Raw genomic sequence first — 42,433 nt, 5'->3', positions numbered from 1 at the left:
TGGATGGCGCCATCGAGCCCCCATGGATGGGTTTACGGCGTGTCCTGACCACCCACACCGCCCCGCCATCCCACGGAATACCCGCTTTTGCTGTTGAGGTTGCCGGCCAGCGGCCGGCACTACCGCAGGTGCAGGGCTGCAAGCCCTGCCGACTACACCCACCGCCCGCCAACAACGACGCGCCGCTCGGCCGGCACGCCTGCCACCGCCGCGGGACCGTGATCCGCCCGCACTGCCACGAACGTGGCCGGCATCCCCTCGCCCATCCCGTACTCCGGCAACCCGATCACCGCCGCCGCATGGGTGGTCACCATCTCCAGCGCCAACATCAGATCCGCATCCGTGTAGAACCCCGAGCGGTAACCCAGCAACATCGCACGCTGCAGCAGGTCGCCATTGCCATACGGCCACCAGCAGTCACGGATGTTGTCATTGCCCGCGAACACCCGCACTCCCGCATCGTGCAGCGCCCGCAGCGGCGGGAACGGGTGGTCGCCCGGCGCGTTGCTCATGATCGCCACGCCGGCAGCGGCCAATGCCTCGCCCACCTGCAGCGCGCGCGCCAGCGGCACTTCGCCGAGGGCATACGCGTGGCTGACCGCCACCCTGCCCTGCAGCCCGGCCGCCCGCGTCCGCGCGGCAATGCGCAGCAGCTGGGCCAGGCCGGTTTCACCCGGCTCATGCAGGTGGATGTCCAGGCGCACGCCATAGCGCTCGGCCAGGCCGAACAGCAGGGCCAGCTGCCCTTCGGCGTCGCCATCCAACGTGGTCGGGTCGATGCCGCCCAGCACCTCCACGCCCTCGGCCAGGGCCTGTTCCAGCACCGCGGCCGTGCCCGCGCAGGACATCACGCCCGCCTGGGGAAACGCCACCAGCTGGATCTGCATGATGTCCGCACAGCGTTGCGCGGCCTCGCGTACCGCCTCCAGGTGGCGCAGGCCGGTGCTGGCGTCGATATCCACGTGGCAGCGCATGGCCACGGTGCCGAAGCCACTGCACTGGCGGATCAGCGCTTCAGCGCGGTCCACCATCGGTGCGGCCCCGGCGACGGCGGTCTTTTCCACCGCCAGGCGCTCGCGCAGGCTGGCCACCGGTTGATGCGGATGCCAGCGGTCACCGACGAAGCTCTTGTCCAGGTGGATATGGCCATCGACCAGTCCGGGCAGCAAGGTGAAGCCCTGCAGGTCGATGATCCTGGCACCTTCGGCCGGGGCCGCCGTGCGGTTGAGCCCCTCGAAACGGCCGTCGCGGATATGGAAATGCACCGGCGCACCATCGCGATCGACGCCGCCCTGGACGAACTGCAAAGTCATGGGGGGAACTCCCGTAAAGCCATCAAGGGGCCCATCGTGCGCCGCACCCCCGGCATCGGCCAACGAAATATCTGCATGTCTCGTATTCGCCAGCGCAATGAATGGCCACCGGTGCCGACGTGATCGGCACGCCCGGTGCACGCCTGAACGGGTACCATAGACACCTGTTTCCGCTGTGATGCCGCATGGGCCCGTCCGACCGCCACGATCGTCTCCGCCGCTGGCAGGCCGCATCCCTGCTGGCCGCTGCCCCGATCGCCAGCCTGTCCGCCGCCGATGCCGGTGCCACCGCGCCGCTGCAGGCACCGCCCGGACAGCAGCGCGTCGCGCCCTCCGCCCTGGTCGAGCTGCTGCACCAGCGCGTGCTGGCCGGCCCCAGCGCAACCGGAACCCTCGAAAGCTGGTGCGCCGAGCACGGTCTGGCTGAACAGGCCCGCGTGCGCGCCGTCCGCGTACATGGCCAGGACAAGGCGGCACCGGCCGATGTGCTGAAGGCGCTCGGCGCAGGCGCCGGTACACCGCTGCGCTATCGGCGGGTGCAGCTGGTCTGCGGCAACCGCGTGCTCTCCGAAGCTGACAACTGGTACCTGCCGGACCGCCTCAGCACCGCCATGAACCAGGTGCTGGACAGCAGCGACGAACCCTTCGGCCGCGTGGTGGGTCCGCTCGGTTTCCAGCGCCAGACCCTGGCCGACCAGACCTTCTGGCCGCCGCGCGGCGAAGGCGACCACGGCGTGATCCTGGAAGTGCGCGCCCTGCTGCGCGACCGCCAGCAGCAGCCCTTCAGCTACGTCATCGAGTCGTACAGCGTGCAGGCACTGCCGTAACCGCCGGCCCGGCCTGGTCAGTCAGGCTTGACGCTACTGGCTGATGCCGTTGGCCGCCGGATCGATGGAAAACACGAAGCGCCCCACGGATTGTCCCTTGCCCAGCGCGTACTCGGCCGTGATCAACGCGTAGTGCGGCGCGGCGCGGTCCTTGCCGAAAGCGCGAACCCAGTCCCGGAATCCAGTGTCGCTGCCGCTGCGGATCTCGCCCATGCACAGGCTGTAGCCACATGACAGCGACGCAAGGGCCACATCGCCGCCCAGTGCCCGGGTGGCTGCCGCCCGGTAGAGCGTGCTCAGATCCTGCGCATCCGGATGGCGTGCGGCATCCTGCTCGAACTGCTGCAGCGCCGTTTCGAACCCGGCACGGGAACGCAAGACGGTTTCGGCCTCCGCCATCGACAGCGCATTCCCGCTCAGCAACCGGGACTCCCCAGCCAGGTAATCCTGATTGGACGCCGCCACGCGCTGTACAGGGGCCGCCGGCGGCACAGGCGCAACCACCGGCGCCGGCGCCACGGCAGGTGTGCGCGCAGCGTCGTCAGGCAACACGAGGTCACCCGCTGCCTGCGCCGTAGCCGTCGCTCGCTCGCCTGGTCCGGTCGCAGCGGCGCGGTTCGTCGTTCCCGCATCGTCCCTGTTGCAGCCTGGCAGCACCGCCAGCAACAGCCCGGCCATCCATAGCCCTCGTATTCCCATCCCTGCGCTCCCTGCGTCGAAGTCCCACATCATGCCAGTTCGCACGCCATCCACCATCTGCACCGCACCAAGGGAAGGCCGTCGCCATCGGACCTTTCGCTTTCATCGCGATGCCCGCGGATCGGCCTGCGACTGAACCAACGCAGGCCTCCCGCGCGCAGGGCAGCTCACTTTGCAACTATTTTCATGGGCATCGGCGCCCAAAGGCGTAATCGTGCCCACATGTGCATCGAACCGAACTCCGCTTCCCACCTTGCCCTGCACCCGGTACTGCGCCGCCACCTGCTGCACCTGGGCCACGGCTCCATCAACCTGCGCTCGCTGCAGCGCACCGATCTGGCCGGCTGGCGCACGCTGTGCGGACAGCGCCGCAGTGGCTGCCACCTGGCCTGCCGCACCGATGCCGAGGTGCAGCTGTTCATCGGCATCCAGCGCTCGCGGCTGCAGGAAGACAACGATCGCCTGCTGCTGGGCGTGTTCGACCAGGCCAGCCACGCCCTGGTCGACCAGATCACGGTGCGGCTGCAGTCGGCACGCGGCCGCAGTGCCGAGCTGCAACGCTTCTGCCAGGCCGACTGGGGCGATGCGCAACGCTTTGCACACACGCTGCATGCACTGTGCCCCTTCCTGTTTGAACAGGTCGGGCTGCACCGCGTCTACGTGATGCTTCCGCCCGACGACAGCGCCGGGCTTTCGGACGTGCTGCGCGCGGCCGGCTTCCAGAAGGAGGGCCTGCTGCGCGACCATCATCTGGGCGCGGACGGCTGGGAGGATCGCAGCCTGCATGCACTGACCGCGTCGACCTGGCGCCCCCGGCAGGCCGCGATGGGTTAGCGCACGCGCTCCAGCGCAGAGCCGGCGCCCGTCAGCACGCTGCAGGCATGGTCCTGCAGTTCCTCGGCACTGGCGTCGTTGCCGGTGGCGGGGTCGAGCCGGGTGGCCAGCAGCACGAAACCGGGCGCGCCGTGCACATCGCGGTGGCCCGCCACCAGCAGGCTCCAGTTGCCGACGTCAGCCGGGCCGCTCAGGTCGAACGCCAGCAGGTTCAGCGGGTTGGCGGTCAGCTCCGCACCGGCCAGCAGGCGCGCCTGGTACTGGTGGCCACGCAGCAGCACCGGCAACGGTGCCCAGCGCATCCCCAGCGCCGCCTGCTGCGCGTCCAGCGCCTGCACCACATCGGCACGCAGGCAGTCCACGTGGATATGCAGCTGGTGCTGCGAGCGGCCATGCGGCGAGTTCAACGCCAGGCTGGCTACCTCGCGCGGCAGCGGCTGGGCCAAGGCCTGCTGGGTGTGGGAGCGGGCCCGCCAGGCCGCGGCAAAATAATTGGGTACGCCCTTGCGGTAGAGCCCCGGGCTCTCGATGCCACTGACCTTGTCCAGCGGCATCAGCAGGAACTGGAAATCGCCATGGGAGTCCTTCACCAGCACATCGCGCCGGTCAGCCGCTTCTTCCATCTGCAGGCAGCTGCCCTGCGGTCCCTGCGCGCTTCGGCAGTCGCGTTCGATCAGGCGCCACAACGCATCGGAATGGGCCGGAGGTGCCGGGGTGCTGGCACAACCGGCCAGCACGGACAGGGACAGGAACAACGGAAGCAGACGGGGCACGACACTCACATTCAACGGTTGGGCCAGCGCGCCATTGTAACGCGGCCCTCAGCCCGGCACGGCCGCCTCCACCTGGGCCTCTTCAACCTTGCCCGGCGTGTACTTGGTCGCACCGAAGTACAGCACCCGCCACTGGCTGAGGTTGCCGATGAACCAGTGCGCCACCGAATCATGACCGTAGCCATCGAAGAAGGTTTCCACCTCCGGCGGCAGCAGGGTCGTGTCATCCCACGACTCGAGGGTCACCCGCTCGGCCATGGTCAACGATGCGCCCCGCTCGCGACGACGCCGCAGGCCGACGATCTTGCCGACCATCGTATCGTTCTCTTTCTCCAGCCCACGCCGCTGCTTGCGCACGGCCGACAGCTCGTCATCACGCGCCTTGAGTTCGTCGGACACGCGGTTCCACTCGGCGGTCTTGTCTGCATTGCCCTGGTCGGCCAGGTGCAGGTTGTCGTTGTCCCAGGGCGCGGGCAGCTGCGACTGCCGCCGGCGCAGGGTCCGTACCTGTTCGCGCAGCGCCTCCTCGCGCGCCGCCAGGCGCTGCATCGATGGCAACTTATCGCCGCGGGCCACGCGCACCCGCATCCAGCGGTACAGCAGCTGCATGTGCGCGGCCTGCACGTCCTCCATGCGCCCGCGCTTGACCCGCACCGCCTGCAGGTAGGCGTTGAACACGGCCTGCAGCTCCGGATCCTGCTTGTCGAACTCGGCCTTGACGTGATCTTCCAGAAGGCTGATCGGGTTGAGCAGCACGCCACCGGCCTGCGCCATGTCGTACATCTCGTTGAGGGCAAAGCGCGCGATGCTGTTCTGGCGTCCCTGGTGTTGGGGGTCATAGCCACCGCCCACATCCGAGTGCACGCCGGGGAACCAGATTTCCACCGTGTTGGCCGGGTAAACCGCGTGCTCCCGCGTTGAATCCAGCGGGAACTGGCCACGCAGCTCATGGGCGGCGGTCATGTGCACCGACTGTTCCACGATTTCCGGAATGACCATGCCTTCGGCCCAGCCGGTATGCCCATTGCGGTAATTGATCCCCGCCGCAGCCAGGTTCGGCCACACCGAGCACACCGTATCGAACACGCCCATGAAACCGATCCGCAGCGGGATCCGTTCGCGGTACAACCAGGTGCCATCGGCCTGGCGCTTGCAGCGCGCCGCCAGATCCCGCGCGAACGCCCGCGCCGACGCCGCCCCGCGCGAGAAGCCCAGCACCGACACGCTGACCACCAGAATACGCATCGGCTCGGGTTGGGTATCGATCAGCTCGTCCAGCGCCTGCAGCGCGAAGTCGATGCGCTCGCGCCCGCCCTTGCCGATCGACAGCCCGAGCAGGCCGCCGCTGTCGCCGACTTCCGGGCAAGGCGTGCCGACGCCTGCCAGATACTGGCGTGTGCTGTTGCGACGATCCTTTACATGCGCGTCGTAGAGCCGGGCAATGTTGGAAAGCGCCCGCTCCCCCGCATCCTTGCCCAGCTCCTCTTCGCGATTGTTGCCCGTGCCGTCGAAGAACACGCTCAGGTGCAGGCTCTGCGTGCAGCCAGTGGTCGCTGCTTCCTTGTCGGGCACCGTGCCGCACATCGCTTCCTGGCGACGGCGACGCTCGGCATCACTCAACGGACGCGTTCCGCGCGCCAGCCGCGCCGTGCGCGCCGTGCCCTCGGCCTGCGCGACTGGATCGGGGGTACCGGGTTCGAGATCCACCTGCCCCGGAATCGCGGTCGGATCAGTACTGGTCATGGTCCTTGTGCTCCTTCGGCACCGGCATGCGTCGCACATCCCATTTGTTCACGCCCTTGTCCAGCAGCTCCGCCTCGACATGGCCGTCAGCGTAGAAATGCAGCAGCAACGTCGCCGGGTTCGGCGGATACGGCGTCTTCAGCGGCACCACCGCCTCGCGCGGCACGCGATGCCCTTCACTCAGGTAGCGGTTGGTGGCCAGGTCGTAGCGGTTGGCCTCGATCCAACGCACCTGCACGCTGTCCGGCCCCTTGCCGCGGGGCGCGCGCGGCCCCATCCCGGAGCCGCCATTGGTGTAGCCGTCCACGCCACCCAGAAACTGCCCATCGACCCGCACATCGGCCAGGTAATACGGGCTGTAGTTGAACGCGAACAACGACATGATCGGCGTCTTGCCGCGCGCCATCGCCCGGCTGCAGCCGACGCCCACCACCAGCAGCGCGATCACCGCCAGCGCGCTCCACCACAGGTACTTGTTGCTCATCATCGCGGTCTCGCTCCGTTCAATCCCAGCTTTCTTCCAGGGGCCACACTTCATCGCCGATATCGGCCGCACTGCGCCGGCCACTGGCGAAATCCTGCAGGCGCTGCTGCCAGGCCGGATCCTCGCCGAGATCGCTGCCGGCCAGCAGTGCCCAGGTCGCCACCATCACCACGCGGCGGCTGTCCTCGATGCCGGCCGCCGCAGCCGTCGCCACCACGCGCCGGAAGAAGGTGTACCAGCGCGCCCGTGGCAGCCGCGCCAGCAGTTCGGGGTCGGTAAGCTGGAAATGGTCGATCAGCGTATAGGGGTAGCTGGCGTCGATCAGCGCACGCCGCTGCGGTGCCTCCAGCACCCAGGGCGGGTCGTGCGGGTCCAGGGCCGCGTCTTCCAGTTCGAGGTGCGCCCATTGCAGGTCATGGCGCAGGTACCACCAACGCTCTCCCATCGCCAGGAACGCGCGGCACTGCGCCTCGTCCAGCACCTGCACCCACCAGGGCAGGACGCGCGCATCGAAAAAGCGCGCAAGGAACAGTTTGCCGTTCGGATAACTGGCATCCAGGCGCCGTTGCAGGCGCTGCTGCAGCTGCTGGGCGTCCAGGCTCGTCTCGAGGATGCTGAGCATGCCGGGCGAACGCCCCTGCGAGGCGGCCCGCTGCAGGAACCTGTCATGCTCGAATCCGCGCGGCAATCGGGCCAGGAACACACTGGCATCGTCGGCACCATCGGCCAGCAGACCATCGAACAGTGGCAGCGGTGCCCACGGCAACGTGCGCAGCAGCTGCACCGGCTGGTTGCACTGCGCGCCGTCCAGCAGGACGAAGCGCTGCAGGCCCTCCTCCAGCGGCGGCAGATCAAGCGGCGGGAAATGCCAGTCCGGAATCACGCCGCCCCCCCTTTGGGCGTCAGCGGCGCGGCCCGCTGTGCAGCCAGCAACAGGCATTCCTTGCAGACCGACTGCGGAAACACCGGCAGCGGATAGCGTCCGCTGCCGCCCGGCAGGAACGACTTGCGCCCGGCGTGCACGGCGATGCGACCGGGTGCGTTGACCACGATGTTGCCCGCGCTGATGGTGATGCTGGCACCACCGGACGTCGCAACCTGGACGGTACGACCGGCGGCCACTTCCACCGACGCCTGCGCGCTTGCCGCGCGCAGCGCCTGCCGCGACTGCACGTCAACCTGATCCTGCTGTGCCTTGAAATCCAGCACTGCCTCACCGCTGGCCAGGGTCAGCGTCGGTGCCTGCGTATCGGCGCCAGTGGCCGCCGCAGCCAGCACGCCGATGGCCTGCCGGCCATGCCAGCGCGCATCCCCCATCACCACGGCATCGCTGTGCTGGCCGCTGCCCAGCACCAGTGTCTCGCCCTGCCCCCAGTGCAACCCCTGGCCGGCCACCATCACCGCGCCCGCCGGTGACGACAGGCCCAGCACGGCATCGCCCGTATGTGGCACCACGCCTTCCCCCGCCCGACTGCTGCGCTGGCTCGCGGCCGCGGAGGCCTCTGCAAGCGCCTCGGCGGGCACGGTACTGCGGACGCTGGCCAACAGCACAGGCAAGGGCGACTGCGCACCATCCAAACGTGATCGGTGCGTCGACTGCACCCCGGCCTCCGCCGCGGGCAGCACCGTCCGGTGTGTCCCGGCCGCGACGCTGTAGCTCTTCGCCAGCGCCACCAGTTGCTGCAGCAGCGCTGCCGGCTGCGCGGCCTCGCCCGCCGGCGACGCACCGGCGTGGGCATAGGCACTGAACCACGCCCCGGCCGTGCCGCGCACCGCACCCCATGCGTCACTGCGCAGTTCAAAGCCCTGTCCGCGCAGGCTGCCCAGATAATTGTCGGCCTGATGCCGCAGATGGCCCAGCGTCAGCTGCGAGACCTGCTGGCTGCTGGCCAGCTGCGTGCGCAGCTGCTGGTTCGAATCATCAAACAGCAGGTGGTTGCTGCCCTCGCCGCCCTCCCACTCGCGTGAACGGATACCCCACAGCGCGCCGCCGTGGCGGTGCGCCTGGTCGCCGCTGCCCGCCGCGTGCCAAGCCGGCGCCTGGCCACCACTGAGGTTGGCCTGTGCACTGTTGCGTGCATCGGCCGCCTGGCCGTAGGCCGACAGATCATCCTCGGCGCTGGCACCGGCCGTGGTCGGCGCCACGCCCGCCTCGCCGCGCCCGTTGTACAGCGTACCCAGCACCACCGGGCGGTCGATGTCGCCTTCCAGGAAGCCCACCAGCACTTCCTGGCCGATCCGCGGCAGGAACTGGCTGCCCACGCCCGGCCCCGCATAGCGCTGCGCCACGCGCAGCCAGGCACTGTCGGCACCGCCATCATCGCCCTGGAAATGGAACCGCACCCGGATCCGTCCCAGCGCGTCGGCATGCAGGTCGTTGGATGCTGAAGCGCCAGCCACCACGATCGCGGTCTGGTAGCCCGGCGCCAGCGGCCGCGCATTGCGTCGCGCACCGGTGCCATCCTCCAGGACCGGGCGCCAGCGCCGGTCGCGCGCCACGGCGCTGAACGCATTCACGTAGCCGTGCCGCTTCGCTGCGTCCTGCAGGGGGTCGGGCTCTGCCGCCTCACCCAGGAGCACCTGCACGCACTCGCGCAGGTCCACCGGCAGGTTGTTGACTCCTGCGTGGGTCACCTCCACCAGCAGCAGCTCGGCCGGCAGATCACCCGGCAGGCCGGTCAGCGCCCAGGCATGGCCGGCATCCGCGCTGCGCACGCTGCCGCGCCCCTGCCACTGCAGCGCCTGCGCTTCCCGCGCCTCGGCCATCAGCCGCGCATGGTGCTCCAGCTCCGCCGCATCGGCGAATGCATAGGCACCCACCGCATCGTAGTCCTCGCGAAGGCCCTCGCCGGCGCCCTCCAGCGGCAGCTGCCCGGTCAGCGAGCTCACGCTGCGATAGTCACTGCTGTGCAGCTGCACGCGCGTGCTCTGCAGCCGCCGTTGCTGCCCCAGCTGCTGCACGCCATCATCGTCCTCGGTGGCATCGGCACGATGGAAACGGATCCCGTCCCGCGCCTGCGAGGCCGCCGATTCCGGCAGCAGCGTCGAATCGGCAAAAAAGAGCACGCCGTGCCCGGCCGGTGCATCGGCCACCTCCTCCACGCACCAGCCCACGCCCTCCTCGGCCAGCAGGCGCTGCACGAAGGCCAGGTCCGATTCCCGGTACTGCACGCAGAAACTGCGCGGCCGCGAGGCCGCCAGCAACGCATCCACGTCATCGCTCCAGCGCCAGTGCGCATGCGGCGCATGCGTCTGCAACACGGCATCGACGATCGCGCGCACGTCCTGGTCCTGGAACACCCGGCTGCACACCGCCTGGTCCAGCCACCATGTCCAGTCGCGCAGGGTGATGCGGTAGCGCACCAGGCCGCCATCGGCCTGCAGGCACTGCGCAGCGGCAATCACCCCGTGGCGTGGCCAGTCCTGGCCGTCGGCCTGGCGCACGTACAGGCTGGCCGGCTGCCCCAGCCAATCGGCCAGCGGCAGTGCAGCGTCCAGCGACAGCACATCCACCTGCAGGTGCCGGCCCGTGGACAACGCATCGTGCCCTTGCCACGCATCCACCACCACGGCTGGCAGATCCGGTAGATCCAAGCGGAACAGGCGACTGCCAGCATCCAGACCGGCCGCCTGCACCATGAGATTGCGCATCGCTTCCATGGCGTTCCCACTGTTGCCGCGCACCGCTCCCCGGCGCGCGGTTCCTCCCCCTGCCAGCCGACGGTAACAGATGGAAAACGACAGCGCACGTCAACGCCTTCACGCGGAACAAACATTCCGATGGACCTGCTGGGCAGATACCGCAGCTGATCCTTCACTGCATGTACGGTGTGACGTGCCCGGTAAAACGCCCACCATCGAAGCCGAAGCAGAATCGACCATCAGCGATGGAGCGGTACGCCAACACCGCCCCGACCAGGCAGAACTGCGTCGCATCCAGCGACGTCTCCACCGTTCCATACGTCGCCGATCGCCCATGCGCGGACAAAGGGCCGGATAGCGCATCGATCGGCAACGGATACACGATGCCGGTGCTGGCGTCGATGACCACCACGGAGCGCTGGAAGAACTCGGGCCACTCCTCCAGTTCCGCCACGATGTAGCGCCCGTTGAAATTCGGCTGTCGCTCGGCGATCACCCTTTCGATCAGGGCGCGATGTCGATCATCACAGAAGTTGACCGGACTGCTCAGGAAGGAGCATCCGGAATGAGGGGAAAGCATCCTGGTGCCGGCATAGCGCGCATTTCCCACCGTGGCCGCCGGATCTTCGTTGGCCAATGCGGCTTCATCCGCTGTTGCCGTCATGGTCGCGCGGCCTGGCGGACCCTGCGTTCCGCTGCAGGCGGCAATGGCAGGAAGCAGGCCGGTCAGCATCACGCGCTGGGCGCGATGTTGCCAACCATGACGGCGGCGATCACTGCCGGCTGAAGTGCTACTGCATGTACTGCGTTGTGTGCCCGGTAAAACGCACACCATCGAAGCCAAAACAGAAGCGGCCTTCTTCAAAAGCGCGATAAACCAGCAGTGCACCACTGACGCAGAACGTGTCGCCTTGCCGCGAGGTCTCCACCTTGCCGTACTCACGTGCCCCCTCCTTGCTGACCAGTGGCCCACTGAATGCATCGATCGGCAGCGGGTAGACCGTTCCGTCCCGGCTGTCGATCAGCACGATCGAGCGCTGGAAGTACTCCCTGCGCTCCTCAAGCTGGGCCAGGATGTAGTGCGTCTTGAAGTTGGGCGCCTGCGTGCGGATGGCCTCCTCGATCTGCGTGCGGTGCGCGGCATCGCAGAAGTCGACGGGGCTGGACGTGTAGGAGCAGCCCGAGTGCGGGTAGCTCATCACCACGCCCGCATACGGCGCGTTGCCCGGCACGCTCGACGGGCCGGCGTTGCTGCACGCTGCCGCCAGGCAGGCGATGCCGGACAACGCGATCCCAAAGGCATGCCTGCGCAGGCGAGCCTGGCTCATTGCCGGTAGTCCGCTGTTTCCATCAGCACTCACTTCACACCTCCCGCGCGCATCCCAGGGGTTGATCATGCCCAGTCGGGCGTGCAGATCAACTGCGATTTCCGCGTGTCATCACCCTGCGGGCCCAGCACCGGGGTCCGGCCCGGCCTGCTGCCTGTGCCACTCCGCAATTCCGTGCCCAGCGACCTGCGCAGGCGCGATCGTGCTTCATCCAGCGGCAGGTCGATCAGTACGCCAATGGGTGTCGGCGCCGTGCCCAGGTGGGCCACCACCCGGTAGACCGGAACTCCATGAAAATCAGCGTTCAGGCAGAAGTACGCGATCCCGAATGCTGCATCGCGTTCGCAGGGCTCGGATGCATGCTTGGCCAGGTAGGGATTGACGGGGCGGCCTGCATCCAGATACCAGCCCTTCGGCGCACAATCGAGCAATCCGTCGAAGAGCGTCCCGGTATTGTCCGGATCACCGGCGTGCGACGACGCCCGCGTCTGCGGAGGGGGATCGCCCCCCCGCTGCGCATCAACAGGCGCCTGGGCGAAGGCGGCCAGTGGCAGCATGACGCCGAGCACAAGCATCGCCCCCAGCGCGCCACGCGGCCGATGATGGCCGCATCGATCGAGGCCTAATAGGTGCCGAATGGGACTTCAACCTTGAGCGCTGCCCCGCCCCCTGCAGGCTTCAGGGTGTAGGTCTGGACGCCGCCATCATCGTCCGCCAGCGAGGTGTCGCGACGCTCGACCGTATAGCGTGCGCCGCCCAGTTCGATCGTCTTCGCATCCACTGCACGCGCGTCGGCCGGCAGCAGCAATCCACCCGCCGCCTCGCGCTCTTCCTTGAAGGTGTAGCTGCCCAGGGCGCCCTGCACCTTCAGTACCTGCACGTGCGGGCGATAGGGCGCCGCGTCGACGTTCCAGCCATTGGTCAGGTCGGTGACCCACGGCCCCGGAATGTTGAAGCGATCCTGGAGATCGGTCTCGCTGACTTCGCTCCCCTCCACCGACAGGCAGCACACCACCTTCCCGGCCTTGGCGTCATAGACTGCCCAGCGGCTTCCGGCGGCTGCGGCACGCGGCAGCATGGAGAAATGGAACTGCTGCTCGAGATCACTGTCGGAGACCCGGCGCCAGCCCCCCACTTCCGGAGGCTGCGCCTGGCAGCCGGCCGCCAGTGCCAGCCCTGCGGCAACAAGCCCAGCTCGAATCATGAATCCTGCCATCGTCAATTGCCTGTCTTGGACCAATGGGGATCATCGATCTTCTTCGGTTTGCCGTCATAGTTCCAATGCAGGACGCTGTAACTGGCACCGACATCGATGATGTCACGCTTGCCACCGATCGTCACACTGGTGCCGTCGGCCTTCTTCACGGTCTTGCCAACGCCCCAGGCGGGAGTCAGCCGCATGTCGATCGCTTCGCCGCCGTTGTGGTTGGACCGGTAAGGCTTGCCGATCGCCCCGGCGGCCCCATACGCGGAATCCATCGCCTTGGCGCCCTGCTTGGCAGCCTTCAGGTCCGGCTTGCCGCTGGCATCCAGGTGCTGCCAGTCGATGTTCACGGGCGCGTCGCCGTTCTGCGGTTCGAATGCCGGCACCTTGGCCGGATCCATTCCGTTGACGATCTCACGCGCGTAGTACATCAGGTACGAGCGCTGCGGGGGACGCAGGGTCGTGTTGATGTTGACTGACACGCCCGCCGCATCCAGTGCCGCCAGGAAGCGGGTGATGTTCGACTTGAAGGGTTCCTTCAGATCGGCAACCTTGTTGCTCTGCATGAAGCGCTTGTGCCACTGCGCACCACTCTTCTCGCGTTCGCCGTTGTAGCTGGCATCCTTGCTGGGGGTTGCATTGGCGTTGGCCGTGGCCATTGCCGAATAGAAATTGTTCAGCAGCCCGATCGGGTGCAGGTGGAAGACCTCCGGCGCGCCGGGGAAGCCTTTGACCTTCGGTGAAACGTCCTTCCACCACCGCAGGTTCTGGATGCGCAGCTTCTCAGCGTTCCACTCCACGGCACCATCAAGCATCAGCGGGTCCAGCTCGTCCCACTTGGCGTCTTCGCCGCCCCACTCACTCTCGTAACGGACGATCATCCGGCTCAACGCCTGGGCCAGCAGGGGCTGCTTGCTTGCCGCCTGCAGCTCGGCCTTGCTGATGTGTCCGTTGCCGTCGGTGTCCAGCAGGGCGTGCAGCTTCTGCACCAGCGCGCTGCGCTCGACCTTGTCGGCACGCATGCGGTGGTCGGTCACCTCGTGGGCCTTCAACACGCCCATCTTCACCAGCGTCGCCGCCATCATGTCGACCGGCTGGATACTGCCCTCTTCCACCGTCTCAAAGCCCGGCCACGCCCAGGGGGACTGCCAGCCCACCTTGGCATGGCCCGCTTCGCAGGCCCAGCCGGAGACGAAACTCCCGGGCTTCTCGCCCATCGCCGTGATTTCCCACCAGGCCTTGCCGTCGCTGTCCAGCGCCCGCTTCGGCGCAGGCAGCCGCTCCAGTTCGGCGCGGGACATGACCCGCACCAGGCCCACAGGCTCGCCATCCGGACCGTCGGTGCGCAGCGGGTGCTTCTTCCACCACTTCATTCCGCCGGCCGAGCACATCTGCAGATCCTTGCGAAGGATCCAGAACGGCTCGCCGAGCGGCATCCGCATCTCGCGCCGCTGATAGTTGTGCTTCTTCGCTTCCTTCTCGGACTGCGTGCGCTGCGTATCGGCAGGGCCGACGAAAACGCCGGTGAAATGCCCATCCTTTGCGTTCGCGTAACTCTTGCTGCTCGCCGAATAGGCACCCAGCGCCTTGCGCTCGAATACTTTCAGCTCCGAGCGCTGGACGAGCGTCCACGCGCCCAAGCCGGAATCCTTGAGCTGGATGAGCGAAGGATCCGGCTCCATCGTGCCGTCCGGCGTGGCTTCCTTCTTCAGCCTCGCGCCCTTCTCGATCACGAACAAGCTTCCCGTTCCCGGAGGCAGCAGCGAGGCGTACTTGCGCGACTTGGCCAGGAACACAGGAAGATCGTTGCCAGCAAAGACCTCAAGGTGCATCAAGGGGCGGGTGCCGCGCTTGGGCAGCGGCTGGGCATCCACGTACTGCTGATACTCGCCGACATGCCCCAGCAACGCGCCAGCGCCGATGGCGATGGGCGTTTCGGGAATCACCACCTTGTCCCGCTGGACCGGTTGCTTCGGACCCGGGTCAAGTTCGGGCATGAATATCCAGCCCTGCTTCGCCGCCGGGTCCACGGCCTCGCCGGGCCGGACCGGGACGACATCACCCTCGAGGATCCGATCGATCTGCGCCCACTTGTCCTTGCGGTTCTTCACGGTTATCCGTGCGCCGCGCGGCAGCAGGCCCAACCGGGTCGAGCGGCTGCTGGCTTCGCTGCGGATGTTCAAGCCGATGATCGGCGCGGGCGCTGCATCAGTCATCCGAATGTGCCTCCTGCACGACGTTGTCCCATTCCTTCATCTGGCCAGGCCCCCAACCCAACTGCTCCAGCGCGTCGGCAACATCACCCGATTCGCCCGACGTTCCACCACAGTCACAGCCAATGTGGTCGTCCTCATCGATTGCGGCCTGCACCGGCGCAGGAGGCGGCGGTACTTCCTGCGCGTCCTTGGCCTTTTCACCGACGACGAACTCGTTGCCTTCCGTCCAGAAGCCCGGGCGTGCGCGCTTGCGGTCCTCCTGGTAGCCGGTGAAATCCATCAGGTGCATGTAGAGGCTGTAGAACGTCAGCTCGGTTCCGGGCTCAGGCCGGGCATCGGCGGCGGCGGCCTTCGGATCCTTGGAATCCTTGGCATCCTTCGAGGTCTTCGTGGCAGGCGCCGGTGCCGCGGCCTTGGCCGGACCCGCTGCAGCGGCCGTTCCTGCCGGCGCTGCGGGTGCAGCCGCCGCGTCCTTCGGCGCTGCTTTCTTGTCCTGTTCTTCCTTCGCGGCCTTGTCCGCAGCCTCGAACTTCGCCTTGGCATCGGCCGGCAGCTTCAGGGTGTGCCGCACCAGCACAAATCCCTTCGCGTAGAGCGCCTTGCGCTGGACCTGGGGGAAGGTGATTTCCGGATAGCGGTCATCGATCCGATAGGCGACCACCTCGCCATCCTTGATGCAGCGCACGCCCTGCGTCTGGTCGAGCACCGTGCCACTGCCCGCATCGAAGTGGACGCCACCGTGCCAGAGCCCGCTGGCGCCCACCGGGAAGAAGCCGTCGTCGACACGTGCCAATGCGCCTTCTTCCTGGCCAGGAAGGCCCAGGTACATCGCACCGTCGAAGGCATCACTCTTGCCCTGCCGCGGGAAGGGATACATCCACGTGGTCTGCGCCTCCACCGGCGCACAGCAGCCCAGCTCATAGCCGCCAAACTTCTTCATGTACTTGGAAACACTCGAGCCATAGGCATCGGTGCCATCCTCGGCGCCACCCGTGCGCAGGAATGCAAGCACGGCCGGTCGCTTCCACTGCCCGGTCTTCTTGTCCGGCTTGCCCGGGCCGTAGCCCTTCAGGTGGGCGGCCGCGATGATGCCCGACTCGGTCACCACGAAGCCCTTCATGGTCTGGCCGATGAACTTGGTCGTACCGAAGTAACGGCCCTGGCGGCAGAGTTCGCGCATCCACTCCTCGCCGGCCTTGTCCTGCATCGCCTCACTGGCCAGGAACACTTCCCGGCTGGTGACGCCATTCTTGCCCGTCCAGTGGCCCTTCCACTCCTGCTTCAGCTTGATCTCGGCCGTGGTCTTGTAATACCCCAGCTGCATCAACGCTTCTTCACCGAACTGGTACTTGCCGATGTAGTTGTAGCTGTTGATGATGCCGATGTTGCCGCTCGATTCTTCGAAGCCGACGGCATCAAGGAACGCCTTGAGATTTCCTGCACTCATTGCGCGTCTCCACACTCGCCCAGCCGCCGGACCATCTCGAGATTCGCCGGCATCCGGGCATCAAGCGCCGCACGCTGTGCATCGGAGGGGTTCCCCAGCCAGCGAACCTCGCAGTTCAGCGTCAGCCGACCCACCATGTGCCGATGGGCCGGGTCGTACAGCGCGGCAAGCTGCGTCGTGCCGCACGCATGTGCCTGGCAGGCCGAGTACAGCCACCACGTCTGCGCATCGATCGACAGCGGCTTCCCCGCTGCGCTGGGGCCGGTCAGCAGCCGCTCCTTCAAGCGGGGCGCCGCGTCGGCGGGCACCTCTGCCAGAAGCGTGTCGAACGCCCTGGTCACGTCGGCGTTGCTGCGGCCACAGCCATCGGGGGCCGGCTTTCCCTTGCCCACCAACGCAAACAGATACGTCGCCAGAGGCTGCTCCGCGCACGTTGGCTGCGGAAGATCGAGGGAGGTATCTGCAAGGGGCGCGGCAGCAGCGCACTGCCATGCCAGTGCCGCCGACAGCGGCAGCAGAAACAGCATCTTCTTCATTGTGTTCATCCCGAGAAACCGATGATCCGCTTCTGCTTCATGTCACCCAGCACCCACGACGGCAGCTCGCTCTTGGTGTTGCTGGGGCCGAGGAAGGATTTGCGTTGCGCATGCACGGTGATCGAGCCAGGCGCATTGACCACGATGTTGCCGTCGGCCACCGTGATGCTGGCACCCCCCGCAGTGGCGACGTGGAGGATCTTGCCTGCGGCCAGCTCGACATGCGCCTGGCCGCTCGCGCCGCGCAGGCCGGCTCGCGCCTGTACGCGGATGGCATCGCTCTGGGCCTGGACCTCGATCTCGCGGGTGCCCGCCACCAGGGTCAGGGCAGCGGCGGTCCCGCCCGCGCCTGTGGCAGCAGCCGCCAACAGGCCCAGCGACTGGCCTGCGTGCAGCCGGGCCTGCCCCATGACCGTCGTGTCCGAATGCGCGCCGCTCGCCAGCAGCAGCGCTTCGCCACTGCTCCACATGATGCTCTGCCCCGCGACGTGCGCCACACCGTCAGGCGCCGCCATCCCGAGCAGCGGGGCGCCACTGTGGGGAATACGACCCTCGCCGGGCTCGGCACCGTGTTGCGGTGCCTGCGCCACGCCAGCGGCGTACTGCGTTCCGGCTACGACGGTCCGGGCGGCTGCCGACATCGCAGCCAGTGGTGCCTGCGTCTGCACCATCCGCGAGCGCTTCATGCCGCGCGCCCCCTCCTGCATCGCCAGCGGACTGGTCACATGCGTGCGGGCCGCCTGGGTAAAGCGCTCACCCAGCGTCTGCAGCTGCGTCAGCAGCGCCGAGGGCTGCACGGCCTCGCCAGCGGGGGTGGTGCCGCCACGGCCATAAGCAGTGAACCACGCCCCGGCAGTACCACGCACCGCACCCCACGCATCGCTGCGCAGTTCGAAACCCGTGCCGCGCAGGCTGCCAACGTAGTTGTCGGCCTGGTGCCGCAGATGGCCGAGCGTCAGCTGCGAAACTTCCTGGCTGCTGGCCAGCTGGGCCCGCAGCTGCTGGTTGGAATCATCGAACAGCAGGTGGTTGCTGCCTTCGCCACCGTCCCACTCGCGCGAACGGATACCCCAGAGCGCGCCGCCGTGGCGATGCGCCTGGTCACCGGCACCTGCGGCATGCCACGCCGGCGCCTGGCCACCGCTGAGGTTGGCCTGTGCACTGTTGCGTGCATCGGCGGCCTGCCCGTAGGCGGACAGGTCGCCTTCGCCATTGGCACCTGCAGGCGTCGGCGCCACGCCCGCTTCGCCGCGCCCGTTGTACAGCGCCCCGAGCACCAGCGGACGATCAATGTCGCCATCCAGGAAGCCGACCAGCACTTCCTGGCCGATGCGCGGCAGGAACTGGCTGCCCACGCCCGGGCCTGCATAGCGCTGCGCGACGCGCAACCATGCGCTGTCCTGCACGCCGGCGCCCTGCGCCTGCTGGAAATGGAAGCGCACGCGTACACGGCCGTGGCTGTCGGCATGCAGGTCGCGGCTACCCGCGCCCTGGCCGGCCACCACCACCGCGGTCTGGTAACCCGGCACCGTGGGACGCGGATTCAGGCGCGCGCCGGTGCCGTCGATCAGCTGCGGACGCCACGGCGTGGTGCGCTCCACGGCCTGGAAGGTGTTGCCATATCCCACTGCTTCGGCCTGTGCCCACAGCGGTGCATCCTGCGCATCGCCCGGTGCAACGCCAAGCGCGTCCTCCAGGCTGCGTCGCAGATCGGTCGGCAGGTTGTTGATGCCTGCATGGTCCACCGCGACGAGCAGAAGCTCCGGCGGGGTGGCGCCCGGCGCCTGCTGCAGGCGCAGCCAGCACCCGGAGTGCAGTCCACGGACCGTGCCGCGACCCTGCCAGCTGCGGCTGTGGGCCTCACGGGCCTGGGCCTGCAAGCGGGCCTGCCGCGAGGCCGAAGCCGCATCGCTGAAGGCGTAGGCACCGACCGCATCGAAATCCTCGCGCGGCGACTGGCTGCCGCCACCGTCCATCGGCGCCTGACCGGCCAGCGCACGGACCTGGCGGTAGTCGTCGCTCTGCAGGTTGACGACGGTGCTGCCAAGGCGACGATGCAGGCCGATGGCCTGCACGCTGTCGCTGGACTCGGTCGCATCACTGCGGTGGAAACGCACACCGGCACCCGAACTGGCCGCATCTTCCGGCAGGTCGACGCTGTCGGCGAAGATTTCCATGCCATTGCCGCAGGGCGCTTCGTCATCCGCGTACAGCCGCCAGCCAAGACCTTCTTCGGCCAGCAGGCGCTGCAGGAAATCCAGGTCGCTCTCGCGGTACTGCACGCAGTAGCTGCGCACGCGTTGCTCCAAGAATGCGTCCATGCCCTCGGCCCACCGCCAGCGGGCGACTGCGGCGTGGCCGCCGAGCACCGCATCGACGATCTCGCGGATGCCCTGCTCCTGGAACACGCGGCTGTGCCGCGCGTACTGCAGCCACCAGGTCCACGAGACCAGTTGCAGGTGGAAACGGGCCAGGCCGCCATCGCTGCCGAGGCAGGCCGCGTCCGCAACCAGGCCACTGCGTCGCCATTCACCACCATCGGCGCAGCGGGTCACCAGGGTGGCGCGGGTGCCTGGCAGTTCCGCCAGGTCGATGCCCGCATCGGTGCCCAGCAGGGTCACCTCGGTCCAGGCGTGCTCGCAGAGTGCATCACGCCCCCGCCAGCGTTCGACCGTGCAGGCGGCCAGCGCCTCGTTCTCCAGTCGATACAAACGCTGCGCATCACCGAGCCCGGCGACTGGCGTCATCACGTAATTCAGCTGATCCATGCCAATTCCAGAGTAAAAAACGTCGACCCACTCACGTGGCACGTCGATTTCCAGCCGGCGATGCTAGCAGAACAATGCGAGCGTCAATATCACGGCAGACGCGCCCCCATGAAACTGGGTATTGCGTCACATAATTGACGGAACGGGCACTCAAGGCCGCTTTGGTTGCAGCGGACACCGGCGCGCTGTTCACACGCGCGGGCTAGAATCGATCCCAGTCCTCAACGAGACCTGCCATGCTGGATCAGGAAGCCCTGCTGGCCCCGATTTCTGACAACGCCCCGACCGGTGAAGACCTGTCGTTCTCCGCCGAGTTTGACCGGATCATCGAAAACCGTCGTGCCGACGACCCGACCCTGGATCAGGGCGCGTGGCAGACCGACATCAAATACGCCGACTGGAGCAGCGTCCTGCGCGACGCCAGCGACCTGCTGCAGACGCGAACCAAGGACCTGCGCCTGGCAGGCTGGCTGAGCGAGTCAGCCACCCAGCTGGAAGGCTTCCAGGGCCTGGCAGCAGGCTACCGGGTCACCGCCGGCCTTTGCGACCGCTTCTGGGACGATGTGCACCCGCAGGCGCCGGACGGCGATTTCGAAGAACGCATCGGCAACCTGAGCTGGCTGCTGACCAATTCCCTGCAGTGGCTGCGCGCCGTCCCGATCATTGCGGCACCGCAGGGCCGCTTCAGCCTGGCCGATTTCGAACACGCCCACGCCCGCGCCAACAGTGGCGAGGACGAGGACGGTCGCCCGGGGCTGGACATCCTCAATGCGGCGCGCCGCGATACCCAGCACGGGTTCTATCGGCAGATGGCCGATGACCTGCCGGACTGCAGCCAGGCCCTGGCCGAGCTGCAGGCCGCCGTCGACAACCGGCTCGGGCTGGATGGCCCCAGCTTCAGCGCCGTCCGCGAACAACTGGAGCACCTGCAGCGCACCGTACTGCGCTTCGCGCGCGAGGCAGGCGTCCTGCTCGATGGCGAAACCCTGCCTGCAGACGACGCGTTCAGCGAGACCGCATTTGCCGATGATGGCCCGTCGTTCGACACGGCTCCCGTCGCACCGAGCCGCGGCCCGGCCGGCGCTCCGGCCTCACGCAAGGAGGCGCTGCAGCAGCTGCGGCAGGTGGCCGAGTTCTTCCGCCGGACCGAACCGCACAGCCCGGTCGCCTACCTGGCCGAAAAAGCCGCACGCTGGGGCGAAATGCCACTGCACGTCTGGCTCAAGCGGGTCATCAAGGACCACAGCACGCTGGAGCAGATGGAAGAAATGCTGGATGTGAACCCGGAGGATTGACCTCCACTCCGGGCACCGCCGCAACGGAAGGATCGGGTGATACCCGATCCTTCTGCGTTTACTGGATCTTGAATTCGATGCGACGGTTGCGGGCGCGGCCGTCGTTGCTGGTGTTGTCGGCCACCGGCTCGTCCGGTCCCTTGCCCAGCACGTCCATGTGGCTGCCCGGGATGCCCTTGGCCATCATGTAGTTCTTCACCGCAAGCGCGCGCCCGTGGCTCAGCGCCAGGTTCGACTCGCGCTGGCCCACGTTGTCGGTGTGGCCGATGATGAGGAACCGGCTGTCCGGCATCTGCGCCATCTTGGCCACCATTTCATCCAGGATGCCCATGCCGAACGGGGTCAGGCGGGCACTGCCACTCTGGAACTCGATGATGCGGTTGGCCAGCGTCTGGTCCAGCACGTTCTGCTGGGAGCCCACCTTCAGGGCGTTCGTCACCGTGTAGCTGGTATTGCTGGCCAGGCTGAGGTCGCTGGCGACCTGCTGGCGCAACGCCTCATTGCCGACCTCGCCGGTGATGCGCACCGACTGCCCATTGACTTCCAGCTTGCCGGGCGAGACACGCTTCAGGCCCGGGTTGATCATGCCCGAGACGTAGTCGCCCCAGTTCGGCGGGGTCGCGATCGTCTCCACCTGGATCCGGTCGACCACGCGGTCGGCGCCGTACACCGCACGCAGGTTGTTCAACAGCTTGGCCTTGGTTGCCTGGTCAGGCACCACACCTTCGATGACCACCGGACGCTCGGTTGCCGCAGGCGCGCCCGCGGCGGTGTTCTGCGCGGCCAACGGTGCAGCCGCCAGCAGGAGCGGCAGCATGAAGTGGAGAGGGTTGCACACGCGCATCATCAGGTTCCCAGGAAAGTCTCGCCGAACAGCTTGCGTGCGGTGGCCAGGGCCAGATCGTCACGGTCAAGGAAGCTGCCAAAGCGATTGAGGTTGTAGTCGCCACGCATGTAGTCGTCGACCCATTCCGAATGCTGGGTGCGGATCAGGAAATCGCCGGCCTCTGCCGGGTCCAGCACCGCGCGCAGCACCTGGCGGTCGGCACCGTTGAAGCCGACGATCATGCTGGGCGCTGCGTCGTTGCGGATCAGCACGGCCAGTTCAAAGTCGCCGCGGGCGACGAAGCTGGACAGCAGGTCGAGCCAGAAGGCCGCCACCAGCGGGCGATAGGCCGGGTCGCGCACCAGCGGGAACACCAGCGCCTTGTCGATGTTGACGTCGCCCCCGCTCAGCACCGGCTGCAGCAGCAACCCCAAGGCCGGCAGCACCTGCCGCAGTGCCACGTCACCGTGGCCGGAATCACGCAGCCGCTGTTCGAGGTCGGCGACCGTGGTGCTTTCCAGGAAATCCTGGAAGCTGCCGTTGTAGTCACTGGGATCGGTGCTGATGCTGAAACGCGCATCAGCCAGCTGCGCCAGCGCCTGTGCGGCATCGCTGTCCTGGCAGGCCTGGCGTGCAAGGCGGGCCAGGCCCGACCAGGCGTTGGACATCGCCAGCGGGCTGCGGCCGATGAAGGGCAGCGGTTCCGGCGCGTCCAGCCGCAGTGCCGACAACAGCGGGAAGCGTCGTTCGGACGCGTCGCGGCTGGGCAGGAAGTGGCCGCACAGCACCATCTTGCTGCGCGAGCCGAGGAAGGCATAGTGGATCTCGGGCGCTTCGTCGTAGCGCTGCTTCCAGTCCGGGCTCTGGCTCAGCAGCTCCAGGCTTTCCCCGGCCCAGCGGTCGAGCCAGCCGAGCAACTGGTGGTTGTCGGCCGCGCGGACGAAATCGCCGCGCGAGGGCACCTTGCCGAAATAGGACACGCCTGCACTGACCACCCGGCTCATTGTGCGCCTCCTGCGGCCGGAGCCGGCGCCGCTGCCGGTGCAGCAGTGGGGGCCGCCGGTGCAGCAGGCGCGCCACCGGCGACGCGTTCGGGCAACTGCAATCCGCGCTGCCAGTCGCCACCACCCTCGGCGGCTTCACCGGCACGACGCACGATGCGCATCTCCACCGGCACCGACACGCCATTGCCCGTCCAGGTAATGCGGCTGGAATCATCCAGACGCTCGACCTGGCCAGCACCCATCAAGCGGTTGACGCCGTTCGAACCCGGCGCGCTGAACACTTCCACCGTCCTGCCATCGCCGGTCACCGCGGTGATCTTCACGCCTGGCACTTGGCCGACGTTCGGGTACTGCATGGTCGTCCACTGCGGCGGCGTATTGCGATAGCGCAGCACCTGGCCATCGATCTCGATGGTGTACTCCAGCGCACCGGCTGCAGGCGCCGGCAGGATCTCGAACACCGTGGTGTCCTGAGCCGCGCCCGCTGCCGCACCGCTGACCCAGTTGCCGTAGTTGGCGACCAGGTCAGCCGACAGGTTCACGCCCTGCCCTGCCCAGCGCCGGGTCTCCAGCAGCGGACCGCGCTGGATCACCAGCGAACCCAGGGCTTCCTTGTTGAACGCCGCGATGCTGCCGCTGGCGCCGAACACAGCCGCCACGTCGCTCGGAGCGGCATCGACGTCGGAGTTCAGGTTGAACGGATACTGCTGGCCGATGCGCGCCTTGAACGGGTCGTACACCTGGGCCTTCCAGGTCTTGTTCACCTCGTCCTCGGTCGGCGTGATGAGCGCGCTGAAGGTCTGGGTGAGCGGGCGCAGCAGCAGCGGTCGCAGGGCGGCGCGCTGCTTCTCGTCCAGGCCGGTCAGCACCTGCTCGTCGACCAGGGCCAGGCCCACGCTCAACTCGGACCCCTCGTTGCTGAAGGTGTCCTGCATCAGCTTGCGGGTGCCCACGCCGATCTCGCCCTGGCTCTTGATGGCATTGAGGCGGGCGCGCAGCTTGGCCAGGGTTTCGAAGTATGCCGTCATGATGGCCGGCTGGTCACCGCGCTCGCTGGTCAGCCGCGCGATGCCCTCGAACGCCTTGCCGATCGGGCCGACCGGCTGCGCTGCGGCCGTCGCGGCCGGATCCTTGCGCAGCACGGTGCGCTGGAACCACGCCACGAAGCCCTTGCGTGCCTTCGTCGAACGCGCCAGTGCGGCCGGGTTGTCCCACACGGTCTCCTCGTTGATGCGCTCCAGCAGGATGCGCAGCGGCGAATTGGTCGCATCACCCAGCTTGTTGATGCGCGCCACGGCCTCGTCGAAGGTGCTGAACTCAGCCACGCTGAGGCCCTGCACGAACTTGCTCCACTCGCGTGCGTAGTCGTTCTTGTACAGGTTGACCAGCTCGCGCGACACATGCTCCGGGCTGCCCGCCAGCGAAAGATCGCTCTGCTCGGTGGTGCCCAGTACCCAGTCGGTGGTGCTCAGCTGCGTGTTGGCCGCTTCCTTGATCGCGTCCTGCACATAGTCTTCCCAGGCCTTGCGGGAGAACGCGCCGGAAATGGCGTAGCTGCCATTGATCAGGCGGCCGTTGCGCTCCACGCCGATCAGGTTGTCGACGGTGGTGGTGCCGAAACGGGCACCGGCGCGCGCCTTGATCTGCGCATACACGCGCTCCATCGCCGGCTGGCCCTTCATCACCTGGCCCAGCGCCTGGCGGGTATCGGACACCAGCGTGACCTTGTTCTGCACCTGCGGCCAGCTGGGCTTGCCCGACTGCGCCACGTAGAAGGTCATCAGCTTCTCGGCAGCACGCACCATCTCTTCGCGGCTCATCTGGCCACGATTGGCTTCCAGCCAGGTGCGCCAGAACAGGGTCAACTGCTGCGACAGGTGGGCGCCTTCCACATACTTCGGGTTACCCAGCATCAGGTAGGTCTTGAGCGCGTTGTACGCGTCGTTGGTGCTGGTCGGCGATGCGTTCTGGTACAGCACCTCGCTGTCGGCGGCGGCACCCGTGCCCTGCCCCAGCTTGTCGCGCTCGGCGACCACCTGGCCCAGGTAGTTCTCCAGGTTGGAGACGGTCGGCGCCAGCATCACCTGCTGCATGCCGTGGTTGTATTCACGCAGCAGCTTTTCGCGGATGGCCGTGCCCTGGTACAGGCCCAGGCGGGTGGTGATGCCGCCCTCCTTGCCATAGCGGTCCAGCTGCTCCATGCGGTCCTGCAGCAGCAGCAGTGCATCGATGCGTGACTTCAGGTCCATGCGGTCCTTCTGCACGCGCACGGCCTGGTCCAGATCCTTGGTGGCGTTGGCCACCAGCTGCGCATTGGTGGTGTAGGACCAGGTCCACAGGCCCAGCGCCAGCGCCAGCACGCCCACGGCACCGAGGAACACGCCATAGCGCAGGCGGTTCTGGTGCGGGCTCGAATACTGCCGGACCAGTTCCTTGTCGGCAAAGATGACCTTGCGGAACAGATCCTTTAGGAAGAACGCGGTGTGCCCGGTGGGTGCTTCGTCCACGTTCGAGCCGCGCTGCAGCGCGAACTGGCGGCCGACGCGCTCGGATGCATGGTGCACCGAACGGCCCTCCTGCAGCGCGCTGGAGAAGTAGAAGCCGCGGAACACCGGCTTGAACTGGTAGGGGTTGTCTTCGAACAGGGTGGCGATGAAGGTGCGCAGCGCCGGCTTGATGCCCACGAACTCCAACGGCAGCGACAGCAGGCCCGGCGAGACGTCGCGGCCGCGCTGCATCGCCATGTGGGTCAGGCTCATTTCCTTGATGCCTTCGGCCAGCTCATCGAAATGGCTGTCGAACGCATTCAGCGCGTCGCCCTGCTGCTGCACGTCGAAGGGCAGCGTCGCGCCCCACACATGCTCGCGCTCGGCCGGATCCAGGTTATGGAAGAACTCGCTGAAGCCGGCCACCAGGTCGGCCTTGGTGAACAGCACATACACCGGCGCGAACACTTCCAGCCGCTCGGTGATTTCCTGCACGCGCTGGCGCAGGTTCTTGGCCAGCTCGATGGCGAACTCCGGCTTGCTGCCGGACAGCTCGGCCAGGCTGGCGGCGATGATCACGCCGTTGATGGGCGCGCGCGGACGGTTCTTCTTCAGCAGGCCCAGGAAGGTCAGCCATTCCATGCGGTCTTCAACGCTGACCGAGTAACGGCCTGCGGTATCCAGCACGATGCCGTTGGTGGTGAAGTACCAGTCGCAGTTGCGCGTGCCACCGATGCCCTGCACCACGTTGCCGCGGTTGTCCTCGAACGGGAACTGCAGGCCGGAATTGAGGATCGCCGTGCTCTTGCCCGCCGCCGGGTTGCCGATGATCACGTACCAGGGCAGCTCGTACAGCGCCGCGCTCCCCTTCAGCACGCCCATCCGCGAGGACTTGATCTGCTTGACCGCGTCCATCATGCGCGTGCGCAGGGCCTCGGTATCGGCACGCTGCGCGGGTTGCGCACCGGCCACCGCCTTGTCCGCCTCGTCCTTGACCATCGCCTCCACGCGCTTGGCAGCGCGGCGGGCCAGGATCCGCTTGATGATCCACACCAGCAGCGCCAGCACCAGCAGGCCTGCCAGCACGATCGCCACCCAGATCCCGATCTGCCGGGCTTCGGCCTCGCCGTAGTGCGCCAGCGCCGCGGCACCAACCAGGCCGACCACCAGCCAGAGGCGGTAGTCACGCAGGTAGTAGCTGAAATTGCTCAAACTCATGCAGGGGTCCAGGGGTCAGGAAGCCAGCGACGCATCGGCCGCAGGCATGGGGGAAGAAAGAGGATCAACCGCGCCGAACAGGCGCTGCTGGTTGTCGGCCACGCCCAGCAGCAGCACGGGCTCGGCATTGCGTTGAAGCTGCGCATGGGCCAGGGCCAACTGCGCCAGCGGCAGGGCGGGGCCAAGCTCACCGGCGCTGACCGCCACGGCCAGGCTCTGCGGGCTGAAATCCAGGTCGGGCGACAGCGAAGCGGTGATCGCTGCCGCATCCACCATCAGATCACCACGGTGGTCGGCATCATGCAGCACGAACTGCACGGGTGCGCGGCCCGCGCTGAGGCCGGACTGCCACTGCGTCGCCAGGGCGGCAAGCTGGCGGCGCTGTTCCGCCGGGCGCTGCCCTTCGATCTGTTCGGCACGCACCAGCTGTGGCCGCCACAGGCGTCCATCGCCTTCACGCCCCTGGGCCAGGGTCGCCAGCAGAACGCCGGCTGCACCCTCGCCGGGTACACGGCCGTCGGGATTCTGCGCCGTAGCGAGTACACCCGCGGACTGCCAGGACGAAACGACATCGGAATCGATGCATGACGACGCCGCCAGCAGAAGGTGCCAACGCGGCACGGGGGACGCAGAAAGGGCATCGATCACCCGCTGCGCGTGCGGCCAGACCTCGCGCGCCGCGTCCAGTGTCGTGACGCGCACGTCGAACCGCCGCGCGTCGATACCGGCCTTGCGCGCCTGCCCAAGCAGCCACTCCTGCACCCACGGCCGCAGCGCATCGGACCAGCGGCCCGGCACCAGCAGTTCGATAGTCAGCACGTTCTCCACGCGCTGTTCGTCGCGGCGGCGCAGGCCGGCCACCACCACTTCCTCGGATGCGACGATCTCCGGCAGCGCTGCGTAGACTGCTTCCAGCAGCTGCTCCAGCACCGGCTGCAGCAGGGTCATCGCGCGGCGCTCATGCGCAGCCGTATCGATGCCATCCTGCCGCACCTGCAGCACTTCCAGCTCGTCCAGGTCGGGCGCTGCGCTCATCCGCACAGGCAGATTGTGGTTGTCGCGAAAACGCCCGTCCAGCGACGGCCGGGGTGGCGCGGCGGCCACTTCCAGCAGTGCCTGCGGTTCCAGGTCGATGCCCAGCTTCAGGCTGCCGGCCAGCAGAGCCACCGACGCCGGCACCGCTACGCCGGGCTCCTTCACTGCATCACCCTGCGGGGTCGCCGCATCCGTGGCGGCCGGCGCTTCAAGCGCACTGTCGACACCACGCCGCAGCGCACCGCGCACCATGAAGCCTGCACCGCTCAGGCCCACCGGCAGCAGCCCGAGGTAGGCCAGCATCTGCATGCCCGTAGGCACCGTGCCGCTGTTGCGCCAATAGAGGATCGTCGCGCCCCAGGTGGCGATGAAGACCATCACCACCGACGCCGCCCTGCCCAGCCATCCTGCCATCAGTTGCCGTGCTCCATGCGATGCTCCCTCAACCGCCGCTCAGCGCAGGCCCGTCACGGCCTGCGAAGCGACCAGCGTCGCCCCACACGCCGTGCGGTCGCCGTCGCGCGCTACCGGTTGTCCGTCGATGATGACAGTGGCATCGCCGCTGACGATGGTCGTTGAACCGTGCATGGCACACGCGGCGCGGTCACCCACACGCGCCACGGCCTTTCCATTGATGTCGGTCTGGCCGGTGCCAGCGACCACGCTGCCGCCGTGGCTGAGCTTGTCCCCGACGACGATAAACGGTCGTGCCATCCATCACACTCCTTGATTCCATGTAATCCAGCCTTCCATCGCCACGGACGCGGCGACCTGGATCATCCCCGCAACGATACCAGTATCACAGAAGCGTTATCACCCTTGGCGTGAAAGCTCCTCGCGCTTGGCGGCGCGTGCGGCCCGGCAGCGCCCTGTCATTTCCACGTGAACGTAATCCTTGATGCTGCGCCAGTTGCCACCCCAGTCCAGCCCGGCCTGCTCGGCAAGCTCGCCGTAGAGGAAGTAACCGCGCTTGGTCCAAGCGTCGTTCATATCCCACTGCAGCTTGCCATCACGCATGGGAGCGCTGTCCACGCCCAGCCCGTACTGATGGCAGCTCTGCCAGGCCCCTGCCCGCGTCGCCTTGCCGCCCGCCATCAACTCGGCCTGCCGCTGCGGGCTGCGATAGCCCTCAATCAGCACCATCTCATAGCCATATTGGCGCCGCATGACTTCGTAGATGGCCAGCACACGCTGCTGCAGGTCGGGATCGATCTGGTCCCACTTGCGGTCGGCCGTGACGATTTCCGGCCGCAGCCGCCGCACTTCTGCCGTGGTGAAAACCTCCGGCGGCGGTGGCGGTGGCGGCGCCAGGCGCTCCCCACGCAACAGCTGCGCGACCATTGAACCCGACTCTGCGAAATCATCGCCCCGAAAATCTTCCAGCACCACCGTCTTTCGTGTGACCAATATCACAGTTGGAGGAATCAGCAGCGCCGCTGCGGCAATCGCCATGATTGGCCAATGGCGACGAATCGCGCTGTGCGCGGCGCCCGCTTCTTCACGAACCCCACTGCGCACCCGCGTCACACCATCACCGACCCGGCCCCCTACGCGGCCCGCCTTGCGGCGGAAACGGCCCAGCGTCGCACCCAGCACCGCGCGCAGCGACTCGACGCTTTCGGGGAACAGCAAAACCCAGCACACGCCGGCCACCAGCATTACAACGGCAATGGCCATAACCACGATTGGTACCACCGGTCCTCCCTGACATGCGCTCTGGTTGACGCCCCATCCGCTTTCACTAAGAATGCGGAAATTCGCTTCGGCAGCTGCCGACTCACACCAAGGGCTGGATGCACTTGAATAATGGCGGAATCAATCGGCCAAGTCTGCTCTCAGGGGGAGCGCAGGCAAAGGGCCAGGCACCGACATCGGGCCGAATTCTCGCAGACATGGAAGGTCGACAGACCACCACGTCCACGCGTGCCGCGCGCACACCGTCCGGCGGGAACCGCCGCATCGGCCTGTGGCTGGGGGTCGCCGTAGCGATCGCCGCCATTGCCGGCCTGGCCGCCTGGGGCCTTTCAGGCAGCGGCGGCTACAGCGATTCCGGCGAGTACTCGCTGACCCCGGATCCGGCGCAGTCCAGCGGACCCACCGGGCATCCGGACGTCCCTGTCGGCGCGCCGCATGACGGCGCCGCCACGATTGTTGATGCACCTGCAGGCAGCGATGGCGCCGCCACGGGTGCGCCATTGGAGAATGCCGCAGCTGCACCGACCGATGCGGCGGCCACTGCACCGGAAGCTGCATCGGCTGCAGCGGCACCGGCCGGTGGCGCACGTGGCACGTCGCAGGCCGCGCGCAGCGCTCGCGCAGGAACCCAGCCCGGCAGCAAGGGCCAGGGCGATGAGAACCTGCTCGGCACCCTGCTTGGCATCATCAAGGAAGAAGACAAGGACAAAGCGAAGGCCAAGGCGAAGGCCAACGCCCAGCCGCAGAGCATGGACGAGCTGATTGCGCAGATTGAGGCCGATCAGCGCAAGCGCACCGAGGACGAGCGTGCCGCATTCGAGCGCGTGGCCAGCAAGAAGTCCGCATCGACCGAGTCGAGCATCCAGGCGCAGCTTCGCAGCTGCCCCAGCCCGACCTCGCTGAAGGGCGTGGACTGCCGCCGCCGTATCTGTGCGGCGGTGAGCGGGAAGGATCCGGCCTGCCCGGCGATGTAAGCGAGAACCGTAGAGTCGAGCCCTGCCCGGCTCTCACGGTCAGATGGACTGCGGACCCGCCTGCGATTGCGCCATGACCTCAGGCTCGGCCAGTCTCAGCGGGTCATTCGGGTCGACCTTGCAGGCATCCTCCACCCATTGCGGCCATTCCGGCATGCGGCAGGACCGCAGGACCAGCCAGCGGCACAGCACCAGGGGCAGCAGCAACGGCATCAGCGCGAACCGGGCGCCCAGCATGGCTGGGCCAAGACTGGCGACCACGAACAGGTAGCAGTTGCGCAGGGAAGGATTGACCGAAAGGTTCATCTGCCGGCCCTTGATCGTGTCGACCACGTCCGCCGGCCCTTGCTGCATGTAGCGCCTGACGAATTCCCACAGTCCCCTGATCGTCTGCTCGTCATCGAAGTAGTGGCCCACGGCGAAGGTGCGCTGGACCACGCCCTCATCAATGATGCTGCAGCGCAGATCACGCAGGAACGCCTGGCTGGTGCCTCGTCCGATATAGAACACCGCCTCATCCCAAGGCACTGCCACGGCCCCTTCCTTGCCGCCGGTGAAGAAATAGACCATCCGGTTGCGACGATTGAATCGGGTCGGATACCACGCGTACGTCAAAAACTCGTACTTGAGTGTCGTGTGCCAGAACAGGGTCGGCGCACCGATCACGCACACCGCCACCATCGCGTACATCACCCAGTCCCACGCGTCGCCCTCAAGATGGGGGATCACCAGCGTGAAGAGAAGGAAGAAGCCGAGCTGGAACAGGCCCATGGTGCCCAGCAGGACCACGGTGGTCGACACCATGCCACGCAGCCTGAAGCGCCGGTCGATCAGATCGATGCAGGTTGAGTTGAAGCGGACGAGTGAGGCGCGTTCGTCGGGCGCTGCGACCTGGGCCTCGTGCCTGTTCAAGCGTGAAGCCGACTCTTCAGCGGAGAGCGCGCTACCAATGGGAAATTCCCGCATCCATCCGGTGTACATATCCTCATCCCTGCCAACCCCAACCGGTTGCATGTTACAGAGGAAATGGCGTGACGCGAGACTGGGTGGGCGCACGCTTGTAACCCGACATGGTTGCACTACCAGGAATGTCTCACATACCAAGCGGCCCTGACTCCGTACCGGGCTGCTAGGGAACACCTTCTCGGCAAAGTTGAGCCTTTACTTCCCCATCCCTACTCCTGGCCTCCTGAATGCTGCTGATCCAGTAAGAAGCCAGGAGATCATCTTTTCCATGCGAACGATCAACGCCACCGTAAACGGGCGGAGCACGCAGAACTCTGGAATCGGTATTCAGACTCTGTCGAGCCACGGCAGCCGGCCACACCGGACGCCTGCATGTCTTCATAACCAGGTATCTGAAAATCGCCCACGGGAGAGTCAATGGAAGGGCGATCCACATCAAACCCCGACCAGCAGACGACACGTGTATGACGAAGGCATTGCGGAAGGAATCAATTGTGGACGTGTACAACTGAAGCGGAGGAAACGGAAGGGCGCCGATTCCGCCCTCCATGAATCGCCCTATCATCTCCCAATGCGCCAGCACGGTTGCCGGGCTTGAGCCGCAATCTGACCCAATCGCGAACACGTGTGAAATCTTGCCACCGTCCATTATGAGCGCCTTCAAGTCGTAGGTCATTCCCTCATCTGGACCGAAGGGCTTATCCCTCCCAATGATGAACTTTATATCACCCCAGGGCACCTTCACGTATCCATCGTCCCTGCCCGTAAAGAAATACACAACCCCCTCTTCACGATTGAACAGCGACGGATAGTACTGATGTCTGAGTACATCCTTCGAAATGAGGAACGTGTACGAGAACACCAGAAACGCGATGATTGCCAGATAAAATGGCACCAGGCCGTAGTCCAACGCACCGTCGGAAAGGTCAGACCTGAGAATGGCGCCACCGAAGATCAAGGCAAGCACAGAACCTACCGCGCCCCCATTGCAGCCCAACCCCGGTATAGGAAGTGGCGGTCCACGTACTCCAGGCACGCCTCATCCACCCGGATGATTCCGCGATCCACCGGTGTAAATCCTGACGAGTCAAAATTTCCAACATCAGCATTTTCTTCGTAAGCAGTGGGCGCCCTGCCAACCACATACTTGCTGGATAACCAACCCGCAAACTGACTCATCGCCCACCTTACTTGACTCATGCCAGAGAAATGCACCACCTTTCGCAAGCGCTCTCACCGCTAGCCAGTCGACCGCCAGATCGCGGACACAATGGCAGTGCCCATCACGACACCAATCGCAGTGCAGATCATCGGCCAAGCCTTGTCCAGGAAACCCAGACGCGGATTGTCACGCCAATCACGTTGCCATGGGTCTGCTCGGTCGACACCGGCGCCGCCCTCCACTTCGGTCGGCCACGCAGGGATGCGGCTGGTCGTCATCGCCAACCATCGGCCCAAGGCAATGAAGCTGAAAGGCAAGCAGAAAACAACGTGCAACCAGGGCCAGCGAACCAGGCCGGCAAAGGTCCGGACCACGCCAAACACGAATCCCTCTTTCCTGTCATGGATGGGCAAGTAGTAACCTACCTCCCCACAGAGATGCTCAAGCTCCGCGTCCCCGCCCTGCATGTACAGCCGGATGAACTCCCACAGCCCCAGCAGATCCGACCGCTCCCCCATGTACTCGTAGCCCAGCGAGAACGTCTCCAGGACGATCTTCCGGTCATCGGAGAGAAAATGCGCGCGTATGTCGTGGGTTCGTCCTATGGGCGGCGTCGTTGACTCGCCGATGAAGAAGAACAAGCGGTCCCAGTCACCACTGGCAACCGTGCCGTCCTGACGAAAGAAGTGCACCTTGCGATTCACGCGATCCAATCGGATCGGATAGTGCGTCCATCGGAAGCACTCGCTTCTGAAGAGCCACACGATGCCGGCAAGAATGAACAGTGACACGGGCGCAATGAAGAGCCAGAAGCACCAGAGGATCCAGCGTTCGTCCTCCCGGAATGGCTCACCCAGGAGAATCAGGTTCACGAAGAGGTAGGACGACGTGGGCACGAACGCGAGCGCGCCCATGACCGAGAGCCAGACATTGAAGCCCTTCACCGGGTACCAGCGATCCACCAGCTCGAGGCAGGTCGAGCTGAACTTGATCACGGACAGCCCGCTCCGTGCGGGCATTCCTACTGAGGCCGAAACGTCCAATCGCTGATCTTCCTCAGCGACCGTGAGGGGACGATTGACCGCAAAACGAAGATTCCTGGCATCGATTCCAGCGTAGTCCATTACCTCAACACTCCAACCCAGTCCATGGACGATCCTACTGCAACAACGTGGTGTCGTGCGCCCCTGCGACATGCACAGGAACGTTGCCGCCGGTCAGCACTCATCCCGCCTCGCTGTCGACCGACTCTGCCATTCGAAACAACCCCCAACACAGTGATGTTCATGCCCAGAATAGTCATGGGCTTGCGTCAGCACTATCCCGGGCATAGCCTCGATGGAGCCCGCATTCAAAGCAAATTTCGCTGCATGCAGACTCAACAGGATCTCCGATTTACTGAAGGCCCCCTACAACCTGATGCAACTTCGCGGGCCTACTCCGTGCGTGACGTGGTGCGCCTTGATGACGAGGCCATGGTCTGGTCGGAAGGCAATGCTGCTTCGCGGATGGAATCCATCATGCCGGTCGCTGCTCTGGTGATGCTGTGCATGGCCATCGGCCTGGGTTACATGGGGGCGATGGTGGCGCTTGAACCCACAGAAAGCATGGGAATGCGTGTGTTCGCATCGGCGAGCGCGGGCCTTGGTGCCGCGACACTTCTGGGAACCGCTTTCCTGTGCATCAAGCTGAGCATTGGCAGCAAGCAGAGCGACCTGTACTTCTTCCGCAGGACCCGGAAAGTCTTCTGTGTTGTCGACGGCAAGCAATGCCTTTTGGACTGGAACAACGTCAGGCCCTATGCCCGCGTCGGCTACGGCTCGGCCCAGCCCGGCGCGCTCTTGATGATGGCTCTCGACCTGATGGAGATCTATCCCGAGACTCCTGAACTATGGCGCCTGCGCTTTACTGTCGATGGCCCCCTTCCAGACCGGGAAGCCTGCCAGCAGACATGGGAGCTGATCCGGCGCTATATGGATGAAGCGCCCGAAGCGATGCCCGCGACCTTTCTGGTTGATCCATCGCACTGGACGACATCCTTGCTGGAACGAGGACCGCTCTCTGCCGGTGGCGCGGGCAAGGAGATGATTGAACGCATCCGCGCCATGAACTGGAACGTCTTCGCTGTCCCGCAGTATCTGGGAAACGTACTGTTATGGCTGATCTTCTGGCCAGAACCCTTGTCACAGATGCTCTATGCCCGGTTCAAGCGCCCGGTAGCGCCACCCACGGACCTTCTTGCCAGCAACTCCACGCGCGGCAGCAGCGAGCACTATTCCATTCTGCGCTCCAGCCCTGAAGACATTGCCGGCAGGAGAAAGGCTGCCCTCCAGGTCGCGGTGGTGTGCAGCATCAGTTGCCTGATCAGCTTGATTGGCTGGAGCTTCATCACCTACTCGCTTGTTTTCCTGCGCAGCTGACAACGCGTTCTTTGCCTGCTGCTGCCCCTCATCAGTACGTATCCGATTGCACAATGACGATTTCTTTTGGAAACCTTTTCTACATTGCGCTGTCCATTGGACTCATCGGGCTCCTTGCGCACTCCATCTATCACTACCTCCGCCGGTTTACCGGCTGGCAGTCCAGGAGCAAGCGATGGCTTGCCATCAGTCCGCTGATCGCGGGCATCGCACTGGTGCTCTTCACAGCGATTCTTGTCAGCACAAGGTGAGATGGCGGGGAGTCAGAGCTCCCGTGATCTCTGGCTGGCCGGGTACGCTTAAGACCGTCCTGCGCCGAGATGCGGATGCAACTTGACACAGGCAAGGCAGATGCCCGAGCTTGCCCGCGGTCAATGCGGATGGCGGGGCACATCGAAATCCTTATCTGCGCCGCTTCGTACCACCCGCCCCCGGCTTTTCCAGGCTGAGTCGCTCTCTCAGAGTGGCGTCAGTGAATGGACCGGCCCCCACTGAATGCAATACTTCAGCCGGCCATAGCGGCTTCCGCTGCAACCGATAACTGATGTAGCGATTCAATCCAATGTACGCGGTCAAGGGCAGCGCGATCAGACTGATCGTGCCCAGCAACCACATTGCCGGCCCCTTCTTCCAGTACTGGCGGGAACCTGGCCCGATAAGAGGTTGCGCGATAGTCAATGCTTCACCAAGGCTTACTCCGAAGTCCTGGTACCGCGATTCACCGGGCGTCCAGACGGGACCGACGCCTTCCATCATGCGGCGTATGTACTCCCATCGCTCTACAGGGCCGGACTGGTTACCGAAGCCAAAGCTCGGGCCAACGCCAACGCGTTGGACTTCCACCGGGCTACCGGGGCGATCCGCGATCGTAAGCACCAGGCTTGCTTCCCGGCGAGGCACCTGGCCGGTAAAGATCGTATAGCTGACAATCTCCGCGCCTACGCAATCCCAATCATAGGACTGCACTTCGCAACGAGGTCGACCGAACACATTCCAGCCCCATTGCCACCAGGCTAGTCCAAGTGACTTGAATACATGCACCTTTCTTGCAGGCTGATCAAACAGGACCGGCTCGGCACGGTAGCCCACCCAGTCGGCCTGGACGAACAGCAGAAAAACAAAGAGCAGGGCAAACTGGAGAATCGTGACCCAGCTGACGCCAGTGACGAAAAACGAAATATACAACCCAAGCGCTGAGGAGAGGACGCCCACCCAACCACAGCTGCTGGCATACCCACGCATGGCACTCATCTGATCGACAAATGAGATCCCATGCTCATACACATCCATCACGCCACCATGGGTGAAGGATCGCGGGGATGCTTGGTAACTCTTCACCGGAAGCTTCAGCGCAGTAGATGGCGCAATTGAATCATCCTGCATCGCATTTCCAATTCGCCACGTAACGGATGCTCGACTTTGGCGCGAAGGCCCACCCAGGCATCCTCCCACCGATCGACCTGCTTGCGCTCGCGCGCGTGCCAATGGTCTTGACCTTCGAGCGCTTGGCGTCGGGGCTGCAGCCCGCAGGAAGGCATCCGGCCAACAACCACGCGCTTGACGTGCACGAAGCTCTCAAAAGCGGGAAGTTCGACAACAAGCCTAATCTAATCCAACCATCTTGGTCGCCGACGCATCTGGGCTCGACACGGTGCAGTCGCGGAGGCCAACCGGCTTCCGTATATCAACGATAACCCCAAGCTCCGCTCAGACGGAAGACGAGCGCTTGTGTCGCTTCTTTCCAGTTCCAGCCGGCTTCTCCAAGCTGAGCCGCTGCCTCAGAACCGCATCGGTGAATGGACCGGCCCCCACTGATTGCAAGACCTCAACTGGCCATCGAGGCTTCCGCTGCAACCGATAACTGATGTAGCGATTCAGTCCGATGTACGCAGTCAAGGGCAGCGCGATCAGGCTAACCGTACCCAGCAGCCACATTGCCGGCCCCTTCTTCCAGTACTGATGGGAACCTGGGCCGATCAGAGGCTGCGCAATTGTCAACGCCTCGCCCAAGCTTACTGCAAAATCCTGATACCGCGACTCGCCGGGCATCCAGACGGGACCGACGCCCTCCATCATGCGGCGTATATACTCCCATCGCTCTACAGGGCCGGACTGGTTACCGAAGCCAAAGCTCGGGCCAACGCCAACACGTTGGATCTCCACCGAGCTGCCGGGGCGATCCGAGATCGTAAGCACCAAGCTCGCTTCCCGGCGAGGCACTTGCCCGGTAAAGATCGTATAGCTAACAATCTCCGCGCCTACGCAATCCCAATCATACGACTGCACTTCGCAACGCGGTCGCGCAAAAATATTCCAGCACCACTGCCACCAAGGGAGCCCAATTGACTTGAATATGTGGACCTTCCTTGCGCGGCAATCAAACAAAACAGGCTCGGCTCGATAGCCAACCCAGTCGCTCTGTATAAGAGACAAAAGAATCAAGAGCATGACTAATTCAGTGATTGTCATCCAGCTGAATCCGAAAACAAAAAAAGAAAGATACAGCCCATAGCCTACTGTAAAGACACCAACCCAACCTCCGCTACTGGCGTACCCGCGCATGGCACTCATCTGATCGACGAACGATACTCCATACTCGTAAACATCGAGGACACCGCCGTGCGAGGACGCTCGCGAAGACGCTTGGTGATTCCTGTCGGGAAGCTTCAGCGCAGTAGATGGCGCAGTTGTATCTTGCTGCATCATGTTTCCTGGTTAATACGAACAATATGAACGAGACCGAATCAGTCCTCTTCCCACACCTCGCCCTGCGCCAAGGGCTGCGGCTCTCCGGCTTCCAAAATAGAATAGATCAGCCGAACAGCATTGTACTTGTTATCAATGGGCACCTCGATCTTTGCCGAGTGGAGCCCTTCGGCATCCTCACTAGGCTCAAGCAAGAGTTGTGGGGTAGAGCCGCTGGCAATCTCCACGCCGGCAGGTATCGAGGCCAGCGTCCGATCCGGCATCGATTCGTGTGCTTCCAGCCGGTACCTCAGCACACGCTCGCCCGGCTTCCAGTTCGCCACGGAAATCGTTGCAAGAATCGCATCCTTGCTGAACACGTTGTCCTGCCAGTTGTCGATGCTCGCCCACAGCCCGATGGCCAACGCGCCCAGCGCAAGAAGTTCCTGATCCAGCCCCTTCGCAGTCCACTCGTCCTCATCCGGAATCGGTGAGCCACCGAACCTTCCCTCAGAACGCTCGTGCTTGCCGAAGAAGCTCCTGTCCAGGAACTTTTCATTCTCGTCGTGCTCGAGGCTGGCTGCATACAGTGCCCAAGCAATGCCTATAATCAGCAGCACAACACCTACACCTGTGGCACTAGCCCCAACTAGTGCGCCGGCAGAGGTACGGATGGCCACGCCGCCAAGAATGCGCATTGCAACCTGCTGCCCCACTCTTGCAGCCACCGCAGCCTTCCAACTAATGACCGACCCCCCAATCATGGCGATACCTGACGCTGTCAGAAGTTGCGACGCAATCCGATAGTTATGTGCTGCCTCAAGCTGCCCTTCCCTTTCAGTTCGCTGAGAACTGATATAAGCGGAAATACCACTCATTAGAGTGCCGACACCTGCACTAGCACCCGCAAGCATACGGAACATGATCGCGCGGTTTACCTCTACTGCAAGCAGAGATGCGGCCACAGGCGCCCCACGTTGACCCGCAGATTCGGAGACGAAGGCCGCTATTTCCATAGCCCCCCCAAAGGTTCCAGCAACGCCACCCACCACGTTCACTGATGCGTCGGCAAAATTGAAGCCTGAGGTTCCACCCAGCTTGAGAATCGCATCCCAGAACTGTCGTATTGAGAAAAAAATTCCCAGACCAGAGAATACAACTTCGCGAGCTGCCAAGCCGGCGAGGCCGCGCTGGCGATAAATCGTATTGCTCTGGACAAGTCGCTCCGCCATGTCCGACGGCAGTTGCGCAACACCCGAGGCTTCGCCGATATTGTAAAGAGGCGTGACGTTGGATTTGCCCGCCGCGCGCTCCAACGTCGCCTTTTCGACGATGATCGGGACGGTAATGTCAGCACTGAATTCCGGGCGTTTCTTCAGGGCTTCAAAGAATTTCTTGGAGTTCCTCGCCCCTTGCCGCGATGCTCCACGCGATCCCGTTCCTCTGCCGGTAACCTCGAAAGCGCCTGCGCCCAGCGGATCGCCGTTTGCGATGGCGTCAAGGTACTCGCCCGCCTTCATCCGCACATTGATCGAATAGTGCTCTTTACCTGTGTCGATGTAGTCCCAAAGCGCAGCAGCCCGCACCCACACGATTTCACTTTTGGCAATAGCAGCTAATTCTGACGCCGCAGCGGCGGCGCCCGCCCCCTTGGCATTCTTCAAGGCGCGTGTTCGGTTCTCGCTCGCGACCTGCTGCATCGAGCCCACCAGACTTTCCACGGAACTGACCGCGCTCTGCTGATAAGCTCGAAACTCAGCCCACCATGATTTAGGCAACATGGCTCCGCCCAGTATTGCCGAGTAGACGGTACCGGCATTCCCGGGGGCTATCGCCGTGCCCAGCAAATCAAACCCATCCAGTAGAGCGCCGGCAAACCAGTTCTTCTGGTCGGAAGGATCTAGCTTGAAGAATGTGTTGAGAAGATCAAAGGATTTATCAGAGACCGCCCCTCCACCATAGAAGCACTCGACGGAGCGCAGCCTCGCTACAGCGTTTGCTACCGAGTCACGAATCTGCGCAGGCTGCTGCGATCGTGCTGGTTTACGGCTGCCGAAGTCATTCGCGCACACGATTCCAGGCCACGGACCGGAGGAAAATTGCGCGAAATCCGCGTCAATCGCCCTCACGGCAGTCTCCCATTCATTGCTATCCTGGGCATACTGCTGGTTGAACTGGCTCAAGGCATCAACGTTGAGACGCTTACGATAGCGCTCGAGCTTGTCCTTCACCCGTTTAGCGCCGTGGTACCGTCCGTTGGCTCTCAGGTACTCCTCGGAAAGCTGTGTGCCACCGAGCGGCTCGGACTTCCAGCGATCGTCATAGTCGTCCGGATCATTCGTCTGGGAGAACTTGGACACAGTCATGCGCGGCTTGTTTGTGGCGGGGTCGATGGATGGAACCCAGCGCGCCTTGTGCCAAACATTCAATCCGCCATTTTTCTCCAGCGGTTCATTCACGGCCTTGCCGTACTTCCGTTGGAACTCACGCTCGGTGATGAGAAATGCACCCTCCTCGCGGTTCATTTCGCCTGCGCGCTGGATCGCCATCGGCGTCTGCATGCCTTCCCACTCGGCCCGCTCCCGTGCCCAGGTTTCCACATAGGCTACGTGGGTGGCCGACTGACGCTTCCACGCCCGCACTCGGTCGATGCCGCTTCCGTCCACGCGGGCACCGCCGCCCTTCCAGCCTTCGTAGCGCTGGCGTGCCATGAAGCGCAGGGTGTTGTGATCATCGGCAACGCCCACGGGATCCGGTATGACCAAGGCCACACCCTTCCCCAGTGGCGTCTCTGCCGAAGCCGCCGCCATTGCTGCGCTCAGCGCGCCGGCACCAGAGGAAAGATCCAGCACGGCACGTGGTACGAATTCATGCAGCCGTGCCTGGAACGCTGCAGGTGTGAAGTCAGCGACACCGCGGAGGCTGTCTTCGCTTACGACCATGCCGAAGTGAACTGCCTTGCCGCTGCCCACGTTGCCCTGAATGGCCTGTTGGACGTCGAGCTCAGTCATCCGCTGCGTTCGGCAGCTTTCGGTGTCAGCCTCGAACGCGGCAAGGACATCCGGCGTCCAACGATGCTGACTGAAGGCTATCCAGACCTTGTCCAGCTTCGGATCGAGCGTGATGAAGCGCGGTTTGACGTTGCTGTGGCCTTCTCGCCTGCATGAAGTCAGCGCCGTCTCATCGGGCTTGGGTGGCATCGCATTTACCGGCATGCGGTTCAGCATGCCGTCGGTTCCGACAACGTAGGCGTCCCAGGTATTGTCCGGCTTGTAGATGTACAGGTATCCGGTGGGCAGGGTCCGCAGGTAGTACCAGGTCGCCGAGCCATCCGGAGCATTCAGCGCTTTTCCCAAGCGCGCCAGTTCGGCAACTGATGCTGCATCGGCTGACAGCCACTTGTTCATATAGCCAGGCGCGGGCGCAAAGCAAAGAGGCAGGATGGCCAGCCCCTGCTTGCCAGTGCAGTTCCGGCATTGGCCTGGCGTTTCACCCTTGCTGTTCGCTGCCGCGCGAACGGCAGTGGAGACGGCGGGTGTAGCTTGCTTATCGGTCATGACGGCTCCCTTGCCTGATACTTGTCTCATCCACTGAGTCGCGGATTTCCTGCAGTTGAACATCGGTCAATTGCGCCATTCCGGAGGCAAAACGACCGGGCATGCCCCGCGCGTCCTCCATAAGCGATGAAACGTACGCGTGCGCGTGGAAACGCGGCCCAAGCAGGAAACTGCACGTGGCGTGGACCAGACAATCCTCCTGCGCCGTCAAACCCGCTCGCTGCGCCTGCATCAGCGCACTGTCCAGCTGCGCGTCCTCCGGAGGAGTTCCCGCGCCCCATTGACGGGACTGGAAACGCAACTGTTGCAGCCAAGGAACGCGCTCCAGTTCTTTGAGCTGCTCGCGAGACATGGAGAACGGCTCTGGGCCCGAGCTTTTTTCTGCACCGAGCTCCAGCGCGTGCATGCGACCTGCCGGGTGCAAGAACAGCCAGCCCAAGGCAGGATGAATGAGCGCGCGCTGTTGGTCGGGAGACAGGATGCCTGCCAGCTGCCCCATGACCCTGGGGTCGAAATAGCGGAAATAGAGCGGCTTGCCGCTACTGCCGACAACGGTTGCGCATGCAGCCAAGCCTCGCAGCAATGCAGTGGGGTTGGACGCCGTCGTGGAATCCACAGGCAACCACCCACAGATCGCCCTGCTGCTGCGGGCCGATTCAATCCCCTCCAGACATTCCCTGGCTGCCAGTTCGAGCGTCTTGCTGACCAATCGTTCCTGTATTCGCTCATCGCCTATCACGATCAGATAAGGGCTGTTGGACGGTGAAATATCAGGATGGCTGATCGGAATCCGCATTCGGAGCGAAGCGCTCGGCAGGTGGTCTGACAATCCGTCCCACGGATCGGTCAGCGTGGGATCCACAACGACCGCAAGCGCGTGGGTGCTGCAACGCTCAAGTGCACTCCTGAGAGGCAGCGTGGCGTGCTCGGCCAGCTGTTCGGGTGATGACGGCCAACTGCTCATGCCAGAGCCGCACCGGTACTCGCCGCTTCACGGATGCGCTCCGCGCAGCCTTTGCCCTCGGCGCTCGGCAGCTTCGCCTCCCCCGCCACACTCGCCGGTCCCACCCACTCCCGCTGGCTCGCCTTGAACTCCACCTTCCCCGGCGCGCCCAGCTCGATGTTGTCGCCCTCAATGCGGATGTAGGCCCCTGCCGCCGTCGCCAGCAGATGCTTGCTCGGCGCCGACAGCATCACGTCTGCTTCGGTGCTGGCAATGCGCACCTGGGTCTTGGCCGCCACGATCGCCTGGTTCTTGTGCGCGCGTGCGCTGACCTTGCCCTGCGCGGCGTGCAG

General features: G+C 65.1%; 34 protein-coding genes. 5 read left to right on the top strand and 29 right to left on the bottom strand.

What is annotated here, in order from left to right; translation table 11 throughout:
• Positions 1-152 precede the first annotated feature (152 nt).
• A complete protein-coding gene (locus AC3WL7_RS19755) occupies positions 153-1,313 on the bottom strand; it encodes an amidohydrolase family protein (protein ID WP_492752654.1) in 1,161 nt (386 codons plus the stop codon).
• A gap of 185 nt (positions 1,314-1,498) precedes the next feature.
• Between AC3WL7_RS19755 and AC3WL7_RS19750 the strand changes: the two genes are divergently transcribed.
• Positions 1,499-2,140, top strand: coding sequence for a hypothetical protein (locus tag AC3WL7_RS19750; RefSeq protein WP_079222184.1), 642 nt, complete (start codon positions 1,499-1,501; stop codon positions 2,138-2,140).
• Positions 2,141-2,173: 33 nt separating this feature from the next.
• Here the strand turns inward: AC3WL7_RS19750 and AC3WL7_RS19745 are convergent, their stop codons facing one another.
• Positions 2,174-2,818 carry a hypothetical protein gene (locus AC3WL7_RS19745; RefSeq protein WP_492752653.1) on the bottom strand — a complete coding sequence of 215 codons (645 nt, stop codon included), beginning with the start codon at positions 2,816-2,818 and terminating at the stop codon, positions 2,174-2,176.
• A 243-nt stretch (positions 2,819-3,061) separates the two neighbouring features.
• Here AC3WL7_RS19745 and AC3WL7_RS19740 point away from each other — a divergent pair, with 243 nt between their 5' ends.
• Complete coding sequence (locus AC3WL7_RS19740) at positions 3,062-3,673, top strand: GNAT family N-acetyltransferase (RefSeq protein WP_492752651.1); 612 nt, start codon at positions 3,062-3,064, stop codon at positions 3,671-3,673.
• Here the strand turns inward: AC3WL7_RS19740 and AC3WL7_RS19735 are convergent.
• The 13 genes from AC3WL7_RS19735 to AC3WL7_RS19675 form a co-directional block, all read right to left on the bottom strand.
• Complete coding sequence (locus AC3WL7_RS19735) at positions 3,670-4,446, bottom strand: CDP-diacylglycerol diphosphatase (RefSeq protein ID WP_492752649.1); 777 nt, start codon at positions 4,444-4,446, stop codon at positions 3,670-3,672. The two genes, AC3WL7_RS19740 and AC3WL7_RS19735, sit on opposite strands and share 4 nt — an antisense overlap.
• Before the next feature lie 48 nt (positions 4,447-4,494).
• A complete protein-coding gene (locus AC3WL7_RS19730; protein ID WP_492752647.1) occupies positions 4,495-6,189 on the bottom strand; it encodes a T6SS phospholipase effector Tle1-like catalytic domain-containing protein in 1,695 nt (564 codons plus the stop codon).
• The gene (locus AC3WL7_RS19725) at positions 6,176-6,673 is read right to left on the bottom strand and encodes a hypothetical protein (protein WP_283222395.1); all 498 of its coding nucleotides are present in this window, start codon (positions 6,671-6,673) and stop codon (positions 6,176-6,178) included. The genes AC3WL7_RS19730 and AC3WL7_RS19725 overlap by 14 nt, the downstream gene beginning before the upstream one ends.
• A gap of 19 nt (positions 6,674-6,692) precedes the next feature.
• On the bottom strand, positions 6,693-7,556 hold the full coding sequence (locus AC3WL7_RS19720) for a DUF4123 domain-containing protein (protein ID WP_492752645.1): 864 nt from the start codon (positions 7,554-7,556) through the stop codon (positions 6,693-6,695).
• The gene (locus AC3WL7_RS19715; RefSeq protein ID WP_492752644.1) at positions 7,553-10,324 is read right to left on the bottom strand and encodes a type VI secretion system Vgr family protein; all 2,772 of its coding nucleotides are present in this window, start codon (positions 10,322-10,324) and stop codon (positions 7,553-7,555) included. The genes AC3WL7_RS19720 and AC3WL7_RS19715 overlap by 4 nt, the downstream gene beginning before the upstream one ends.
• A 163-nt stretch (positions 10,325-10,487) precedes the next feature.
• Positions 10,488-11,048, bottom strand: a complete 561-nt coding sequence (locus AC3WL7_RS19710; protein ID WP_492752643.1) for a hypothetical protein — start codon at positions 11,046-11,048, stop codon at positions 10,488-10,490.
• A 58-nt stretch (positions 11,049-11,106) separates the two neighbouring features.
• Positions 11,107-11,643, bottom strand: coding sequence for a hypothetical protein (locus AC3WL7_RS19705; RefSeq protein ID WP_492752641.1), 537 nt, complete (start codon positions 11,641-11,643; stop codon positions 11,107-11,109).
• A gap of 65 nt (positions 11,644-11,708) precedes the next feature.
• Complete coding sequence (locus AC3WL7_RS19700) at positions 11,709-12,200, bottom strand: hypothetical protein (protein WP_492752639.1); 492 nt, start codon at positions 12,198-12,200, stop codon at positions 11,709-11,711.
• A 65-nt stretch (positions 12,201-12,265) separates the two neighbouring features.
• Positions 12,266-12,847, bottom strand: coding sequence for a hypothetical protein (locus tag AC3WL7_RS19695; protein ID WP_313142103.1), 582 nt, complete (start codon positions 12,845-12,847; stop codon positions 12,266-12,268).
• Between the two features lie 14 nt (positions 12,848-12,861).
• Positions 12,862-15,030: a hypothetical protein gene (locus AC3WL7_RS19690; RefSeq protein WP_492752637.1), complete on the bottom strand. Its 2,169-nt coding sequence runs from the start codon at positions 15,028-15,030 to the stop codon at positions 12,862-12,864.
• Positions 15,031-15,055: 25 nt separating this feature from the next.
• Positions 15,056-16,510 carry a hypothetical protein gene (locus tag AC3WL7_RS19685; protein ID WP_079222196.1) on the bottom strand — a complete coding sequence of 485 codons (1,455 nt, stop codon included), beginning with the start codon at positions 16,508-16,510 and terminating at the stop codon, positions 15,056-15,058.
• Positions 16,507-17,046, bottom strand: coding sequence for an Ivy family c-type lysozyme inhibitor (locus AC3WL7_RS19680; RefSeq protein WP_492752635.1), 540 nt, complete (start codon positions 17,044-17,046; stop codon positions 16,507-16,509). Before AC3WL7_RS19680 ends, AC3WL7_RS19685 begins: the two co-directional genes overlap by 4 nt.
• Before the next feature lie 5 nt (positions 17,047-17,051).
• Positions 17,052-19,814 carry a type VI secretion system Vgr family protein gene (locus tag AC3WL7_RS19675; RefSeq protein WP_492752634.1) on the bottom strand — a complete coding sequence of 921 codons (2,763 nt, stop codon included), beginning with the start codon at positions 19,812-19,814 and terminating at the stop codon, positions 17,052-17,054.
• A 236-nt stretch (positions 19,815-20,050) separates the two neighbouring features.
• Here AC3WL7_RS19675 and tssA point away from each other — a divergent pair, with 236 nt between their 5' ends.
• A complete protein-coding gene (gene tssA / locus AC3WL7_RS19670; RefSeq protein WP_079222198.1) occupies positions 20,051-21,109 on the top strand; it encodes a type VI secretion system protein TssA in 1,059 nt (352 codons plus the stop codon).
• A 58-nt stretch (positions 21,110-21,167) separates the two neighbouring features.
• Here the strand turns inward: tssA and AC3WL7_RS19665 are convergent, their stop codons facing one another.
• The 6 genes from AC3WL7_RS19665 to AC3WL7_RS19640 all read right to left on the bottom strand — a co-directional run bounded on the left by AC3WL7_RS19665 (position 21,168) and on the right by AC3WL7_RS19640 (position 29,355).
• Positions 21,168-21,953 carry an OmpA family protein gene (locus AC3WL7_RS19665; RefSeq protein ID WP_234458371.1) on the bottom strand — a complete coding sequence of 262 codons (786 nt, stop codon included), beginning with the start codon at positions 21,951-21,953 and terminating at the stop codon, positions 21,168-21,170.
• 2 nt (positions 21,954-21,955) lie between these two features.
• Positions 21,956-22,939 (bottom strand): type VI secretion system-associated protein TagF, encoded by a 984-nt coding sequence (gene tagF, locus AC3WL7_RS19660; RefSeq protein ID WP_079222199.1) that lies wholly within the window; start codon positions 22,937-22,939, stop codon positions 21,956-21,958.
• Positions 22,936-26,643: a type VI secretion system membrane subunit TssM gene (gene tssM, locus AC3WL7_RS19655; protein WP_492752630.1), complete on the bottom strand. Its 3,708-nt coding sequence runs from the start codon at positions 26,641-26,643 to the stop codon at positions 22,936-22,938. Before tssM ends, tagF begins: the two co-directional genes overlap by 4 nt.
• A 15-nt stretch (positions 26,644-26,658) precedes the next feature.
• Positions 26,659-28,092, bottom strand: coding sequence for a hypothetical protein (locus AC3WL7_RS19650; protein ID WP_492752627.1), 1,434 nt, complete (start codon positions 28,090-28,092; stop codon positions 26,659-26,661).
• 39 nt (positions 28,093-28,131) lie between these two features.
• Positions 28,132-28,392, bottom strand: coding sequence for a PAAR domain-containing protein (locus AC3WL7_RS19645; protein WP_079222202.1), 261 nt, complete (start codon positions 28,390-28,392; stop codon positions 28,132-28,134).
• Between the two features lie 99 nt (positions 28,393-28,491).
• On the bottom strand, positions 28,492-29,355 hold the full coding sequence (locus tag AC3WL7_RS19640; protein WP_079222203.1) for a M15 family metallopeptidase: 864 nt from the start codon (positions 29,353-29,355) through the stop codon (positions 28,492-28,494).
• A gap of 215 nt (positions 29,356-29,570) precedes the next feature.
• On the opposite strand from AC3WL7_RS19640, the gene AC3WL7_RS19635 reads away from it, so the two are divergent.
• Positions 29,571-30,347: a hypothetical protein gene (locus AC3WL7_RS19635; protein ID WP_492752623.1), complete on the top strand. Its 777-nt coding sequence runs from the start codon at positions 29,571-29,573 to the stop codon at positions 30,345-30,347.
• 39 nt (positions 30,348-30,386) lie between these two features.
• Here AC3WL7_RS19635 and AC3WL7_RS19630 read toward each other — a convergent pair whose 3' ends face one another.
• The 3 genes from AC3WL7_RS19630 to AC3WL7_RS19620 all read right to left on the bottom strand — a co-directional run bounded on the left by AC3WL7_RS19630 (position 30,387) and on the right by AC3WL7_RS19620 (position 33,470).
• The gene (locus tag AC3WL7_RS19630) at positions 30,387-31,328 is read right to left on the bottom strand and encodes a DUF6708 domain-containing protein (protein WP_492752621.1); all 942 of its coding nucleotides are present in this window, start codon (positions 31,326-31,328) and stop codon (positions 30,387-30,389) included.
• Between the two features lie 148 nt (positions 31,329-31,476).
• Positions 31,477-32,280 (bottom strand): DUF6708 domain-containing protein, encoded by an 804-nt coding sequence (locus AC3WL7_RS19625; RefSeq protein ID WP_492752619.1) that lies wholly within the window; start codon positions 32,278-32,280, stop codon positions 31,477-31,479.
• A 272-nt stretch (positions 32,281-32,552) separates the two neighbouring features.
• Positions 32,553-33,470: a DUF6708 domain-containing protein gene (locus AC3WL7_RS19620; RefSeq protein WP_492752617.1), complete on the bottom strand. Its 918-nt coding sequence runs from the start codon at positions 33,468-33,470 to the stop codon at positions 32,553-32,555.
• 375 nt (positions 33,471-33,845) lie between these two features.
• Here AC3WL7_RS19620 and AC3WL7_RS19615 point away from each other — a divergent pair, with 375 nt between their 5' ends.
• Positions 33,846-34,895 (top strand): hypothetical protein, encoded by a 1,050-nt coding sequence (locus tag AC3WL7_RS19615; RefSeq protein WP_492752615.1) that lies wholly within the window; start codon positions 33,846-33,848, stop codon positions 34,893-34,895.
• Positions 34,896-35,297: 402 nt separating this feature from the next.
• Here AC3WL7_RS19615 and AC3WL7_RS19610 read toward each other — a convergent pair whose 3' ends face one another.
• From AC3WL7_RS19610 to AC3WL7_RS19590, 5 genes are all read right to left on the bottom strand, one after another.
• Positions 35,298-36,278 carry a DUF6708 domain-containing protein gene (locus AC3WL7_RS19610; RefSeq protein WP_492752612.1) on the bottom strand — a complete coding sequence of 327 codons (981 nt, stop codon included), beginning with the start codon at positions 36,276-36,278 and terminating at the stop codon, positions 35,298-35,300.
• A 324-nt stretch (positions 36,279-36,602) separates the two neighbouring features.
• On the bottom strand, positions 36,603-37,598 hold the full coding sequence (locus AC3WL7_RS19605) for a DUF6708 domain-containing protein (protein WP_492752610.1): 996 nt from the start codon (positions 37,596-37,598) through the stop codon (positions 36,603-36,605).
• Between the two features lie 41 nt (positions 37,599-37,639).
• A complete protein-coding gene (locus AC3WL7_RS19600; RefSeq protein WP_492752606.1) occupies positions 37,640-41,137 on the bottom strand; it encodes a T6SS effector BTH_I2691 family protein in 3,498 nt (1,165 codons plus the stop codon).
• On the bottom strand, positions 41,127-42,101 hold the full coding sequence (locus tag AC3WL7_RS19595; protein ID WP_492752604.1) for a DUF4123 domain-containing protein: 975 nt from the start codon (positions 42,099-42,101) through the stop codon (positions 41,127-41,129). Before AC3WL7_RS19595 ends, AC3WL7_RS19600 begins: the two co-directional genes overlap by 11 nt.
• Positions 42,098-42,433, bottom strand: a 336-nt coding sequence (locus AC3WL7_RS19590; RefSeq protein ID WP_492752603.1) for a DUF2345 domain-containing protein, incomplete at its 5' end; no start/stop codon positions are given. The genes AC3WL7_RS19590 and AC3WL7_RS19595, both read right to left, overlap by 4 nt.

The sequence above is a fragment of the Stenotrophomonas sp. FW305-3-2-15-E-LB1 genome (assembly GCF_058787375.1).
This window is presented reverse-complemented; position numbering and strand designations above follow the sequence as displayed.

Excerpts from the sequence above, each read along its gene's own strand:
- AC3WL7_RS19610 (WP_492752612.1), bottom strand. The coding sequence starts at position 36,278 with ATGCAGGATGATTCAATTGCGCCATCTACTGCGCTGAAGCTTCCGGTG.
- AC3WL7_RS19755 (WP_492752654.1), bottom strand. The coding sequence starts at position 1,313 with ATGACTTTGCAGTTCGTCCAGGGCGGCGTCGATCGCGATGGTGCGCCG.
- AC3WL7_RS19700 (WP_492752639.1), bottom strand. The coding sequence starts at position 12,200 with ATGCTGCCACTGGCCGCCTTCGCCCAGGCGCCTGTTGATGCGCAGCGG.
- AC3WL7_RS19630 (WP_492752621.1), bottom strand. The coding sequence starts at position 31,328 with ATGTACACCGGATGGATGCGGGAATTTCCCATTGGTAGCGCGCTCTCC.
- AC3WL7_RS19595 (WP_492752604.1), bottom strand. The coding sequence starts at position 42,101 with ATGAGCAGTTGGCCGTCATCACCCGAACAGCTGGCCGAGCACGCCACG.
- AC3WL7_RS19665 (WP_234458371.1), bottom strand. The coding sequence starts at position 21,953 with ATGCGCGTGTGCAACCCTCTCCACTTCATGCTGCCGCTCCTGCTGGCG.
- AC3WL7_RS19615 (WP_492752615.1), top strand. The coding sequence starts at position 33,846 with ATGCAGACTCAACAGGATCTCCGATTTACTGAAGGCCCCCTACAACCT.
- AC3WL7_RS19695 (WP_313142103.1), bottom strand. The coding sequence starts at position 12,847 with ATGATTCGAGCTGGGCTTGTTGCCGCAGGGCTGGCACTGGCGGCCGGC.
- AC3WL7_RS19650 (WP_492752627.1), bottom strand. The coding sequence starts at position 28,092 with ATGGCAGGATGGCTGGGCAGGGCGGCGTCGGTGGTGATGGTCTTCATC.
- AC3WL7_RS19750 (WP_079222184.1), top strand. The coding sequence starts at position 1,499 with ATGGGCCCGTCCGACCGCCACGATCGTCTCCGCCGCTGGCAGGCCGCA.
- AC3WL7_RS19730 (WP_492752647.1), bottom strand. The coding sequence starts at position 6,189 with ATGACCAGTACTGATCCGACCGCGATTCCGGGGCAGGTGGATCTCGAA.
- AC3WL7_RS19640 (WP_079222203.1), bottom strand. The coding sequence starts at position 29,355 with ATGGCCATTGCCGTTGTAATGCTGGTGGCCGGCGTGTGCTGGGTTTTG.
- AC3WL7_RS19745 (WP_492752653.1), bottom strand. The coding sequence starts at position 2,818 with ATGGCCGGGCTGTTGCTGGCGGTGCTGCCAGGCTGCAACAGGGACGAT.
- tssM (WP_492752630.1), bottom strand. The coding sequence starts at position 26,643 with ATGAGTTTGAGCAATTTCAGCTACTACCTGCGTGACTACCGCCTCTGG.
- AC3WL7_RS19685 (WP_079222196.1), bottom strand. The coding sequence starts at position 16,510 with ATGAGTGCAGGAAATCTCAAGGCGTTCCTTGATGCCGTCGGCTTCGAA.
- AC3WL7_RS19675 (WP_492752634.1), bottom strand. The coding sequence starts at position 19,814 with ATGGATCAGCTGAATTACGTGATGACGCCAGTCGCCGGGCTCGGTGAT.
- AC3WL7_RS19725 (WP_283222395.1), bottom strand. The coding sequence starts at position 6,673 with ATGAGCAACAAGTACCTGTGGTGGAGCGCGCTGGCGGTGATCGCGCTG.
- AC3WL7_RS19635 (WP_492752623.1), top strand. The coding sequence starts at position 29,571 with ATGGAAGGTCGACAGACCACCACGTCCACGCGTGCCGCGCGCACACCG.
- AC3WL7_RS19705 (WP_492752641.1), bottom strand. The coding sequence starts at position 11,643 with ATGAGCCAGGCTCGCCTGCGCAGGCATGCCTTTGGGATCGCGTTGTCC.
- AC3WL7_RS19680 (WP_492752635.1), bottom strand. The coding sequence starts at position 17,046 with ATGAAGAAGATGCTGTTTCTGCTGCCGCTGTCGGCGGCACTGGCATGG.
- AC3WL7_RS19605 (WP_492752610.1), bottom strand. The coding sequence starts at position 37,598 with ATGCAGCAAGATACAACTGCGCCATCTACTGCGCTGAAGCTTCCCGAC.
- AC3WL7_RS19600 (WP_492752606.1), bottom strand. The coding sequence starts at position 41,137 with ATGACCGATAAGCAAGCTACACCCGCCGTCTCCACTGCCGTTCGCGCG.
- AC3WL7_RS19715 (WP_492752644.1), bottom strand. The coding sequence starts at position 10,324 with ATGCGCAATCTCATGGTGCAGGCGGCCGGTCTGGATGCTGGCAGTCGC.
- tssA (WP_079222198.1), top strand. The coding sequence starts at position 20,051 with ATGCTGGATCAGGAAGCCCTGCTGGCCCCGATTTCTGACAACGCCCCG.
- tagF (WP_079222199.1), bottom strand. The coding sequence starts at position 22,939 with ATGAGCCGGGTGGTCAGTGCAGGCGTGTCCTATTTCGGCAAGGTGCCC.
- AC3WL7_RS19645 (WP_079222202.1), bottom strand. The coding sequence starts at position 28,392 with ATGGCACGACCGTTTATCGTCGTCGGGGACAAGCTCAGCCACGGCGGC.
- AC3WL7_RS19740 (WP_492752651.1), top strand. The coding sequence starts at position 3,062 with ATGTGCATCGAACCGAACTCCGCTTCCCACCTTGCCCTGCACCCGGTA.
- AC3WL7_RS19710 (WP_492752643.1), bottom strand. The coding sequence starts at position 11,048 with ATGCTGACCGGCCTGCTTCCTGCCATTGCCGCCTGCAGCGGAACGCAG.